Origin of the sequence: Sphingomonas sp. LH128 (assembly GCF_000293195.2) — a bacterium.
In the GTDB taxonomy this organism is placed as follows: Bacteria; Pseudomonadota; Alphaproteobacteria; order Sphingomonadales; family Sphingomonadaceae; genus Novosphingobium; species Novosphingobium resinovorum_A.
Window position 1 is genome coordinate 1 of sequence record NZ_ALVC01000140.1, and the last position, 56,700, is coordinate 56,700.

Here is a 56,700-nt window from a genome sequence, read left to right on the forward strand (position 1 = left end):
ACGGTCGAGCTCACCATCGCGCTCCGCCCGGTCCACTCGGCCAATCCCAATGCGCCCAAGTTCGAGGTGATGGCGCTGTCGGCCGCGCGCGCCTGGGTCCGCGTCGGCGCACTGTTCGAGCTCGCCTCGCGCGAGAGCGGCCTAATCTTCTACAATGGCAAGATCGAGGATCCGAGTTTCGCCCAGCCGCTCTATGTCTCGCTGTTCCAGCAGCAGGACGGCTCCTACAATGTCGTCTGGTCGCGCCCCTCGCGCCGCCGCGAACTTCCCGCCGAAATGGCGATGCCAGCCGACGATGGCCTGCCGCCGCTGCCGGGCGACGACGCCTCCCAGGCCGCACACGGCGAGCCCGAGGGGCTGGGCGCCTCGACCGCCGGCGACGATTTTGGCGGTGATGACGCACAGGCACTCGCCCAGGGCCGCCGCGGCCGCCGCCAGCGCGCGGTCGAAACCGCCGATTGACCGCAACCATCCTCTTCCCTTTCCGCGCCGCGCCTCCGGCGCGGAAAGCCCCTGGCAGGATCCGCCGCGGTTCCCCCGCGCAGCGGGTCCTGTCCTTATTCCGCCTGGAAAGGGCCGACCCAGTCCGGCTCAGAACGGAAAAAAGGCCTGGATCGCGAGGATCGCCACGGTCGCGGTCAGGAGGTTGAGCGGCAGGCCGACCCGGACGAAGTCCATATAGCGATAGCCCGCCATCTGGTAGACGATGACATTGGTCTGGTAGCCGAAAGGGGTCGCGAAAGCGGCGCTCGCAGCCATCATGACTCCGACCAGAAAGGGCCGCGGGCTGACGCCGAGACTGTCGGCCAGCGCCACGGCGACAGGCGTCACGAGCACCGCCACGGTCGCGTTGGACAGAAGCTCGGTCAGCACCATCGTGGCGAGGTAGAGCACGATCAGCGCGACCAGCGGGCTCAGCCCGTGGACGCTGGAAATCAGGAACTCCGAGGCCTCGCCCGCCAGCCCGCTCGATTCCATGGCGATGCCGATCACCACCATGCCCGCTATGAGGATCAGGATTTCCGGACGCAGTCCGCCATAGGCCTCGTCGGCGCTGATCACGCGCAGCAGGATCAGAAGGACCGCGCCGCTGAGCGCCGTCGCCGCGATCGGTGCGACCCCGAACGCCGCCAGCGCGATCGCGCCGGCAAAGATCGCAAAGGCCATCGCGGCCTTGAGCGGTTGGAAGGGGCGCTTTTGCGCGAACAGCGTCGCGTCGCCGACCTGGGCATTGCCGATATGGACGGGTTCGAGCGGCCCAGGCTCGCGGTCCCGCTCGTCGCTCTCATGCGCCCGCAGCAGCCGGCCGCTGACGAAATAGAGATAGAGCCCGCCGACCAGGGCGATCGGCAGGCCCACGGGCGTGATCTCGAAAATGCCGAAGCGCGCCTGTCCGGCAATGCTCGCCATGTCGTCGACGAGAAGGTTCGTCGAAGTGCCCACCAGCGTGCAGCAGCCGGTGAGGACGGTGATGTAGGACAGCGGCATCAGATAGCGCTTGGGCGACTGTCCCAGGGTGCGCGCGATATCGCGGATCACCGGCGCGCCCAGCACCACGATCGGCGTCGAATTGAGAAAACAGGAGAGGCCGCCGATCATCGAGAGGAGCAGCCACACCCCCTTGGCGCCCAGGCGCCGGCAGAGACCGACGCCGAGTTCGATGGCGCGGTCGAGCAGGCCTGAGAGCTCCAGCGCATAGGCAATGACGAACAGCGAGGCGAGGGCGATGATGGCGGGACTGGCAAAAGCGCCCTGCACGTCGACCGGTCGCACGACCCCGGTCATGAGGAGGATCGCCGCGCCTGCAAGCGCCACGACGTCGGCGCGCAGCCGGTCCCAGATCATCACGCCGACCACGCCGACCAGCACGAGCAAGGTGAGAATTTGATCGATCGTCATCGCGTCCCTGCCTCGAACCCAGGTCAGCCCCTGTCAACGCCCGGTCAAAAGAAACAGGCCGGGCGGGGTGGAGCCGGCCTTGCAATTTGGTATCACCCGGACATGCGCGAGCCCAATCTCAGGACCAGCCGTCTTGCCATTGCCGGCGGCCTCGTGGCCGCGCTCGCGCTGGCGGGCGGGGGATTCCTGCTCGGGCGCAGTACGTCGCCGAGGCCAGACAGCGCGCCGCCGCCCGCGCTCCAGCCCGCGCCGCCGTCGCCGGCCCAGCCTGAACCGCCGCATATTCTGGGCCGCGCGGACCTCCTCGCGCTCGCCGCCAAGGCGGCCGATGCCGCCGCATCGGGGCAGGCGCTGCCGACCGGCCTGCAGGGCAAGCGGTTCGAGCTCGCCCTCCCTTTCGGCTGTGCCGGGCCTGCCGCTGCCGACAGCGCCGCGCCCGTGCGCTGGCGCTATGACGCCGCGCAGCAGACCCTGCGCGTTCATGTCGCGCCCGCCCGCTGGTCGCTGGCCGACTGGGGGCTTGCTCCGGATAAGGGCGGGGACGGGACGAGCGGCGAAGGGGATACGGGCGTCGACGCCAGGGCGGGGGAAGCGGCCGGGCAGGCCCGGCTCGAGGGCTTCTGGATCGAGCGGCCCTGGTCTAGCGCCGAGACCTGTCCGCCCGTTCCTCCCGGACCGGCTGCAAGCGAGGGTGCATCTGCGCCCCTGCTCCCGCCTGAGCAGACGCTGGCCTTTGCGCAATGGCGCACCGAGGCAGGGCGCACCGATACGGCGCGGGCCGGGCGGGCCTATGACCTGGTCAAGCGCTTGGCGCCGGACGCAGCGCCCGGGCCGAAGGGGCTCCGTATCCGGCTCATCGGCCGGGTCGCCCGCCTTCCGGATGGCGGCAGCCTGCGCTGCACCCAGGCCGCCGGGCCGGGTCAGCGCCCGGTGTGCCTGCTCGCCGTCACGCTCGACGAGGTGCGCATCGAGAACCCCGCCGATGAGGCTGTGCTCGGCACCTGGGCGGAGGCTATCGTCCAACCCTGACCGCGCACGGGCGTCGATGCGGAGCTCCCGCCCAAGCCGATAGCCCGGGCGGGCGAGGGCCGCCTGCTTCGCGCAAGGTCGCCGGGCCCCGGGGCCGCATCGTATCTCAAGGGAACCCGTCGGCGCGCCATTGGTCGCTCGCCCTGCGCCCGCGTCGGGGTCGGTCTGCCGGCGCATGAGCCTCGCCCGCCGCGCCGGGTGCCAGGGCCAGCGCCACAGGGTTCCGATCCTTGGGGGCGGCCAGATGATTGTCCGGTCACCGCCGGCCAGGGCTGCCAGCGTCCCTTCCGCGCCGTTGACGTGACACCTGCGGCGAGGGGACCGGGCCCGGCAACCCCGTTCCAGGCGCCCGTGTTGCCGCTGCGCGGCGGCCCGCGCCAGCGCCTTCCAGGGGTTCCCCTCCCGCGCTGCGCGCGTCGGTGCAGGTCCCAGCCCCACGCCGCCAATCGGTGTCACCGGCGGGAAGGAACGCCGGCAACCCAAGGAGGCTCATCATGAACGAAGTCAATCTCACCGGCCGCGTCGCCAAGGATCCGCAGACCCCCTCGGGCAATGGCCCCGTCACCCTCATCGTCGCGACCGACCGGGTCAAGCTCAAGGACGGCAAGACCTATATCGACGAGGCGACCGGCTACACGGCCAAGACCACCGAGTTCCACAAGGTCACCTGCTTCAACGGCCAGGGCAAGGCCGCGGCCACGCGCAAGAAGGGCGACGTCGTCGCCATTTCGGGCTATCTGCACTATTCGAGCTGGGAAGACCGCGACGGCAACGCCCGCTACGGCGCCGAGGTCATCGCCGACCGGCTCCACTTCTTCTGACAGGCGCCGGGCGGCGCCCATGCGCCGCCCTTCGCTGGCCACAGGTGCGCATCCCTCGCGCGCCTGCGGCACTCTCTTGCACAAAGGACCGCTCTTGGAACCCGACACGCCCCTCGCCGCCACACCCAGCCGCCGCATCGCGCTTCTCATCGACGCCGACAATGTGAGCCATGCCAAGATCGGGGCCATCCTCGCCGAGCTCAGCAAATATGGCACCGCCAATATCCGCCGCGCCTATGGCAACTGGGCGGCGGCGACGCTCAAGGGCTGGACCGGAAAGCTCCACGATTTCGCGATCCGTCCGATCCAGCAGTTCAGCTATTCCACCGGCAAGAACGCCACCGATATCGCGCTCGTCATCGACGCGATGGAACTGCTCTATACTCAGGACCTGGACGCCTTCGCGATCGCGTCGAGCGATGCCGACTTCACGCCGCTGATCATGCAGCTCAAGGCCAATGGCCATGAGGTCTACGGGTTCGGCGAGCGCAAGACGCCGACGCCTTTCGTCAACGCCTGCACTACTTTCCTCTTCCTTGACGGCCTCGAGGACAGCACCCCGCCTGCCGAAGCGGAGGTAGAGGCTCCGGCTGCTGCGCAGCCGAAGGGGCGCGGTCGCCGCAAGGCGGCGCCTGCCACTGCGCCGGCGGCTGCCGCCGCGCCTGCCGCTCCGCCAGAAGCGCCGACGACGCCCGGCGCCAAGTCGCTCGCGCAGGACAGCAAGCTCATCACCACCCTGCGCGGCGCGGTCGAGGCCGCCGCCCGCGACGATGGCTGGGCGCACATGGCGGCGGCCGGCAGCGCGGTAAAGCGCCAGGCGCCGATCGATCCGCGCAACTATGGGGTCAAGAATTTCCCCCGGCTGTTCGAGGCGACCGGCCTGTTCGTCATCATGAAGGGCGACAACGGCCAGACCTATGTCGCGGACAAGCGCAACACCGACCGCGCGGCCAAGCCCGGCGGCTAGGCCGGATACCGGGCCGGGCGCTCAGCGCGGCCCGGCCTGCGCCCGCAGATGGGCGATGATCCGCGTCCATTCCTCGCCATGGGCCACGCCCGGGTCCGCGATCGCGGCGAGGACGGTCCGGACCTGCGGCAGGAAGCTTTGCCACATCGGCGCGCCTTCGAAGCGGATATCGCACGCCAGGCCCTCCGCCTCGCACAGCGCCCGCGCGGCGCGCTCGCTGCCCCTGCCTTTGACCATGATCTTGGTATCCCGGATTTGCCGCCGCCCGAGTCCCTGACCGGCGTCCGGTCTCGAAAATAGTCCTCTGGCCTGGCCCGCGCCAGCGATCTTGCGGGCAGGGCGATCCTCGATAGTCCGGGCCGGGTTGGATATCCCGTCGTCGGCGTGGCGGGGCGCGGTGAACGGGATGGGGACGACGCATCCCGGCCGCCGGCCGGGACCGGCGCTCTAGTCGCTGGCGCTCCCGGAGCCGCGCCTGCGCCGCGTCTCCGCCCTGCCGGGTGACGATCACCTTGCGGGGGCGCCAACCGGATCCACCAGTTTTCTATTTATCTCTCTCTAGTCGTCCAAGTGTGGCGTGCGGGGATCGGCGCTCGTCAAGGATGAGCGGTCCCCCCAATTTTGACGGGGCCGCCGCGTGCCGCGCCGACTCCGACAAAATCGGTTCCCCCACTCCCCGCAGAGCGGCGGCGACCGGAGACCGGTCGCCGTCCCTGACCAGCTTGACCGCCGCACGCCCGGAGGAGGGCCTCATCGAACGGATGAGACACTCACACGGAGGCACTCATGACCAACTTCACCAACTTCGCCGATCTCGCCAGCTTCATCGCCGCAAGCCGCGACAATGACGACGCCAGCCGCAATTATGGAGCCGCCTTCATCGAGCATAGCGAGATGGCCAAGCTCTCCATCGTCGAGGCGCCCGAAGCGCTCGACATGCCCGACCCGGAGCAGGTCCGCGCCGCGGTCGACATGATGATGCAGACGATGTTCGACGTCCTGCGCGACACCAGGATGGAGGCCTATGCCGCCGATCTCGCCTGGGGCTTTGCCAACAGCTTCCATGTCGTGGCCAAGCGCATCGAGGGCCGCGAGGATGACGCCGCCAAGGCGCTCGGGGAGCTCGCGCGCCACTACGACCCCTCGGAAATCTACGCGACGGAACTCGAGGACACGCAGCTGCTCTGCCAGACGCTGCAGGGATGCCGCGAAGCGATGGAATGCATGCGCGACCATGCCGCCGAAGTCTACCGGGTCGAGACCGGCAAGCCCTTCTCGCCCGTCAAAGGCAGCCGGGTATCCTCCGCGCTCAGCGCCTCGATGATCGACGCGCGCGATTATCTCGCAGGACGGGCCCGGACGCGCCGCGAACAGTTCGCGCCCGATGGTCCGGTGGTGATCTTCTCGGGCGGCCAGGTCTGGGAAGATCATGACCTGCTCTACAAGGGCCTCGACCGCATCAAGACGCGCATCCCCGAGATGATCCTCGCCACGACCGCGCAGGCCAAGGGCTGCGATGCCATCGCCCACGCCTGGGCCGCCGCTCGCGGCGTCAAGGTCATCCAGTTCCGCCTGGACCGCAGCCAGGGCAACCGCGCCGCCTTCGTCCGCAACGACCGGCTGGTGAACCTCAAGCCCGTCGAAGCGGTCATCTGCGAGGGCTCGGGCATCCAGATGAACCTCGCCCAGAAGCTGCGCCAGGCGGGGGTTCCGCTCCACGTCGTCAATCTCGCCCACCAGCGGACGGCCAAGCGGGCATGAGCCCATCGGAGAGGCTCCGGCTCAGGCCGGGGCCTCTCCTCCTTCTTTTCGTCTGGCAGGGCGGCGCGCCGGGGCATCGAACCCCGTCGCGCCGCGCCGAAGGCGACCCTGAAACCTCTATCGGCGGGCTCTGGAGACCGGCCCGCAAAGCCCAAAGAAAAGAGGGGTGGAAAGGCGCGAGCCAACAGACAAGGAGAGCTCCCATGTCGATCCCGTTTCGCAATGCCGCCGCCGCGTCCACGATCCAATATCGCCCGCTCGTGGCCCGCATCACCGCGCGACACTATGCCCGCCTGCGTACCTATCTCGAAGCCGAAGCCCTCCGGCAGGGTCTCGACCTCCTGCGGCAGAAGGAGGGCGACGAGCACGCGCTGGACTATGCGCTGAGCGCCCGCGTCGACACGCTGGCCCTGGCCGCCCTCGCCAAGCTCTTCGACTATGACGCCCATGTAATCGCGGTCCTCGACGAAGCGCAGTTCACGCGCGCGCAGATCCGGACCCGCCGCCTGCCGATGAGCGGCGACATTCTGCTCGAAATAGGCGGGCAGGGCGCGGTCGACGGCGCCGGTATGAGCGCGACGGAACCGGCAGGCCAGGGCGGGACACGATGAGACGCCGGGCACGTCCTTTGAAGCCCGAACGCGCGCCGCGCCTCGACCTTCTGACGCTGCTCGGCCCCGCGCCGGTCGATGTCTTGTGGGAAGCGGAAAAAGCCGGCTGGCGCGCCTTCGTCATGGGCCATGGCGGGAGCGGCTACCGGCGGGGCAGCGCGAGAGATCAAGCCTGGCAGCGGGGCTTCGACGCGGCGGCGGCAAGTCGCGATCCCGCCAGCCTGATGCTTTAGGCAAATAGCTGCCAAAGCCGACGCAATTCGCCAACTATTCGTGCATCCTTTGATGCTACAAACCCGGTGCGACCCGAGGGACTCGCGGCTTTTGTTGCGAGCAACCCAAACTTGAGGCGATCCCTGCATCATCAGGGGTCGCCTTTTTCTTGGCGCGATGCCCATGAACCCGGTCTGAACCCCCGCCCGTTGCTGCGAACTCCCGCTTCGAGCGGCCACCCCCGCGCCGGTTCGCCCGGCTCGCTCGCGACCCCCAAGCGGACCCTTCGGTCCGCGGGCCGCTCGCCTCGGCCGGGGCGCCCCCACGAGAGGAAAATATCTCTCACAGACCTCCCATGATGTCAGCCGTCCGGGACCGCCTCAAGGATCGACGGTCCCCCCAATTTTGCCCTGGCCGCCGCTCCGCTTCGCTCCACGGCAACCAGGACAAAATCGGCACCCCCGTCGCCCGCTTCGCGGCCGCCGGCGATGCCGGCGGTCCTTGACCCGATCCCGGACGGCCGACGGCCACTCCCCTGTCCTTCAAGACAAGAGGAGAAAGACGATGCACACCCATATGACCAGCGCCGCCGCCGACAACGCCGCCTTCTTCGCCGCCGTCGCCTGCGCACAGCGCCGCGCGCTCCACAGCTTCTTCGACCAGCATGTCATCCAGGAGAGCGAGGGCCGCTACATCAGCATCGACGAAGGCGACTATGACGCGCTGCCGATGACGCTCATCGACCGGGTGGTGCACACCGTGCCGGGCGGTCTGTCGGACGAATATTGAAACCGAGGGGAGGGGCCGCAAGGCCTCTCCTTTTTTGCTGCTCGGGACAGACGGACGCGGGGGGCATCGAGCCCCCCGCGTCCGTGCCGCGCCGGTCGGCGCGGCGGGGTCGTTTCAGGCGGCGAGGCGTTTGGTGACTTCCTCGAAACCGAGCTTCTTCACCTGCGCGGCGAAGGCCTCGATCCTATCGAGCGGGAGCTTGAACAGCCCCGCCTTGTCGAGGGCCGCCAGCGCCGCGTCGCGCTCGCGTTCCGCGAGCCGCTTGCGGCGATCGGCCAGCCGCTCTTCGTCGGCGGCAATGGCCGCGCGTTCATCGTCCAGGGATTTCGCCATAGGAAGGCCTTTCGTTCAAGCTGATCGGGCTGTGAACGCGCCTCTCCTATAAGCGATGGAGAGGCCCGGCGGAAGACAGGAAAGGGATTGCTGGGCGCATCGGGCCGAGCCCGATGACGGCTCTATTCGCTAGGCCGCCGCCGACCCCTGCGGGGCCTGTCCCCGGCCAAGCTCTCGGAGCCGATGCGAACGCCTCGTCTCCGCCCATCCGGGTGACGATCCTCGCCTGGGGCGGGGGACGTTTCGCCCCCGCTGCCAAAGCGACGAAGACCTCACGCAGGCGGGCCTGCAGGTTCCTCTTGCGTCGGAGCAAAAGAACGCTGCCTGCGCATTTGAGGCGGACGTCCGAAGGGCCAGTCGGGACCGACAACGTGTCACCGCTCGCACGACCGCGCCGCTTTATGCCGCACTGGCGCCTCAAAGCGCCGCACCTGCCAGCCTGACCCAGGCAAGTTCCGCCGCAAAGGGCGGAGCAGTACCCGCCGGAGGCCGGTTCCTTCCCCTCATAGACGACGACCCGAACGTCCCAGGGCAACGGGGCGAACTCTCAGGATTTTAGCACACCCTACGCAGCAAGCTGCAGGAAATAAGCCGGCAATCCAACGGGTTACGGCTGATGGGTGCGTGTTTACACTGTATGACGCGCGCGGCCGAAGTAATAATGCGCTCTAATTCAATATCTTAGCCGTCATCACTGTTTACGGCGGCCTTCCTGACCGCGCCTATTCTTGCGGAGCGTCGCGCTCTCCTCTATAAGCGGCATCGCGCTTTCAAGCTCCACCAGCCTCTCTGCTAGGAGGCTGGCTTGTCCCACAGTTCGAAGATCGTCTCGCTGCGCATGGCGCGAGACCGGTTCGACCGTCTCGTCGCGGTCGCCGATGCGCGTCACTGTCGGCCGTCCGACGTCATCCGCAGCGCCATCGATGCCTATCTCGGCGGGGCCTCGGTCCTGACTGCCAGCCAGCTTCGTCTCGCCCGCATCGGCGAGTTCCAGCAACTCGCCCTCGACATCATCATCCGCGAGCAATTTCCCGAGTTTCGCGACCGCATCGTCGCGGAAACCGACAAGCGCCTGGAGCAGTATCATGGCGCGTAAAAACGACATCCGCACAGACGGCCGGGCCATCCCCTTGACCCATCACAGCGCGCGCGGACGCGTGCAGCGCAATTCGGGCAATTTCACCCGCGGCTCGCAGCTTCTCACCCACGAACTTCTGATGTGGTTCTCGGGCGCGAAACTGCCCATCCTGATGTGGTTCTTCCTGTTCGCGGCCGCCTGGTTCGTGATCATGTCGATCAAGCTCGACGAGCACGGCTTCCAGCTCATCTGCATGAAGATTTATGCCGCGCTCTGGAACTGGGTCGACCTCAACCCCAACAAGCGCGTCAACGTCACCCTGCCGAGCGGCGAGGTCATGCGTACGGTGATGCCCGCGGTGCCTTATATCGCCGAGGTCATCCAGGCCTGGAAGATCGCGATGAAAGGCCTTCTGGCGGCCTTCTTCGTATCCATCTTCATCACCATCCCGGTCGCACTCTGGTTCGTCGATCTTTCGCGCCGGCGGGGCAAGACGATCCTTCAGGAACGCCACGAGCGCGGAGCCATGCTGGTCGCCCGCCACGTGCTTCTCAACGAGATCAGCCAGCACAATTACGCGAAGTTCGAAGAGGAGGCGCAGGATCGCCTGCCCGGCCTCGCCCCGGCCAAGATTCTCGACATGCCGTTTCGTGCACGCAAGGCGGCGGGCATCCATCACCCCTATACGCTTGCGGGCATCCCTTATCCGCATCGCACCGAGCAGTCGCATACCATGCTCATCGGTACGACCGGATCGGGCAAGACGACCGAACTCAGGAGCCTGGTTTCGCAGATGCGAGCCCGCGAGGACACGGCCGTCATCTTCGATCTCACCGGCGCCTATGTCGAAGCCTTCTACGATTCCGCGCGCGATACGATCCTCAACCCGATGGACGCGCGCTGCCCGGCCTGGTCGATCTTCAACGACTGCACCACGCATAGCGAATTCACTGCTGCGGCGGCAGCGCTCATTCCCTCGGACGGCGGCTCTGCCGAACCCTTCTGGGCGCTCGCGGCGCGCACCCTCTTCATCGAGATGTGCATCCGGCTCCAGGAGCGCGGCGCGACGACCAATCTCGCGCTTTCCGAGAACCTGATGACGGCCGACCTGAAGCGGGTTCACCGCTTCCTTGCCAACACGATCGCGGACCCGCTCACCGCGCCGGAAGCGGCACGCATGGCGGAATCGATCCGCGCGGTCTTCAATACCAATGCGCAGGTGCTGCGCTTCCTTCCCGACGAGGGGCCACGCTTCTCGATCTGCAACTGGATCACGACCGAGAAGAAGCCCGGCGCGATCCTGTTCATCACCTCCAACTATGTCGATCTGGCGATGAACCGGGCGCTGCTGACGCTGTGGATGGACATCGCCATCAACCGTCTCATGACCATGCCGCGCACCCGCGATCTGCGCACCTGGTTCATGTTCGACGAACTCGGCGCACTCCATCGTCTGCCCGCGATCGAGAACGGTCTCCAGACCGCCCGCGCGTTCGGCGGCGCGATGATCCTGGGGATCCACAGCTTCGAAAAACTGATCGAGGTCTATGGCGAGCAGGGTGCCCGCAATCTCGCCTCGCTCGCGCGCTCCAAGCTCATGCTCGCGACCGCCGATCTCGACACCGCCGAGCAATGCGCGCGCTACATCGGTAACCGCGAAGTGCGGCAGATGGATGAAGCCTATAGCTACGGCTACAACAACACGCGCGACGCCTCGACGCTGACGCCGCGCAAGCAGGTCGAGCCGCTCGTCATCGCGGACGACATCACCAACCTGCCCTCGATGCATGGTTTCGTGAAATTCCCCGACGGCTTTCCCGCCGCGCGCATCCAGCTCCAGTGGAAAGACTATCCCCAGGTCGCCCAGGGCTTCATCGCCCGGCCCAATCTCCAGCCGGTGCGATCAAGGCGCGGAGAGGAGGCGTTCGAGGGGAGCGATGGGGGCGAAGCGGGCGGGCGCGATGGCGCCGCGCAGGTGATCGGGGAGGTTGCCGATCCCGTCAATCTGGCCAAGGAACTTGCCGCCAATATCCTGTCGGCCGAGGTCGAGGATGAGCATGATGAAGCGGCCCGCCGGGCGCAGCGTGCGACCGAGAGCGACGAGCGGCCAGCAACCCCCACGCACGCCGCCGACAAGGCACAGGCAGCGCGCGCTGCGACCGAGGATCCTCAGAGCGTGCCGCGCGATCGCGACGGGCGGGGTCAACCTGCGCCAGCGCCCCAGGTCGAGGATCAGACGCTGGTCGAGCTAAGGCAGGCGTTCGGGCGCGAGGACGACGGCATGGACATGGGGATCTGACATGCTGTCGGTCGCCTCGGTCCGCTCCGCTTCGGGCGCCGCGAACTATTTCGCGAAGGACGACTATTACACGGTCGAAGGATCCTCCGAGATCAGCGCCTGGGGCGGGGAGGGCGCGGGGGCGCTCGGGCTGTCGGGAGAAGTGGGCAAGGATGCGTTCGAGGGCATGCTCAACGGCATCCTGCCTTCGGGAGAAGGGGTGGCTCAAGTGGAGAACCGGCGGGCCGGCCTCGACCTCACCTTCTCCATGCCCAAGTCAGCCTCGATCCTGGCCTATGTGGCGGGCGACAAGCGCATTCTCGCCGCCAACATGGCGGCGGTCCAGAAGACGATGGCCTGGGTCGAGAAAAACCTCGCCGAAGGTCGCAAGGATATCGGCGGGCGGACCGTTCCTGTCGCGACCGGCAACCTCGTGTATGCCCTCTTCCAGCACGACACGAGCCGCGCCCTCGATCCCCAGGGCCATATCCATGCAGTGATCGCCGACCTGACCCGTTTGCCCGACGGCAAATGGCAAGCGCTCCACGCGGACAAGATCTGGAGCCATAACACCGTCATCGGCTCGATCTACCACGCCTATCTGCGCGAAGGCATCGAGCAGCTCGGTTTCAGGATCGAGGCGCTCGGCAAGCACGGCACCTTCGAGATCGCCGGCGTACCGCGCAAGGTGATTGATGCCTACAGCCAGCGCCGCGAAGCGATCCTCGAAAAGGCGGCGGCGCTTGGCATCGTCTCGCACAAGGGCCGCGACCAGATCACCACCAATACCCGCGATCCCAAGCTCAATGTCGAGGATCGCGACGCCCTCAAGCAGGAATGGATCGACAAGGCGGCGTCGCTTGGATTCGACGGAAAGGCCCTCGTCGAGGGCGCCCTGGCGCGGTCCGATCGCCATGGGGCGCTCGGACCGCTCGAACGCGGCTACAAGGCGGTGACCGAGGCGATCGCCGCCGCCCGCGAGAAGCTCGGCGACCTGGTGCGGTCCGCGGATCCTCTGGTCGATCGCGGCCTTGCCCGCGTCACCCAGTCGCCCGCCATCGCGCGAGCCCAGCTCGCGGTCGCCTCGGCAGTCCGTATGCATAGCGAACGCGAGGCGGCCTTTCCCATCCATCGCCTTGCCAAGACCGCGCTCGACCTTGGCCTCAAGGACGTGACGATCGATCGGATCGAACAGCGGATCCAGCAACTCGTCGAGCGCGGCACGCTGCTCAGGGGACAGGAGCGCGCAGCCGACTTCATCACCACCCGGCAGGCACTAGCCACGGAAACCCAGATCCTGGCCCAGGTAGAGGCGGGCCGCGGACAGGCGAACCCAATCATCGACGCGTCCGAGGCGCCGGGCCGCCTGCAGGCCGTAGCGACGCAGCCCCTCAATACAGGCCAGCTCGCCGCCGCCACCTTGATCCTCGGCTCGGCCGACCGCACGGTCTCGATCCAGGGCATCGCCGGCGCCGGCAAGTCGACGATGCTTCAGGCCGTCGCCCGCGTGGCCGAGGCGGAAGGACGCGCCATCACCGGCCTTGCCTTCCAGAACAAGATGGTCGCGGACCTCGCCGAAGGCGCAGGCGTCCCTGCGCAAACCATCGCCTCTTTCGTGCTTGCCCATGAACGGTATGTCGCCGAACCGCAGGGCCCGGGCTATGATGCGGCGCGGGCGGCACATGCCGGATCGATGCTGGTCGTCGACGAGACCTCGATGGTGTCGTCGAACGATATGCTCACGCTCCACGCCATCGTCGAGACGCTTGGCGTCGACAAGCTCGTGCTGGTCGGTGACCGGCAGCAGCTCTCCTCGATCGATGCGGGCAAATCCTTCGCCATGATCCAGGCGGCGGGCGGCACGCTGGCCCGCATGGACGAGAATATCCGCCAGCGGACCGACGTCCTGCGCACCGTCGCCGCGCTTGCCAATATCGGCAAGGCAAGCGAGGCGATGCGGGTGCTGGGCGACAAGGTCATCGAAGCCTCCCAGCCCGCGGAACATGCCGCCGATCTCTGGCTGGCGCTCGATCCCGCGGAGCGCCAGGCGACTGCGGTCTTTGCCTCGGGGCGCGAGGCACGTGCGGCGATCAATGAGAGGATCCAGGCGGGTCTTGCCGCCGAAGGATCGCTGGAAGGGGAGGGCATCCACCTCACGGTCTATGAGCGGGTCAACACGACGCGCGAGGAACTGCGCTACGCGGCCACCTACCGCGCCGGCATGACGCTCGAGGTCGGTCGGGGCGGCGGCCAGGACGTAGGGCTCCGCGCCGGGCGCTACGATGTCCTGGCCGTCCACGCCAATGGCAAGGTCGAGCTGGGCGAAGGCCGCCGCCGAATACGTTTCGATCCGCAGAAATTGTCGCCGACCCAGACACGCGATCGCCTCCAGCTGACCGAGAAGAAGGATCTTCACCTGCGGGCGGGCGACCGCATACGCTGGACGGCCAACGACAAGCCGCGCGGCCTGACCAACGCCTCGCTCGCCCGGGTTGTCGCCGTCGATCGCGACAGCGTGACCGTCGAGACGGCGGGGAGGGACCGGCTCGTGCTCGCGTCTGGCGATCCCACGCTGAGCCGGGTGGACCTGGCCTATGCGCTCAACATGCACATGGCGCAGGGGATCACCACCGACAAGGCGATCACGGTCATGGATAGCCATGAGCGCAACCTGTCGAACCAGCGCCTCTTCAACGTCGGCGTCACGCGCGTGCGCGACGACCTCACCATGGTGGTCGACGACAAGGCGAAGCTCGAGCGGCAACTAGACCACAACCCCGGAAACAAGACCTCCGCGCTCGAGACCCTGGGCCGGCTCGAAATCGACGGTCCGGGAAGGGCGCAGGCATCCGGCCCATTCGATCCGGGACGCGTCGAGGGCGGACCTGGTCCCAAAGCGGCCGAAGGACTCGATGGCTTGCCGCCGGTGCCCCCGGCGGAAGGGCAGGCGGCAGCCAGGACGAAGTCTGATGATCTGAGCGCGCCGCGCCTCAAACCCGAACAAGCCGATCTGCTGCCCCCGCTGCCCGAACGCAGCCTGGGCCTCGATTTGTAAGCCGAGCGGCCCTCTGCCGCTCATGACCAAGGAGACGAGGATAATGTCTGGATGGGATTATGACGATGCCGGCAAGTTCGGCAGCGAAAAGGCGGCCGAGGATTTCGCGAAGGCCAATAACATCGACCCCAGCGACATCCGTACCCGGCGCAAGGGCGAGAGCGTCGAGCTCGAAATCCGGCGTTCCGCGCTCGATGGGCGCACGCTGCGCGATGGCGGCGAAGGCCGCCGCGACGGCTGGAACTGAGGGAGGCGCGCTATGACGATAGGGGGCTTCCTAAATTATCTGTTCTCCATCTGCGTGCCACTGATTTCTCTCGGGACACTTGGTGCGCTGGCGTGGTTACTCCTTCCCGATGCGCCTTTTGGTGGGGGCGCTCCGGCCCCCGTAGCCAAGCCGCTTATGACACGGCGTGAGCAAGCGATGCTTGTCGTCCTCGAGCAAATGTTACCGGCCTACCGGTTCCATGCTCAAGTCTCGATGGGCGCAATTATGGCCGCACCAAAACCCGTGGGCCGCCGTCGGTATGCGTCGGATCGGAACGCTTTTTCTCAGAAGATCGTAGATTTCGTCGTCGAAGATCGCACAACCGGGAAAATCGTAGCCCTGATCGAGGTAGACGACAGCACCCATAACGCTTCTCGTGATCTCAAGCGCGACGCCATGACGGCGAGCGCTGGCTACCGCACCATCCGCATTCCCCGTTCTGCTGCGCCTACAGTCGCTGGTGTGATGGATCAAATCCAGCCGCTGAGGAACGTGATGCTGAAGGTATCTCAGTCAGTGACGGAAAGGGACGTCTGAATGGATATTGGGGAAATCCTGCTGTCTCCAAAAGGGCGAGTGGGCCGCGCCCCGTTCCTGGCGGTGGTGGCCACAGGTTGGGCGATCGCGTTCGATTTCGTGCCTTTCAACCCGCTGCTCGCGCTACGCTATGCCGCCGCCATCAACGTCGCGCTCGTCGTCATTAGCGCGCTGGCGCTCTGGGTGGGGATCGCCATTACGGTCAAGCGTTTCCACGACGTTGGATTATCGGGGTTTAATACGGTCGGATTGGTCTGGACGACGCTGCGCGGCGACCCGCTGGCGACCGACGCGCCTTTGACCATGGCCATCGCGACTCTTGGGATCATCACCCAGCTATGGCTTTGCATCGAGCCGGGCTCGCGGAGCGCCAATCGCTTCGGCAATCCCGTGTCGGCTTAACGGGCACATCCCTTACCCTCGACCCGCAAGTCGACATAGGCCCGGCCGTTCCATCGCACGACCGGCATGCAAAGGCCGGGGCCGCCGATGCCGATATCGGGCCAACCGTCCGCGCCCTTGGTGGGACGAATATCGGCGATACCGACCGAATTATACATGCGCTTCCAGCGGCCGTCGGCCTGCTGGCTCATTACCCAGAAGGCGGCGCCCGTATTGCCGTAACAATAGGTGCCGCCTTCGGTGATGATGGCCTCGGGTCTGCCGTCGCCGTTCAAGTCGCGCCGCTCCTCGATCGTGCCGGGCCCATAGGACCCTGGCCCATTGTCCTCGTCGCCATCGTTGCAGCCGCTTTCCCAGCGACCCTTCTTGAGGTGGAAGCCGGCGGCAAGGAAGATCGCGGCGTCTCCAGCGGGCGCGGCGGCGGCTGGACCCGAGGTGGCATTTCGAGCCGTCGATGGGGCGGCCCGCGCCGCCTGTGAAGCCATACGTGCGTCCGCGTAGACATTGCCATCATAAGCGAGCCGCGTCGTCACGCCGCCGCGCGTCGCGTTGAGCATGAACCAGCCGTTGACTGCTGTACCCGACGCCGCGACGGAGCCTTCCCCTTCCAGAATGCGGCGCCAGCGGCCATCCGCGCCCTGGGTGGCGACGGCATACCAGCGCTTCTCCTGCTGGTAGCAATCTCCGCTGTCGATAAAGAGGGCTTCCTTGCGTCCATCGCCGTTCATATCGACGAAGGTAATGCGCGGCCTTGCCGGTTTGCCGCAGCGGTTCGTCGGCCCGACGGCGTCGGTGACGACAGGAAAGCCGCCCGCGCCATAGAGGGCTTTCGCCTGTTCGCGGGTCATGCCTGCCGATTGGGCCATGAGCGGCGGCGCCCATACAACTGCCGCGAGTGCGCCGATGCCTGTCCATCTGCCCATATGTCGCTCCCCGCACCGCTACAAAGGATCCTGCATCGTGACGGTTCGGTCGCAAGGATCAAGCGATTCCATCAGAAACAGGCAGCGTGCCGTCCTACTCCAATCCTGATGTCGCGTGTGACACTTTACCTAGAGATCGGGGTAAAGTGTCACGGATGGTATCGGATGTGAGGCGGAGCAGGCGAGGCGGAATGCCCTGGAAGCCTCGACGCACAGGAGTTGTGCGCGGAAGTTGGCTATTATGCTTTGTGGCTTTCTCTGAAATGCTCTGGCTGCGGCGAATTGCCGCACTTTACCGCCTAAAGCTGCTACTCAGTCGGGATGGTACAAACGAACATCTCCAAGGTCCCTAGTACGTCCGGCCGAAATTGGAGCGAGGACGAGCGCGTTGCCGCGCTGGACCGCTATGACATTCTTGATACGCCGACCGAGCCGATCTTTGATGACATCGCACGTCTGGCCTCCGAGGCGCTTGGCGCGCCGATCGCCGTGGTCAACCTCATCGCGGCCGCGCGGCAGTGGTTCAAGGCCGAAATCGGCATCGGCGCGCGCGAACTCCCTCTGGAAGTCTCGATCTGCGCGCATGCGCTGCTCGAGGAGGACATGATGGTGATCCCCGACACACGGCTCGATCCGCGGGTCGATTGCAATCCCCTGGTTACGGCCGAAGGTGGTCTTCGCTTCTATGCCGGGGCGCTTCTCAAGACACCCGACGGTCTGCCCATCGGCACGCTCTGCGTTCTTGACCGCCAGCCTCGCCCGGAGGGCATCACGCCCTTCCAGCGGCTCACCCTCGAAGTGCTGGCGCGCCAGGTCATGACGCAGCTGGAATTGCGCAGGTCGCTCAGCCAGCAGCAGGAAACGCTCGCGCAGCTCGCTGCCAGCGAGGAGCGGACCCGTCTTGCCCTCGACGCAGGCGAACTCGGCGCCTGGGAATCGACGCCGGCGCTGCGTTCGCTCAAATGGGACGCGCGCACCCGGGAGTTGCTTGGCCACGAACCTGACGAAGCGCTCGACTATGAAACCTCGTTTCTCGCGCGGGTTCATGCCGAGGATCGCGAGCGGGTCGCTGCCCTTATCGCCGAGGCGCTCGCTCCTGGAGGCGCAGGCACGGTCAGCGTCGAATATCGCACGGTCAATCCTCGTGATGGCCGTGAGCGCTGGATCCACGCCAAGGGCGCGCTTGCCGTAGGTCTGGGCGGCGAACAGAAGTTCGTCGGCACGGTGCGGGACATCACTGCGGAAAAGGATGCCGAGATGCATCGGCGGCTCCTGACCGGCGAGCTCCAGCACCGGGTCAAGAATACGCTCGCTGTGGTAAATGCCATCGTCCACCAGTCGCTTCGCAGCGCGCCCTCGATGGAGGAGGCGAGTACCGCGATCGGGCAGCGCCTCCAGACCTTGGGCGCCGCTTACGAGTTGCTCACCCGCACCGACTGGACGGTGGCGCCGATCGGCGCTGTCGCCGAAGGGACAACGGCGCTTCATGGCGCTCGCACAGGCGCGATCCGGATTGCGGGGCCTGACCTTCTTCTATCGGCACGGGCCTCGCTGGCTCTGTCCATGTCGCTCCACGAGCTTTCCACCAATGCGGTGAAATATGGCGCCCTGTCGGTGCCGGGCGGGCAGGTCGACCTCAGCTGGGCCATCGAGGAGGAAGAGGGAAAGTCTTTCCTCACGATCTGCTGGGCGGAGCGAGGCGGGCCAATCGTGTGCGCGCCCGAGCGCGGCGGGTTCGGCACCCGGTTGATGGCCAGCCTTGCCAGCGACCTCGGCGGCAAGGGAGTCATCGACTATCAGCCGACCGGTGTCGTCTGGCGGCTTCGGGCTGATCTGGCACGGATCACCGAACCCGCTTGAGTGGAACCCATGGCGGTTCCGGCTCGGTAAAATGTCACGGGTGGAAAAACTTGGATGTGCTGTCCGCTGGGGATTCACATTGCGCGCGCGCGTGATAGATTCATCTTATGTTCCAGCAACCCGACCTCTTCGCCTCCGTCGATCCGGTCAGGCAGCCGCCGTCCGACGACCTGAATTTGCCTGCCCTCATCGAGCGCATCGCCGATGTTTCGCGGCGGCCGCGCTATGCCTTCATGGTGCTCAACCTGATCGCCAAGGCGGCGGGGCGGAACAGCGGCAGTGCAGGTCCTTACGTCCAGGTGGATGGCGAGCGCATTCCTTTGCGCGATTGGCTCTGCGACTCTCTCGTGCCCATTGCGCAGCGCGATGCGCGCCGCCTCGCCATCGTCGACCAGGTGCGGTCGGGCCTTGAGGCGCAGAAGGCACTGCCTGACGATCCGCAGGAGGCGGCCCGTGTGGTCCAGGAGGAGGTGAAAGTGCGCATCCGGCGCTCGGGCCGTTGCAATGTCAGCCGCGCTGTTTCGGACCTCGTAAGAGCCGGCCTTGTGCGCAGGCATTATCAGGGCTTTCGCGTCGATCATCATAATCGCGGTGCGCAGCGCGAAGCGGTTTACACGATTACAGACGCGGCTGCGCGCGCGTTGCGCGCCTGAGCAGGACGGCAGGGAAATCGTTCAGTTGGGCGTGACATATCATTTTAATTGCTCATTTTCACATGATATGTCATGCACTTTCCATGCCTCGCGCCTCTCGAGCCTCCAGCGGTCTGCCGCCCCAAAGTCAGCGTGCCATTCGCCAGTTGGGCGAAGACTTGCGCACCGCACGCAAGCGGCGACGCATCCCGCAGAAACTGATGGCCGAGCGTATGCTGGTGTCGGTGCAGACGCTGCAGCGTCTCGAAGCTGGCGATCCGACCGTAGGTCTCGCAGCGCTGGCGAGCGCTCTCTTCGTGCTAGGTATGACGGCTCGCCTGGAATCGCTCGTCGCCCCTGAAACCGACAGGGTCGGGACCAGCGAGGAAATCGGCCGCCTGCCGCACAGCATCCACACGCCGCGGCGCGACGATCCGCTGGATTTCTAAGCCATGGCCGACATCGAAACCTTCGTCTTCGTCTATTTGGACGGCGTTGCCGTCCCCGCGGGCCTTTTGCGCCTCCACAGCGAGCCGCGTGCCAGCTACGCGACCTTCGCATACGGCAATCGCTATCTCGAGCGGCCCGACCGTGTCGCGATCGATCCTGTGACCCTGCCGCTGCCGCCGGCCGGCACGCGCCAGGAATTCCGGACCGAGGAAGGCTTTGCCGTCTTCAATGGGATTCGCGACGCCGCGCCCGACGGGTGGGGTCAGTATCTCATGTACAAGGCGATGGGCGAGCGAACGCCAAGCGAGGCGGATCTTCTGCTCGCATCCGGCGACCACCGCGTCGGCGCGCTGGCGTTCGGTCCCACGCTAGAGGCGCCAAGGCGCTTGGCGCCGTGGGGCGAAGCCGACGCGCCCGGCGAACAGTTCACCCTGGCAGAACTGGCTGCCGCTGCCGAAGAAGCGCAGGAGGTCGACCAGCTCAGCGAAAATCTGCGCCCCCTCCTGACCGCCGGCTCGTCGCTGGGCGGCGCGCGTCCAAAGGCGGCGACGACGATCGAGGGCCAGTCCTGGATCGCCAAGTTTCCAGCACGCAACGACACCTTTCCCGAGTGCCGGGTCGAGCTAGCCACCATGCGGCTCGCCGCTGAATGCGGGCTCGACGTTCCGTCGCTTCGCTTCGAGCAACTGCTCGGCCGCGACATCTATCTGATCGAACGTTTCGATCGCAGGCTGGACGGCAACCGGATGCTGCGCGCCTCCTTCGCATCGGGGCTTACGATGCTGGGCGCGCATGAAAGCGAGGTCAGCCGCTATGCCTATGCCGATCTCGGTGCGACGCTGCGCCAGCACGGCACCGCGGTCCGGCGGGATCTCGAGGAACTGTTCAGGCGCATGGTCTTCAACATCCTCGTCACCAATGACGACGATCACCTGCGCAATCATGGTTTCCTGTGGGACGGGAAGGGGTGGCGGCTGTCGCCGCTCTATGACGTCGTACCCAAGCCGCAGGTGGGCCTGGATCGCCGGCTCGTGCTAGGCGTGGGTACCGAGGGTCGCCAGGCCACCCTTGCCAACGCGCTCTCGCAGGTCGCGCAGTTCGACCTGGCGGACGAGGATGCGCGCGCGATCGCTATCGCCATGGCCGACAGGGTTCATGCGCGGTGGCGTGGCTGTTTCGAAGAGGCAGGGGTCAACGTCGCCGACCAGGGCCGTTTTGCGACCTGCTTTCGCCTGGCGGACCCCGAACATCGCGCAATCGGCTGACAGGCGAGCAATTTTACGCCGAAGGCGTCACATGACCCCTGCGCTCCCGAGGGATTTCAGGCTGCGCGCGCTTCGGCCGACGCGGTGGAAGAAGCTGCGGCGGGAGAGGGGGCTGCCTTGATCATGCCAGCCGCCGCGGCGATCAGCCTCTCCCGCATCGCCTTGCCTGGCTTGAAATGCACGGATCGCTTGGCCGGGACCGGCACGGCCGCGCCGCTGCGCGGATTTCGCCCGGTGCGAGCCTCGTGCAGCCGCGTCGAAAAGGCACCGAACCCGCGCAGCTCGACACGCCCGCCAGCGGCTAGCTGGTCGACAACCGCTTCGAAGAAGAGATCGACGATCTTTTCAATCTCCTGTGCGGAGAGTTCCGGGTTTTCCTTGGCCAGGAGGGCCACAAGTTCAGATCGCACCATGGCTGAAGCCTGCTTCACTGGTTTGTCACTGCATCCAAGGTAAGTCATCCGCGCGCCTATCTCCACATTTTATGTTGGCGCCGTAATGATTTAGTTGGAGGGGGGTTGGTCGGGCTGGCAACTCACCGCGGCACGATCTGAAGGTCCGGACTGAGCTGCGCCCGCATGGCCCGAATCCTATCGGTCGCATCGTCCGCAGACATGCCGAGCGTCATGAGGGCCTGGGCGCTGAGCCCAAGCCCCGCAGCATAATTTTCGGGAAAGACATGTGCCGCGCCCGCTTGCGCCAACTCACCCAGATGCGCATCGTCGCGAAGGCTGGCGATCACCTGGATCGCGGGGTTCAGGCGCTTGGCTTCGCGAATGATGCGCACCGACCGATGCCAGTTGTTGACAAGCACGATGATGGCCGCAGCGCGATCGACGCCGGCTGCCTTGAGTATTCCCGCTCGGCTGGCGTCGCCGAAAACCGCATTATGACCTTCCTGTTGGGCGCGGCGAAGGCGCTCCACGTTTCGCTCGATCGCCAGGTATGGAATTTCGCTCGCCTCGAGTGTGAGCGCGACCAGACGGCCCACGGGGCCGCAGCCGGCAAGCACAACATGACCCTTGAGCTCTTGAGATGTTGTGCGAACGGCTGTTTCGATCTCCGCGCCGCGCGGATCCCGGCTTCGCCGGATGAGATCTCCGGCCCGGTCGCTCCACTGCCCCAGGATCGGTCCGACGAGCATGCTCGCGGCGATCGCGCCCAGGACGGGCTGGCCGATCGCGGGCGACAGAAGGGCGCTATCGAGCGACCTGCCCACGATGAGTAGCCCAAGCTCACCCGAATGCGCCAGAAGCAAGCCGGTCTTGACCGCGCTGCTTGCCGGGAGGCCCGAGAGACGGGTGACCCCAAAGACGACCAGGAACTTGACGACGAGGATCGCGGCCAGAACGAGAAAGGTGACAGCCGGCTGGGCCAGGATCTGCGACCAGTCGACCGACATGCCAATCGTCACGAAGAAGATGCCCAGCAGCAGATCGCGAAATGGCCGGATTTCCTCTTCGAGCTGGTGCCTGAAGTCACTTTCGCCGACCATCATCCCGACTACGAAGGCGCCGATAGGAAGTGACAGTCCGATCATTTCGGCTGCGAGCGACGCGCCCACCACAAGCGTCAGCACGGCCAGCAGGAAAGTTTCGTCCTGGCCGGATCTCGCGACCCAACCGAGCAGTCGGCCCAGAGTCCGCCGTGCGAGAAGAGCCACGCCCGCCAATGCCACGAAGCTGACACCCATACGCAGCAGCACCTTTTCCATCTCGACCTCGTTGGCCGCGTCTGGAAGGGCAGCAATGAGCGACAGCAGGATCAAAGCGACCAGGTCCTCAAACAGGACTATGCCGGTCGCAGCCACGCCGTGGCGGCTCGATACCGCGTCGGTGTCGACGAGATGCTTTTGGATGATGGCGGTCGATGACATGGCGATGGCGCCGCCCAGGAGGGCCGCTGGCAGAAGCGGCAATCCTACGAGGAAATGGCTCGCAGCTCCCGCCAGCAGTGTTGCGCCTGCCACGGTTCCGAACCCGAGCCCGATCATGGCGCCCCCGCTGGACAGCAGCCGAGGCACGGAAAATTCAAGGCCAATCACGAACATGAGGAGAGCGATGCCGAGCTCGCCGAAAAAATGGGTGCCTTCGCTGTCGGTTACTGCGCCTATGCCATGGGGGCCCAGGAGCAGGCCCGCGGCGAGATAGCCCAAGACCGGCGACAGGCGCAGCCTCGCCAGGATGGCAACGGCCACAAATGCAGCCGCGATCAGAAGGAATGTCTGAGCAAGCTGTTCTTCCATGAATTCAAGAGCCTTATCCAGTCGCTAGTTGGATTTGGGCGTGATGTAGGATGAAAGAGGGAGATGTCACCGGTTGATGCCGGCCACCCGACCTAAAGACGGCACCCGTCAATCAGTGTGATGGTTTATACATCAAAACTAGATTTTGAGGATGGGAAATGATGTTATATATAGGCAAAAGGATGCAAATTCGGAGTAGCATCGGGTCGCGCTGAGGGACGGCAGCTTCGCAAAAGGGGCTGCCGTTTCGGCTCGCGGTCCTTTCTCGACCGATAGCTTGGGAGCTAAGGGGACGGTTCGCCCTCGCTTCCGACATCGCCCTCCCATGACGCCTCGCGACGCTCCCGCGTCGTTGCGCGACGGACCTGCGGATCAACCGGCGGCCAGTTGAGCTTGTTCCCCCGCAAGAAGGCTTGGTGCATGGGCGGGGCGCCCGAAGAGGTAGCCCTGGACCTGGTCGCACCCCTCAGCCACCAGCAGGTCGACGTGCCCGCTGGTCTCCACCCCTTCGGCGAGCACAGGGACGCCAAGGCTGTGGCCCAGCGCGAGCACAGCCCTGATGATTGCTCTGGCCTGCGGCCGCTCTTCGGACCCGATGACGAATGATTTGTCGATCTTGATCTTGTCGAAGGGGAACGAGTTAAGCGTGTCGAGCGAGGAATAACCGGTGCCGAAATCGTCGATAGCAATGGCGATACCCATCGCCTTGAGTTTACGCAAAATATGCAAGGCGCGCGGCTTGTCGGCAATGATCGCGGTTTCAGTGATCTCCAGTTCGAGACGCCTTGGTGCGAGTCCGGTCTCCAGAAGGGTCTGGGCCACGCTCTCGGGCAGGCTCGCTTGGCTCAACTGCACGGCGGAAAGGTTGATGGCCACGGTCAGTCCGTCACCCCAGCGGGCCGCCTCCTCACAGGCTTGCCGCAGCACCCACTCGCCCAGGGCCAGGATCTCGCCGGTTTCTTCAGCAACGGGAATGAAGATGTCAGGGGGAACCAGGCCGCGCTTGGGGTGGGTCCAGCGCAGCAGAGCTTCATAGCCGTTTACCCTGTCGTCCTTGAGCGAACGCTGCGGCTGGTAGAGGATCGTCATCTCGCCGCGCGCGGCGGCGCCCCGAAGGTCGGCGGCGAGTTGCCGGCGTTCGCGCGCCTGCTCGTCCATGCCTTTTTCGTAATAGCAGATCCGCTCGCCTACCGTCCCTTTTGCGCGGTACATGGCGAGATCAGCATGATTGCACAGCTGTTCGCGATCCTGGCTGTCAGCCGGATAGGTTGCGATCCCAAGGCTCGCATGGACGCTCAGATCGTGCGCATTGCCGGCATTGATCGCCGCCAGCCCGGTGCTCAGGCGCGTTACAAAGTCGGCAAGCTCATAGTCTTCGCGGTACAGAATTGCGGCGGCGAATTCGTCGCCACCCAGCCGCGCGACATGTTCATTCTCGCGAACCGCGTCCTTGAGCGCTGCGGCGACCATCTTCAATGCCTCGTCACCGGCTGAATGGCCGCGGCTGTCGTTGATATCCTTGAAATTGTCGAGGTCGACAACGACCAGTCCCAGGCGCGAACCGGCCCGCGCCGCAACGTCGAGATCGCGGTCGACGACATCGTTGAACCTGCGCCGGTTGGGCAGGCCGGTCAGGCCGTCATGCAGCGCCAGGTGCCGGATTCGTTCCTCCGAACGGCGCTGCTGGGTAATATCGTCAAAGGTGCTCACCCATCCGCCGTCGGGAAGCGCGCGCGAACGTACGCTCACCACGACGCCGGGATATTCCGAGATTGCGGGCGCGTCTCCTGAAGCGCTCAGTGCCTGGGCGAGGTTACGCTCGATTTCTGCTGCGCGCTGCTCGACCTCGGCAACGGGAAGATGGTTGGCAATGCCGGTGCGGATCACTTGACCCACCGTCATGCCGCATTGGAGCGCATCGCGCCCAAGCCCGTACAGATCCAGGAAACGCTGGTTCCAGAGCAGAAGCCGACCGTCGCCGTCATATAGGCACAGGCCCTGGTGCATATTCTCAAGGGCCAGGTCGAGTTGGGCCTTCATGCCCTGGACGCGAAGCTGATTCTCGCGTTCCTGTCGCCGCAATTTGATGCCCGTCCGCCGGCTCGTGATCGCCGCCGCCGCGGTCAGAGCGATCGTGCAGGAGACCGCGAGAAATATCCAGAGCGACATGGCGCGGGGAGACATCATGCTGAGGGGTGAAAAATCGCCTCGCGACGGGATCAGCGTGATCGCGGTCATGCCGGTAAAGTGTAGCAGGACGACGGCGGCGGTGATCAGACCTGCGGCCGCCGCGCCTTTGGCGAGCGATCTGCCGCGTAGCGCAAGCGGCAGCGCCCAGACCAGCGGGACGATTGCGAACACGGCCGAGGCCGCGACATAATCGGCCTTCCAACGAATGAGCGCAGGCATTTCGAGCGCCGCCATGCCAAGATAGTGCATGGCCGTGACGCCGCCGCCCATAACCGAAGCGGCAAGAAGCGCGCCGAGCCGGTGCGGCGCGCGTGTCGCAATGAAGAGGCCCGCTGTCGCGCCTGCCAGTACGACCAGGAGCGAGACTACGGTCTGTTGGACATGATAGCCCATGACGATGCCGGGATCGTAGCCCAGCATCGCGATGAAGTGCGTGGCCCAGATCCCAAGACCGGCAGTCAGCCCCGCCATCGTCAGCCACACGCTGCGCGAACCTGTGTCTATCCAGGCCGCCTGCCGACACAGGCGAACGGTTGCCGCCGCCGTCAGGAGACAGACTATAGCCGCGAGGATGACCAAGGGCGCGTCATGTTGATCGCGCAGGCAAAAGAGAAAGGGGAACATCGCCAATCGAAACCGGAGGAAATTGAACCTTTCCCATTTCACAAAGTGATTAATGGAGTTCGGCCTTTTGCGACAAAATGCGTAAAATCTGAAGGACACACGCGCGAAAGGCTTTCCGCCGGCAGTGCGGTCGCTCATCCTCTTTGCTCTCGCGGACGAGTCCGCGCTCGGAGGCCGACATGCGCATCGCGATCTTTGGCACGCGGAAGTACGACCGGCAGTTCCTGACCCAGGCGAACATGGCCTATGGGTTCGATCTTGATTTCCTTGACGTTGCCCTGTCGCCCACGTCGGCGCGGCTCGCGCGCGGTTTTGACGTCGCCTGTATCTTCGTGAACGATATCGCCAACCGGCAGGTGCTCGAGGTGTTGGCCGAAGGCGGGGTGGGTCTCGTCGCGTTGCGCTGCGCAGGCTATAACAATGTCGATCTCGTGGCGGCCGAGACGCTCGGTCTCGCCGTCGTGCGGGTGCCGGCCTACTCGCCGCACGCGGTTTCCGAATTCACGATCGGTCTCCTGCTGGCGCTCGATCGCAAGATCCACCGCGCATGGTCCCGGGTTCGTGAGAACAATTTCGCGCTCGATGGCCTTGTCGGCCGTAACCTGCACGGACGGGTCGCGGGCGTCGTGGGAACGGGACAGATTGGCGGGCTTGTCGCTCGGGCCTTGCGGGCTGGCTTTGGGTGTGAGGTCCTGGCCAGCGATCCTGTCGTTGACGAAGCGCTCGTCGCGATCGGCGTGCGCTATGTCGGGCGCGACGACCTGCTTCGCGAAGCGGATATCATCACCTTGCACTGCCCGCTCACGCCCGAGACCCGCCATCTGATCGATGGCCGCGTCCTGGCGGCAGCGCGGCCCGATCTGGTTCTGGTCAATACCAGTCGCGGCGCGCTTATCGACAGTGCCGCGCTGATCGAGGCGCTCAAGGCGCGCCGGCTGGGCGGTGTTGCGCTCGATGTCTATGAGCAGGAGGCGGGCATCTTCTTCGACGATCTTTCCAGCGAGATCATCGACGACGACATCCTCCAGCGCCTGCTGACTTTTCCCAATGTCCTGATGACGGGCCACCAGGCTTTCCTCACCGAAGAAGCGCTGACAGCCATCGCCGAGACCACCTTGGAAAGCGTCCGCGCCTATTCCGCCGGCGAGCCGCTGTGCCACCAGCTGCGCTATCAAGCCACACGGCCGGGGGCTGGGTAAGCGTGCGACGGTTCATCAGGTCTGGGGATCCACTCCATCCACTTATGTCCGATAAATGGGATTCTCGGACATAGGATTTACGCCGAGAGGGGGCTCTGTTAGGCTGATCGCGATGGCACGCGACCTGCTTCCATTATCGACCAATCTTCCCGCCGATCTTCTCGCGGAAATCGGGGGTGCGCGCGAAACGCTGGCTGCTGCCAAGGCCAGCTCGACCCAAAAAGCGTACGCCAGCGACTGGGAACGCTTCTGCGCCTTCTGCGATGCGCGCAACGTCGAGGCCATGCCAGCCCACCCCGACATTGTCGCGCTTTTTGCCCATGTCGAGGCCGAGGCTGGTATCGCGCCGGTCACGATTGGACGCCGCGTCGCGGCAATCAATCATCACCATAAAGAGGCCGGCTTCGCTCCGCCTACGGCGCGCGACACGGCCGGCATCATTGCCCAGATGATGGCGGGCGTTCGCCGACGCTATGCGCGCAAGAAGCTCCAGAAGGCGCCGGCGGAGGCTGATGTTCTCAAAGCCATGCTCGCCACGATAAAGGGCAATGGTTTGCGAGCCGTTCGGGACCGCGCGATCCTGGCGATCGGCATGGCCGGAGCCTTCCGGCGTTCTGAGCTCGCCGCGATGCAGTTGGGCGATCTCGTCTTCACCGCTGAGGGCGTTCGCATTACTATCCCGAAATCGAAGCGCGATCAGGAAGCACTCGGACAAGTTGTCGCCATCCCCGAGGGCCGGGCGATACAGCCGATCCGGCTCTTGAAGGCCTGGATGTCCGCCGCCGCCCTTGACGGCGCTGATACGAAGACCGGCGAGGCGCGGCAGGCGCCTCTTTTTCGGCGGCTGACCCGCTCGGACGGGCTTACCGATCAACCGATGACCGACAAGACGGTCGCGCGGCTCGTCAAGGCCTGCGCGACTGCGGCAAGCCTCGATCCTGCCCTCTACTCAGGCCATTCGCTTCGCGCGGGGTTTCTCACAGAGGCAGCATCCCAGCGCGCCAATCTCTTCAAAATGAAGGACCACAGCCGGCACAAGTCGCTCGATACGGTCGCGGATTATGTGCGCGACGCTACGATGTTCGACGACCACGCGGGCTACAAGTTTCTGTAAATGCTGCTGTTCACCGATCTTCTCGAAAAGGCCGGGCTTGACCCGGCCGATGTTCGCCTCCTGCGACACCAGACCAAGGCGTCGACGGGACGCACGCCTTATGGCCTGTGGCGCGACGACCGACCGGCCTTCGAGGACTATCAAAGCGTTCAGACCTCCGGAAATCGGGCCAGCCTGGCCGCGCCGATCTGGGCGAGCTTTGTCGCGCCGCCGACAGGAGGCTCGTTGTTTGCCGGGATCTACACGGCGGAGCATATTGGCGCCGCGCCTCCAGGCTGGCTGGACCCGCTCCACCAGGTCGCGGGCATCACCTTGACCGCCGATACGCTCGACCAATACCGCACGGCGCTCACCTCGCATCTGGAGCCCTATATCGGCCGGCTCTGGATTGAATGGGGCGCGGGCGCGCGCAAATGGGTGCAGCGTCCCGACCGTCAGAACAAGCCAATCATCGAGCTCACGCGCGCATTTCGTGAAGACGCCTTTCCCGGGTACACGCACTTCGTGACGAACGTATCGCAGGTGCAGAGCCTGCCGGCGACATGGGTGTCAGCGCTGCGCGCCGCACGCGGAATTTACCTTCTCACCTCGGCCAAAACGAAAGAGCAATATGTGGGCTCGGCGACAGGTGAAGGCGGGTTTTTCGGCCGCTGGATGAATTACGCTCAGGACGGTCATGGTGGCAATCTTGGCCTGAAGAGCAGCGAGCCAGGCGACTATCAGGTCAGCATCTTGGAAGTCAGTGGATCGGCGGCGACTCTCGACGAGATTCGGAGCATCGAGCAACTCTGGAAACGCAAGCTTCAAAGCCGCGAAATGGGCCTCAATCGAAATTGACGTCGCTGCCCCGGCCAGGGTGCTGCAAGATATGGCCGTTCTGGATCACCCCGTTCGTCTGCACGCTAATCGGTGGCATGATCGACAAAGGGCGCAAGGCGAAGATCGCGCTCACGACCAGTTCGGTGCGATCATGGGCGCCGAAGAGCTCGCGTGCCTCGGTCATGTAGCCATCGACGGTGCGCGGGGTGAGCGAGAGGGTTCGCGCGATTTCCTTGTTGGACAGGCCCCGCCCGGCAAGGATCACGCAGTCGCGCGGCCGGGGGTGCAGGCGCGGCACCGGCCGTGGCTGGCGCTGGCCCGTGACCAGGCGGCGTGCTGCCTGGAAAGCGAATATGCCGATCATCTGGACGGGGCCGAGCAGGCGAACTGCGCGCTTCGGCGATTTGATCCCGGCGAAGGTGCACGAGCCCATGCAGTCCCCGAGCAGCACGGACGGCACGGTGATGCCCTCGTTCAGCCCTTCGGCCTGGCCTGCCTCGAGGCAGCGACGGTCATGACGATCAAGATGGATGATCCGGTCGAGCTCGGACCAGAGAAAGGCGCCGTCGGCGAAGGCACAGGCCCGGATGACCGGATCGCGGCGATACCGGCCCTCGTCGATGATCCGGGCAGCAACTGCCTCGGGATAGTGGCGGACATCAACCCGGCCCGGGGGCGAGCCGCGCAGGTCGGCGTGATGGATGAGTGCGTAGTAACGAAAGCCCAGGTCGGCGGTGACCGCCTCCATCAACAGGGCAAGGTCGCCTGGCGACGCTGCCGCCCGGGCGGAGCGAATGAAGGCATCCGCCAGGGCTACGCTTGGCGCCAGCCGCGACCGCCATCGGTCGGCAGGCATGCTCGGCTTTTCCCTCCCGCCGGGTCAGCCCGGCCCCCAGACTCTTTCCCAAGGGCGCAACTGCGCGTGATCCGCAATGCCGCCGGCGTTCGGCGCCAATATATTGCCTGTTCGCGATCCACGGACCGGCCAAGGACCGAGCACCCCGTGCAGTCGGGGCATACGGTCGGAGTGAAAGAATGAACCCGCCCGGATCAGGATGCTGGCTTCCCGCGTGAAGCTGCCGGTGCAGCGGCGGCGCTCTGGGTGGTCAGGCGCGGACGGGTCATGCCGAGGAACAGGCCCCCGACAATGGCCAGCGCGGCGATGATCTTCCAAGGCTGGAGCGGCTCGGAAAGATACCAGGCAGATGCTCCGAGGCCGAAGGCGGGCACGAGGAGCGCCAGTGGTGCAATCCGCGATGCCGGATGCCGGGCCAGCAGCCAGTTCCACACGCTGTAGCCAAACAGGGCATTGGCAAGGGCCTGCCATAAGACGACCATCCAGCCGCCCCAGCTGGCATGGACAATGCTACGAAGTACCCGGTCGGGGCCGTCGACCAGGAGGGTCGCGGCAACCAGCGGCGGGATCGCGAAAAGGTTGCTCCAGGCGACGAGCGAGATGGCTCGCGCTGGCCGGGCACGGCGCACGATGATGTTCGCACAGGCCCAGGCGAGCGCAGCCCCAAGGACGCAGGCGATACCGAGGATGCTGGCGTCGCCGTTCGCAACGTGCCCGCTGATCACAGCAATGCCGAACCCTGAAATGATAAGGCCCAGGACATCGCGTCGGTCGAGGCGCTCGTTTCCCGCCAGGGCAGCGATGACCGCGGTGAAAAGAGCCTGCATCTGGAGCAAGGTCGAGGCGAGGCCGGGCGAGACATGCCCGTTCATCGCATAGAGCATCAGCCCAAACTGAAGGGCGCCGCTGAGCAGGCCGTATGAGATGACCGTGAGCGGCCGCACGTCAGGCCAAGGCAGGAAGGGCAGCAGGGGCACCGAGGCAAAGAAGATGCGCAGCGCCCCAAGGGTTAGCGGGGAAAATTCCGCGAGCCCCTCGTGGATCACCACGAAGTTGGTTCCCCAGACGGCTACGACCAGCAGGGCCATGGCCAAGTGTCCGGGGGGCACGCCTGGGCTGGCGGCATGGTGCGAACTCACAGGGTCACCGTGCCGCTGAAGACCGGGACGCAGCGTCCGGCGACTGCGGACCGGATTTCGCCGCCGATTCGCCAGGCCCGCAGGAACAGCATGCTGGGCCGCCCCATCTCGACGCCTTGGACTGCCTGGAGCTCCAGCTTGTCCCCGCCCCCTAGCGAGAGAAGGAGAGCAGCGAGTGCCGCATTGGCGCTGCCGGTTGCCGGGTCCTCCCAGGTGCCTGCCAATGGCGCGAACATTCGCGCGCGGACCATATCCACGCAGCGTTCGTAGGCGAGGATCGAGAGGCGCGTGCTGTCCTCGACCGAGGCAGCTTGCCTGAAGGCAGTGATGTCCGGGGCAAGGTGGACAAGACTGCCCTCCGCCAATTCGACGAGCAGGAAGTCGATGCCAACGCTTGCGACCAGCGGCGGGTGGCGCGAGGTGATGATCCGGGCCGGGTCGATCGACAGGCACGGCGCCACCAGGGCGGCTGGCAGGTCGGGGGCCGTCGAAAGCGGCTGGGGCGCCTCGATCTCCACTTTCCCATCGGGGCACAGGCTGACCTCGACGATCCCAGCCGGAACCTCGAAGCGCAGCCTGGGTCCGCTCGCGAGGCCGAGCGAGGACATGATCCAGGCCGTGCCGACATTGGGATGGCCGGCGAAGGGCATTTCCGCGGTGCGGTTGAAGATCCGTACGCGTGCGGTGTTCGACGGATCGTCCGGCGGCAGTACGAACGTGGTCTCGCTGTAGTTCATTTCGGCTGCGAGCGCCTGCATTGTCGTTGCATCTAACCCCTGGGCATCGGGAAAGACCGCCAGCGGATTTCCGCCGAAGCGCCGGTTGGTGAAGACATCGACAGTGAAATAGGAATAAGTCGGCACGGACAGTGTCCTCAGCAATCAGGGTCGGAAGGGGAGCCAGGCGCAAGTCGTTCGGCGGCGTGGCCGTAGAGCGCCTCGCCCGCGGCCTTGCCAGCAGGCCCGAACTGGAAGATCTCGCAGGCCCGCATGACCGAGGCATCGAGCTCAGCTTCGTAGTGGATGACCATTGCCTGTGCGGTCTCGTCGCAGACCATGCTGATCAGCCGGAAGTGGAGATGGCGGATCCGGTCCAGTGCAGCCTGCCAGTAGGCCCGCATCTCCATCTTTCCCTCGAGCTGGTCCGTCCCGGCGATCCTCGCGGCCATGGGACTGCGAAAGACCGCATCCTCCGCAAAGCCAGCAAGGACCGCCTCGGCATCACGCCGGTTCCAGGCTTCAATCCACTCCTCGCCGTGGCGGACCATCTGCTCGCGCGACAGCATGGCGCGCACCTTCGCAGAGGGGCCTTCGCCCGGCGCATCGTGGCAGCAGACGCAGAGCTTGTTGCCCTCCGGGTCGCGGAAATAGGCCCCATAGTAGTGGGCGTGGTAGTGGGGGCGCAGGCCAGGAGCGCCCTCGCTGGTGCCGCCCACTTGGAGCGCCAAGGCAAAGGCCGCATCCACGGTCGGCCGATCCGGGGACAGCAGGGCAACCATGCCGCCATTGGCGGGCGAGGCCGGTCGGCCGTCATAGGGCCTGCCGATGATCAGGAGCGGCCTGTCCGTATCAGCGGGCTGCCACGCCGCCCAGCCGACAACCGGATCGGAAAAGCGGGGGCGCCATCCCAGCCGCTCCAGGCTAGGTCCGTAGAATGCTTCGGCCCGGGCAAGGTCGTTGGCTCCGATATAGATGTGCGAGAGCATCAGTAGGGCGTCCCGTCCTTGTGGAGGAACCGCCATCCGCCCTCGGTCCAGGTGGCTTCGAGGTCATCCTCCGGATAGGAGCCGCCATCCTCGGGATTGCGGTCACCGATCTCGAGGTAGAGGACGTCCTCGCCAGACCGATTGACAAGCTGGTGCGCACATCCGCCGGGCGCGAACCCGGCGCACATGCCGGGCTGGAGCACGAATTCCCCATCGTCGGTTCGCAGCGTTGGCGTCCCGCTCAGGACGTAGATGAATTCCTGCTGGTGGCTGTGCCTGTGCAGCAGGGCCGATTCCCCTCCGGGCCGCAGGGTGGTGAGATTGACGCCGAACCGGGTAAGGCCGAAGGCATCCCCCAACTGCCGCTTCACGCGGCCCTTCATCCGGGTGGCAAAGGGCTCCGGATAGTTGCTGGGCTTGGCGCGTGGAGGGACGTCGAGGGCAACCATCGGCTGCCAGTCGGTGCTGTCGTCATGACCAGGGGGCATGGGTGTTTCCCTTCGTGAGGGAATGCCCCGTCACAGGGCGGATGATGCCAATGTCCCAGCATCGGCCACCGCTCTCGAGCCAGCGCGCGCTGGAGAGCCAGAAGGTGTCGCGATGGCGGCTGTGGAACAGGTCGAAATGGCCGACGTGCTCGCACCCGATGTCAGCAGGCTCAATCACGGCCAGCGACCGGCGTGCTCCAGCGTAGTAGGACAATCCGCGCTCGATCGCCGCTGGCGTCCCAAAGGGATCGTCGCTTGTGGTGACGGCGAGTAGCGGCCCCTGGAAGGCCGCAAGCCGGCGGATAATCTCAGCCCGCTCCGCCCGGGGCAGGCTTCTTTCCATTCGCGCCCGGCGGAAGGCCCATTCGAATGCCACCCCGGCCGGCAGGTCCTCCAGCCAGCCGATCCGGCGCCCAGGAAAGTAACCGAGCAGCGCAGTGATGGCCGGCATGGCGACATGCCACTTGAGGCAATGGCTGAGCCGCGCCCAGCGGGCATAGTCGCGCCAGTAGGCAAATTGCGCGCCGACCGTAAGCATGGCTGCGCAGCGATCCATGCGCGGGGCAAGCCCCGGAATGAAGCCGCCGATGCTGTGGCCGACGACCATGATCGGACGGCCTTGCGCGAGCCGTTCCGCTTCATCGAGGATTGCGGCGAAATCGAGCGTCCCCCAGTCGCTCCCGCGATAGCCACATCCCCGCAAGGCTGCCGGCCGGGAGCCGCCAATCCCGCGATAGTCATAGGTGATGACGTCGTGGCCGCGACTGGCAAGGAATGCCGCATAGCGATGGTAGTAGCGGGCAAGGACGCCGGTTGCGGGGTTGATGACCACGACGCTGCGCACAGGGCCACCGCGCCAAAGCTGCGCTGCCAGCACAACGCCATCGTCACAGAGAACCTGAAGCGCTTGCGCCGTGCTCGCGACGACATCGGCCGGCTCGCCCCTCATACCGTCGATCGCAAAGGCAGGTTGCACGTCGCCTCCAAATTGAATCATGGACTCGGCGATTATTGTATCTATTGAACTCTCAATTGCCAGCGTTTGTTCACGAGGTGGCCGATGGGCCGAAGGCAGAGAGAAAATGGCCCCCCTCAAGCTGGGCCCACGACGCAAGACCATCGGGCCGCGTTGATCGTGGGCCTAGGCGTGGCGGCGGTTGCGATCGGATGCGCGCGCCTCGCCAATGTGCATTGGGCGGCTTGGCAATGGGCGCTGGTGCTATTCGTCGCGTTCGACTTGGGCGGCGGCATAGTTTCGACCTGCCTGCCAGCGACATTGCGCGCCGTCAGGCCGCAGGGCGATCCTTTGCGACCTTTGTACAATGCGGCTCTTCACATCCACCCGCTCCTTCTGACGTTGGTCATTCCAGGCCAGGACTGGGCTGCGATGTTCCTGCTCCACGGCGCCGGGGCAGCGGGCGTCGCGGCGGCTGGGCTTATGTCTATTCGCCATCGTGCAGGCCTCGCCTTGGCGTGGTGTGCCGGAGCGATTGCGCTTATCAATTCCGTTGGGATCGCACCTGGCCTTGCCTGGCTGGCACCGACCTATTGCTGAAGCTGGTCGGCTCGTTTGCGGTCTTGGCGCCGTGGGAGCAGCAGCCGTGACCTGCAAAGGCCCGCGCCATCGGCAGTGGCTGCATTCCGATACCCTTTCCTTGCTGACCGGGAGCATTGCGCATGCTGACCAATTCGTTGGATGACGAATTCATGCGAAGGGCCATAAGCCTGTCGCAACAAGCCATGGCGACCGGGTCAGGCCCGCCATTTGGCGCAGTTATCGTTCGCGGCGGTGGGATCGTCGCTGAGGGGCTTAACTGCGTCCATGCCAATCATGATCCGACCGCCCATGCCGAGATCGTGGCGATCAGGAAAGCCTGCGAGCGCCTCTCCAGCCCGTTCCTCGAGGATTGCGTAATCTATTCGAGTTCCGAGCCCTGTCCCATGTGCCTGTCGGCAATTCATTGGTCGAGGATCTCGGCGATCTACTTTGCGACGGATCGCGAGGCCGCCGCCCTGGCCGGCTTCGACGACGCCTTGCTCTATGCCGAGTTGCAGAGGCCGGTAGCCTTGCGCCAGATTCCCATGGTTCAGGTGCTGCCCGGTGAAGGCCAGCGCACGTTCGACCTTTGGGCCGAGAATGGACATGTGGCGATGCAAACACGGCTGGAGAAGAATGGGCGAAGCGAGAAGCCTGCCCCACAGCGCTGCTAGACGATCATTTCTTCTGGTTCGTCGCGAAGCGCCGCGACCACGCGAAGCGCGCGTTCGAGGTCGTCCCGGCTGGTCGTCGCCATGATCGAGAGCCTGACCCCACCCGCGCATTCGCCGCCAACGAACGACGAGTCGGGCGGCGTAAGGCGAACCCCCTGCTCGCTTGCGCGTCGCGCCAGCCTTTCGGCGCGAATGGCTGGCATAGGCAGCCAGAGATGGGGAGCACCCTCCGGCATTGGAACGGCATCAAGGCCCAGTATGCGCTGGGCCAGCGCGATCCGCGCCTTGGCTTCCTTGCGCAGGATGGAGGCTACGATCGGATCCGCTCCCAATTCGATCAACCCGCAACCCATTTCGACACCGTAGGGCGGTGCCCCCCAGACCTGCGCTCGCAGGGCGCGCATGATCGCGGAACGCCTGGCTTGCGGCGGCGCAATCAAGCCGACCCGCAAGAGAGGCGTCAGGCACTTTGACAGGCCGTTGAGATAATAGGTTCGCTCAGGTGCCAGGTCCTTGAATGTCGGTGCGTTTCGGGTCGAGTAGACAGAATAGATGTCGTCCTCGACGATCCATGCGTCGTGCTTCTCGATGACGGCAAGGAGATCGCGGCGGCGCTCCTCGCCGGTCTCGAAGCCGATCGGATTGTGACTGACAGGCGTCAGGTAGACGGTCTTGGCCTGGGTGGCGACGAGGACCCGGTCAAGATCGCCGGGCTCCATACCTTCGCCGTCATGTCGGACTGGGACCATCTGCATGCCTAGGGAACGCGCGGCGGCGATCGCGCCGGGATAGGTTGCACCTTCGGTGGCTATCACCGGCGATGCCCCAAGCCGGTCCTGGAAGGCCAGATGGACGCCATGCTGGACACCGATGGTGAGGATCACGTCGTCTTCGGCGAGTCGCAGCCGGGTGCGCGCGAGCCAGTCGACCAGGACGCGTCGCTGGGCCGGCGTTCCGCGTTGATCGGCATAGCCGCCATGCGGCAAGGCGAGGCAGGCGCGCATGGCCCGGTCGGCGGCGGCCTTGAACATGTCCTCGGGAATAACCTGCGGAGGGCCGTTGATGGAAAGATCGACGGTGCCGCCATCGACCGGCGCGATGCGAACATCGTTGACGAATGTGCCGCGGCCGACTTCCCCGCGCAGGATGCCACGCGATCCGAGAAGGTCGAGTGCCTTGGTGACCGTGCCAATGGCAACCCCGGCCTGTCGTGCGAGGACGCGGTGCGTGGGCAGCCTGTCGCCCGGCCGGTAGCGGCGCTCGCCAATGAGCTGCTCGACCGCAACGGCCAGTCGCTCATGCAGCGGACCGTCCGTCTCGGGCAATTCGATCTTTTCGTCTGGGACGGTATCCAAGGCTACTCGCAATACAATTTTGTGAATTGTACTATATCGCAGGGATTAGCAGCATAGCCCAGCAGAAAATGGCCCCCGGGTCGGCGGAATGCCTTCCTGGCGAAGGGACCTGTCGAGGGCGCGTCAGCGCTCGCTCCCCTGGCGCTTGATCTCGTCGATGAGCGCCAGGGCATGGCCGCTGAGGTCGGCGAAGCGTCTGGCGCAGAGCAACAGGCGGCGGTGGGCCCAGCGATCAGAGAGTGGCACGACGCAGAGAGCATCCGAGCCGAGGCGCTCGGCGGCGCGCAAGGGAAGGATGCCCATGCCGATCCCGGCTTCCACGAGGCGGGCCACCGTCTCGAAGCTGCGCAGGCGCACGCGGTAGTTGATCCGGCGTCCGAGCCTTGACGAGCCACGAGTTCGTCGAGCCCGATTTCGCCAGCGACGGCAAGCCGATATCGTGTGCATGGCGAAGAGTTGAACCCCACCAGCTGCGCTGCCGCATCCGGATGGGAACCTGCGGCGCTGGTTTTGCGTCATTAGGATATTCAAAACGCTTTGAAGTGATTTTATACTGGTTAAGCCGAGGCAGAGCCTGGCCGCGTCGCGACAGCTGCGGGCCCTGGACACAGGACCCACGCAGACTGGCCGGCGGCAAGGTTCGCCCGCCAAACAGGTAATTGCGTGAAGAGCCATGACAGACATTGCACTCAAGAACGCCGTTATTCCGGCGCCGGCCGGTGAGGATGGACTGAACCGGTATCTGGCGGAGATCAGGAAATTCCCGATCCTCTCGCCCGAAGACGAATATATGCTTGCGAAGCGCTTCAAGGAGCATGGCGATCCGGAAGCAGCCGCCAAGCTCGTGACCAGCCACCTTCGCCTGGTTGCGAAGGCGGCGATGCGCTACCGAGGCTACGGCCTGCCTGTTGCCGACCTCATTTCGGAAGGCAATGTCGGCCTGATCCAGGGGGTCCGGCGATTCGACCCTGATCGCGGTTTTCGTCTTGCGACCTATGCGCTGTGGTGGATCAAGGCCTCGATCCAGGAATTCATTCTGCGCAGCTGGAGCATGGTCAAGCTCGGCACGACGGCCGCGCAAAAGCGCCTGTTCTTCAATCTCCGCCGGATCAAAAACTCCCTCCAGGCCTATGACGACACCGACCTGAAACCTGATCAGGTCCGCCAGATCGCCAACACGCTCGGAGTCTCGGAAACCGAAGTCACCAGCATGAACCGGCGGATGATGCAGGGCGGCGACGCCTCGCTCAACGTGCCGCTCGGGGAAACGGGTGAGGATCAGTGGCAGGACCTGCTGACCGACGATAGTCCCCTCCAGGACGAGGCGCTTGCCGGCGCGCAGGAGCGCCAGCGCCGCCAGAACATGCTGTTCGAGGCGCTCGGCACGCTTTCCGACCGCGAGCGGGATATTCTGGTCCAGCGTCGTCTGATCGATGAACCCAAAACGCTCGAGGATCTGAGCCTCGTCTATAAGGTGAGCCGTGAGCGCGTTCGCCAGATCGAGGTTCGCGCCTTCGAAAAGCTCAGCCGCGCCATGCACCGGATCGATGATGAGCAGCGCATCGCGAAACTGGGCGGACGTCGGGAGAACCAGGCACGCGAAGGCCATTGACCGGGGGCGCGGGCACAGAGGGTCGCCACCCGCTTCGCCCTCCCCTCGCGGGCGCTCTGCCTCGCCTCGGCCGCTAGTAGCGGGCCGATATCTCGATGCCGAAGGTGCGGGGCTCGGCGGGAATGAAGGTAGGATAGCCGAACGAGCCGCCGACATTTCCGGCGTCGAGCAGGTAGCGCCTGTCGGTAAGGTTGCGCACGAACCCGGCGATTTCGAGGCGGTCGCTCCACAGGCGCGCTCCCGCCCGAGCATTGATCAGGGTCACTGCGGACTGGCTGATGGCCTCGCTATTGGGCAGTTCGAAATAGAGCTTGGAGCGGTAGGTGACGTTCGGCGCGGCAAAGAGGCTGACGGCATCTGATACGGAGTGTTCGATCATCATCCCTGCCGCCGCCTGCCAGCGGGGCTGGAGCCGAAAGCGATCGCCGGCATAGATCCCGTTGGCCGGCCGATCGTCGATCCGCGCGCCCGTGTAAGCCATGTTGCCAAAGAAGCGAACGCCCCGGACCGGACGCACGTCTAGTTCCGCCTCCACGCCCGCATTGCCTGCCGACCCGGCATTGTCGATGCGGACCGCGCCGCTCGAGACGTCGAGGACAGTGACCTGGAAGTTGCGATATCGGTCGTAATAGACCGAAACCGCGCCACTGACGGCGCCGCGCGCGATCTTCAGACCCGCTTCGTAGTTCCAGACCGTCTCGGCCGGAACGATCGACAGGTCAGGTACAGGCCCCGACGCAGCCGAAAGCTGCACAGCAGGTGAGCGACGGCCTTGCGAGATGGTCGCGAACAGCGTGCTCGCGGGCGACAGATGATAGAGCAGGCTGAAGCGCGGAAGGAGAGCGGTAAAGCTGCGCTTGGCGGTATAGGTGGCCCCGGCCGTGTCGACCAGTGGCAGCAGCGGGCGGCCGTAGAGCGGCGCATTGGGCTGCTGCGCGGCATAGCCCGAGCGCCGGTCCTCGATCAGCAGCCGAGCGCCGGCTAGAAGTTCCAGGCGCGGCGCTGCCATCCAGCTCACATCGCCGAACAGCGACCAGGTCGTATTGCGGCCCGAGTTGCGGTACCAACTGGAATAAGGAATGACGGTCGCCAGCCCTCGCGACAGGAGCGCGGTTGCCCGCGATGCAGTGACCTGGTTGTTCGCATCGACACAGCCGAGCCCCGGGATCACATTGGCGGTGCACTGCAGATAGGTGCCGACCTCGGTGGAGAAGGGGACTGTCTGCGATCCGTTTTCGATGAACGCGTTCCAGCCGAAGATCGCCCGCCATTGAGCGTCACGATATGTGAAACGGCCTTCATGGCTTGCCTGCCAGCCTTTGGCCTGCTCGGCGAATTCCAGATACCATGCCGCCGACCCGTCGGCGTCGAACACCTCGCGCGAATTGAACCGGCGATAGCCATTGGTCGTCGTGAAGGACCAGCCATCGGCGATGTCCGCGGTCACCGTGAGGTTCACATCATAGACGTGGCGGTCGATCCCGAGCTTATCGCCGCCGAGCACTGCCCCGGAGGCTAGCGAGCCACCGAGATAGGCTGCTCCGAAGATACCTTGCGCCGCCGTCGGGCCAAGCCGCCGCGACAGGAAGGGCGTTCCGGAATTGCGCTGTCGGTCGTAGGTAAGAACGAGATCCGCGGAAAGACTCTCCGTCGGCTGAAAATGGAGAGCGCCGCGCAGCCCGAGCTGGTCCTGCGCGTAGAGATCATCCTGGCCCGGCGCGAGATTTGGGACGTAGCCATCGCGCTTTTTCCACTGCCCCGCGACGCGAGCGGAGATCCGCTCGGAACCGATGTTGATGAAGCCTTCCTCGCGCAGGGCGCCGAGATTGCCGATAGCGCTCGTGAGGCCGGCCGAGAAACCCGGCCGCGCAAGATTGGGGACCAGGCTTACCGCGCCGATCGTGGCGGCCGTGCCGAACAACGTCGCCTGCGGTCCCTTGGCAACCTCGATCCGTGCAAGGTCGAAGAGGCCTTGATAGGCGCCGCGCGCGCGGGAGATGTCGACCCCGTTATAGTAGACACTAACGCGCGGCGGCTGCTGCGCGGAGCCATTGTCCGACGTGATGCCGCGGATCACGAAACCGGGGCTATGCGGGCTTTGGATCTGGATATTGAGGCCCGGCACATAGGCCGAGAGTTCGCCGATGTCAGTCACCCCGAGCTCCTGGAGGCGCGGCCCGGTCGCGACCGAAAGGGTGATCGGCACATCCAGGTCGCGCTGCTCGATCTTCTGCGCGGTGACGATGATAGGGGCAGCCACGGCGGTCTGCTCGGCGGCCCGAGCAAGGGCCGGATAGCTCGACGGGACGAGGGCGACTGTAAGGGCGAGAAGGCGGCGCATGCTGTCTTTCAAAAATCGAAGTGGTTCCAGGGCCGGGGTGCTGGCCTTCAGGCATTCACGGCCTTGAACGGCACCACCGTCGAGGCCGTGCTGTCCGCCGCTATCCCGTGGTCGGTCTCGATACGATCACGTCCCAAGGTCTTGGCTCGGTAGCATGCCTGATCGGCGCGGCGCATGAGGTCGGCTAGGCTGTCGCCCGCCTGGTATTGCGAAATGCCCGCGCTGAAGCTGAAGGTGGGCAGGTCGGCATGGCCATGCTCTCGCGTATGGGCGCGGATAGCCTCGACGATAAGACCCGCCGCGGGTGCAGTGACCCGATTGAGCAGGATCACGAATTCCTCGCCGCCGGTGCGCGCAAGATGGGCGGACTTGGGCGCCGTGCTGCGCAGGATATCGGCGAAGGCCTGGATGACCCGGTCGCCCATATCATGCCCAAAGCAGTCGTTGATCCGTTTGAAATGGTCGAGGTCGATCATCACGGCACAGAGCTGACGCTTGCCGATTGGAGCCGATGCCAGCAGCGCCAGCGCCTGACGGTCGAAACCGCGGCGATTGAGGAGGCCCGAGAGATGGTCGGTCTCCGCCGTGCGCACATATTCCTGAATGGTCGTCTGGATGACGATCAGCAGAACGGTGAGCCCGGCAGCCGTCAGTAGGATGGCCGTGCTGGCTTGGGAATAAAGCGCATAGGCGCTCCCTGCATAGTCTCTTGCGGTTTGGCCCGATCCCAGGGCGGCAGCAACGAAGGGTTTGATGAAAAAGTTGAGACCGCTCAGCAGAAACAGCCCGGCCAGGGTGTGGTTGAGCTGGCCCTTGCCGGTGCGAAAGGCCGTATGGCTGCACAGGAGAATGCCGAGGGCCAAGGGCAGCTGGAAGGCCAGCTCATAAATGAGATCGTCTCGCGTCCCGCCCCAGATCGCAATGCGCGTGATCAGGCCCAGCACGGCAAGAGTAGCGATCGCTGTCCAGGGTGGGCGCTTGCGATGAAAGATGCTGAGCGCTGCCGCCATGGCGAGGAAACCGCCCAACAGCGCCATGTAGCTCGCCAGCATGAAGGGCGCGGGATAATCGGTCAGCCGGATCGCGATCTCGCTGATCGGCGTCACCATGCCCAAAAGGTAGCTGACCCCGAACGCGATGACCGGACGTTGTCCCCGACTGATGCGGGCGATCAGGAAATAGCTGAGCGCGAAGAGGCCTGCCACCACCGCATTGACGATCAGCAGAACCACTGCCCCATTCATACGCACACGAACCCTTTGCCTTGCGGCAAGGGTAAGCGAGTCTGGTTAACATTATCCTGATCCCGCAGTGTTCGGCCTACGTGCGCAGCTCCCGTTTTCGCGGGATCGCGATGGGTGATCGCCAGAGTCTAAATCCGCAGGGTCAGTGAGCCCAAATTTCTTCAGGCCTCTGTTTCCTTTCCTTTTTTTATATCTTGAATCTGCGTTTGCCGAAATTACGTCTGGGGTGCCGGACGCCGTTCGGGTCCGGTTGGACATAGAGAGCGTCGGCTCTACTGTACCGGCGCTTCTCATGCCCAAATTGCTCAACCGGAGGATTTGGAAATGAGAACCAATTTTGACTTTGCGCCCTATCGGCGCTCCACCGTCGGCTTCGACCGACTCTTCGATCTGCTCGAGACGGGCATGCGGGGCGATGGCTCCGATGGCTATCCACCGTTCGACATTCTGCGGAACGGCGAGGACAGCTATCAGATCACGCTAGCCCTGGCGGGTTTCCGTCCCGAGGACGTCGAGGTCGTGGCCCAGCAGAACCAGCTCACCGTCACGGGCAAGCGCGCCGATGACGACGGCAAGAGCGAGTATCTGCACCGCGGCATTGCCGCGCGGGCCTTCGAACGCCGCTTCCAGCTCGCCGATCATATCGAAGTCGGCGAGGCTTCCTTCGACAATGGTCTTCTGACCATTGCCCTCAAGCGCGTCGTGCCCGAGGCGATGAAGCCCCGGCGTATCGCGATCGGCGGGTCGTCCCCCGAGCCCGCGCAGATCGAGACGCAGCACCAGGAAGCCAAGGCGGCCTGATCTCGCGCTCCAAGTGGTTCTGCCGGCGTCGTTCCTTCGGGAACGGCGGCCGGCAGGCCATACCCCACAATCCAGCCTCAAAAGGAGATGATCATCATGTCTCTTCGTGATCTCATTCCCTGGAGCCGGCAGGAAAACCGGCTACCCGCGGTCGTAGGCGCCGAGCCGGAGCGGGATCGGACCACCCATCCGCTCATGTCGCTTCACCGCGATGTGAATCGCCTGTTCGACGATCTGTGGCGGGGCCTGCCTTCGTCGCTCACGGCCTTTGGCCATGTCATCGACTATCCGCGTATCGAACTCAGCGAAACCGACAAGGACATCCGCGTCACGGCCGAACTGCCCGGCCTGGACGAGTCGCAGGTCGATCTCTCGATCGCGGACGGCGTCCTCGCCTTGAAGGGCGAGAAGAAGTCCGAGCTCGAGGACAAGGATCGCGGCTATTCGGAACGGAGCTATGGCCGGTTCGAAAGGCGGATTCACCTGCCCAAGGGCGTGGAATCCGACAAGGCGCAGGCCAGCTTCAGCAACGGCGTGTTGACCGTCACCATCCCGCGCAAGGAGGGAGACGTCGACAGCGTCCGGCGCATTCCGATCAACAAGAACTGACCAGGAAGAGAGGGCGGCCCGATCGGGCCGTCCTCATCTTGGAGGATAGGATGGCAACGCAACCAAGTCTGACCAGTCCGCCACCCGCCGCCCCCGGGGTGCGGCCGACTCCCAAAGGGGCCAACGACAATGAAGATGCGACCGCCATTGAGCCCACATGGCAGCGCTATACGAGCGCGCTGCCGCTTGATGCGCAGGCGATCATCGAGCCCGATCCCTATGCCGACCACCCCGGACGCGCGCGGCGGGGTCGCTGGCGCTTACGTTTTAGAGAGCGGTTCGCGCCCTCGCCCGATCCGCTGACGGGATGGACCGGGGCAGGAGATCCACTGTCTTCCCTGATGCTCGAATTTGCCACGCGCGAGGCTGCGGAGGCCTATTGCCGTGGGCGCGGGCTGAGCTTCGTCACCCATGACAAGCCCCGCCGGCGCCCCGTCCAGCCCGCCCTTCAGGCCTTCCAGTATAGCGCCATGGCGCCGCTTTGCTGCTGGCCCACGGGGCCGCATGCCCGGTGTTGCGGAAACTACCCGGTGCTTCCAGATCCCGGCGCCGTTCAAGGCAAAGGCACCGCAGCCGATCCGCATCACCAACCGGGCCTGTCATGAAGCGTAGGGGGCTTTTTATCGGTGCCCTCGGCTGTGCCTTGCTGGCTGTCCTCCTGCTCGGCTGGGGGTTCTCATGGGGCGGGGCAGCGCGGGATATCCCTCCCGTTTCCGCAGCCGAGCCTGTGCCGATCAGCCGGCTCACCGTCGCTCCGCTGGTCAAGCGCATCTCGCCGGCAGTGGTGAACATCGCGGTGGCCTACCCCTCCCCCTATGCGCAAAATCCCCTGCTTCGCGATCCCTATTTTCGCCGTCATTTCGGGGTCCCGGACGTGGCGCTCGAGCCGCGCCTGTCCGCCGGCTCGGGGGTCATCGTTGATGCCGCACGCGGGCTGGTTCTGACCAACGCCCATGTCGTCAAGGACGGCCTCGTGATCGTCGTCATGCTCCAGGACCAGCGCAAGCTGGAAGCCCGGCTGGTCGGCGTCAGTCCCGACGCGGACATCGCGGTTTTGCAGATTCCGGCTCGGAACCTGAAAGCCGCGCCGCTTGCCAGTGCCGATACCGCCGAGGTCGGCGACTATGTCGTCGCAGTCGGCAATCCCTTCGGCCTCGGGCAAACCGTCACGGCAGGGATCGTCAGTGCGCTGGGCCGCGGCCTGACGCCGCAAAGCCCGGTCGGCCTCATCCAGACCGATGCACCGATCAATCCAGGCAATTCCGGAGGGCCGCTCATCAACATGCGCGGGGAGGTGATCGGCATCAACACGGCGATCCTGGCGCCGTTCGAGGGCAATGTCGGCATCGGTTTCGCGGTTCCCGCCTCGGTGGTCCGGGACGTCCTGCGGCAAGCGCGCTCCTGACTCTTTAGCGAGCGGTGCCCGGCTTGGGCGCGACGCGAATCTGATTGCGGCCTCCGGTCTTGGCCGCATAAAGCGCCTCATCGGCGGCCTTGAGCGCAGCCCGCGGGTCGGTATGATCGAAGACGTCAGCCACGCCCGCGGAGAAGGTAATCTGGCCGAAGGGCTCGTCATTGTGCCGGTTGACCAGACGCCGCTCGGCGAGGCTCTCGCGCAGCCGGTCAAGGCGCTCCTTGGCTTCGGTAAGGGTGCACCCCCTGAAGAGCATCACAAATTCCTCGCCGCCATGGCGTGAGACGTGGCATTTGTCGTCCGAAATTCCGGACAGAAGATCAGCGATCAGGCGCAGCACCCGGTCACCCGCCTCGTGGCCATGGGTATCGTTGATGCGCTTGAAATGGTCGATATCGCAAAAAGCCAGGACCAGCGGGTCGAGCGCTGCGCGGGCGGCCTTGTGCTCGCGCTCGAGCACGGCTTCGAAGGCGCGGCGATTGGGCAGACCGGTAAGATGGTCGACTTCCGCGTCGCGCTGGGCTTTTTCCAGACTGCGGCGTAGGCCTTTCGCTTCGGATTCGCTGGTGCGCATTTCGGCTTCGAGGCTGCGTCTTTTCCAGCATGGCCTTGGCGAGATCAGCTAGGGTCGAGATGATCTGACCGGTTTGCTGGACGCCCGCGAGGTCGGCCACCTGCTGTTCGAGCTCGTCACCGTAATTCGATGTCGCATGCCGGGCCGCGGTCGTGTTCTTCGAGAACGTGTCGAGTGTCTGCTCGAGACGTACCATCAACTGCTTGATCTCGCCCGGCGCTTCATCCGACTTGGCAGCCGCGGTAACCTCGTCGAGCCACGCCTGCGTCACGGTCCCGCCGTCCGCCAGGCGCTGCATGACCTTGCGCGCGAGCCCCGGATTGCTTCCGCTCGCGATGCCGTGGGCGACCACCAGATTATCCGGGCTGATCTCCAGGCCATGATCGAGCAGGAATGCAGCGATCTCGTTCAGGACATGGTGGCGCGCGGAAAGATGCTGGTCCTCCGTGTTGGCACCGGGACGAGGCGCGCTTGTCTCGTCTCCGCTATGCCTCGATCCGAGCCAGCCAAGCCATTTGCGTGGCGATCGAGAAGATGCATCGATATCCGTCAAATATGCCCCCAATCCGGCGCGCCCGGCATTCGCCCCTGCCTTGCCCTGCTCGCCGCCTTCCCCCGGGAGGCTCGCACGCATTGGCGAGCCGGCAAGTGCCGCGCACCAAATACAGTTTTGCCATTTTCCGCAACAGCGATCTACTCGTTCTGCCGCAGGATTAGCGGAAAATAATAGTAGGAATGATGCTTCATCCATCAGAAATCATCTGTCAGCGCTCAACTGCCTTGCCTCGCAAAAACTAGGCCCGAGCCGCTCCCCAAGGTGGCCATTGTCGACCCGCTTGACTCCGCGGCGTAGGCGGGTTTTCTTCAAGTTGAGGCATTCCGCGAGGGTGAGGTGTCGACGCATGCGGCCGAATCATTTCCAGTAGACCCGTCCGCGAGACTCTTCATCACGGACGACCTAAGCGCACGTCCGCGCAACCGGCATCGGCCCGGCGCTGAACGCCTTGCGGTCCGCCAGCTTCTCGGGAAAATGGTCGATGCCCCCGACGAGGTGATGCCGCGCATGGTGGCCCATGCCCTCGAACTCACCCAGGCTAGCGCTTCCGGGCTCAGCATCCTTGATGAGAGCCACGATCCTCCCGTGTTTCGGTGGCAGCATCTCAACGGAGCGCTCGCCCGTTTCGAAGGCGCGCTCACGCCTCGTCACAACAGCCCCTGCGGCGAGACGCTGGACCGCGATGCGCCGCTTTTGTGCAGGCATCCCGAGCTGGTCTATGACTGGATCGCCGAGCATAGCCTCGTCATACCCGAGGTCCTGCTTGTCCCTATTCGTATCGGCAAGGAGCGGGCGCATGGCACCTTGTGGGTCGTTGCGCGGCACGAGGATCAGTTCGACAGCGAGGATCTTCGGATCGTATCGGAACTCGCCGACCTCGTCGCCGTGGCCCGCAAGATGCAGCGGGACAAGCTGCGGCTGCAGGAAGCGCTTGAACAACAGGCGATGATCGCGCGCGAGATGGATCATCGGGTGAAGAACCTCTTCGCCCTCACCCAGGCGATGATCGAGATGAGCGCCCGGCATGCGACCAGCCCTGCCGAACTGGCGCAATCCCTGACGGGTCGCCTGCAGGCGCTTGCCCGCGCGCATGCGATACCGGAGCATACGGGAGCAACAGAGCAAGGATCGGGTAGCCTTGATCGGACAGAGCTGTCCGCCTTGATCCAGGCGTCTCTCGAGGCGCATACGTCGCTCGCCGAGCCAGGACGCGTCTGCTGCAAAGGCGAGCCGATCGCGCTCGGGCCCCAGGCGACTACGAGCCTGGCCCTGCTGTTCCACGAGCTCACCACCAACTCGGTCAAATACGGCTCGCTCGGCAGCGAACAGGGACGTGTCCGGGTGGAATGGGAAACCTGCGGCCCCGATCTCGTCATCCGCTGGGAGGAAAGAGGCGGACCGCGCCTCGCCGGGCCGCCCGCGCGTCAGGGCTTCGGCACCAAGCTGATGCAGCAGGTGTTGCGCGGCCGGCTCAAAGGCCGACTGGAGAAGAACTGGGATCCGGACGGCCTCGTGGCAATCGTCAGGCTTATGCGCGATCGTCTCGCCGACTAGACCGTATCGCCGTAATCGCTTTGCTCGGCGGCGAGGACAGCGCGAACTTTCTCCAGCTTTGCCAGGCGGGACTCGTCTTTCGCGCGCGCCGCCTGGAATATCTCGTTGACCAGCCCCTGCAGTACGTGCCGCCCATAGCGCTGTCGCAAGGTCTCGGCTTCCTGCAATGCCATAAGCCTCATACGCCCTCACCGGGAATGGGGTTCGACAGGTCTTTGGGCGACCTAATCCCGCAGCCGTTAACCCGGCGTTGCCGACAGGCCTTGGCGCGAAATTAACTGTGACCGTTCGGTCTCAACCGGCCCGCAAAATTGGTGCATTCCAGGCCATGTACTGAGGGAAAGATTAACCAGCCTTCCCTAGAATGCGGCGGATGGATCTTTCTAACGCGCCATCGTCTTGGGACATCGAACGGGAGCGTCTCGCCGCGCTGTCCGGCTATGCGATTCTCGACACGCCGCCCGAGCGCGAATATGACGTCCTGACCCGCGTCGCCGCCGTCGCCCTCAATGTCCAGAGCGCGGCGATCAGTCTGATCGATGGCCACCGGCAGTGGTTCAAGTCACGCCACGGTATCGCTTTTCCCGAAACGCCCCGCGCAATCGCGTTCTGCAGCCACGCGCTCAAGGCGCGTTCGGCGCTTGTCGTTCCCGACGCGCGCCAGGATACGCGCTTCCGGGACAACCCGCTCGTCACGTCGGAAGGCGGGATTCGCTTCTATGCAAGCGTTCCGCTCATCACGCAGACCGGCCTTTGCCTGGGGACCTTGTGTGTGTTCGACCCCGCTCCGCGCGAGAGGCTGGACGATGACGAGCGCCTTATCCTTGAGGATCTCGCACAGCATGCGACGAGCCTCATCGAAGCGCGCTGTGCGCGGCGGATGACGGAGATCGCGGGCAAGGTTGTTGATGCGACGTCGGATGCCGTGCTGGCGGCTGATCTCAGCGGCCGGATCGTTCATTGGAACGCCGCCGCGGAGCAGATGTTCGGCCGATCGCGCGGCGAGGCCATCGGCGAGGACGTCTCCATCATCATGCCGCCGCGTTTCGTGCATGGTCACACCGAGGCTTTCGGCCGCGCTGCCCAGGGTGGCCCTACTCGCCTGGTCGGGTCCTTCATCGAACTCGTCGCCATGCGCGCCGACGGCAGCGAGTTTCCGATCGAGCTCTCGCTCGCGCGTTGGGGTGATCCGAGCGGAGACCAAGGCTTCGCTGCCATCGTGCGGGATATCAGCGCACGCAAAAGCCTGGAGCGCGAACGCGAACATGCGCAAAAATTTCTCCAGAGCATCGTCTCCAACCTCCCCGCGACGCTATTCGTCAAGGATGTGGAGACACGCCGGTATCTGATGATCAACCACGCCGGCGAGACCGTGATGGGGCGGCCCGCGAGCGAGATCATCGGCGCTACCGACCACGAGCTCTTTCCGGCGAACGCCGAGGCCAGCGAGGACCGTGACAACGAAGCGATAGCCCGCCGGGAAACTTATCAGACCGAAGCGGCCTTCACCCGCGGCGATGGCGAGACGCTTTACCTGCGGACCATGCGCACCGTGATCGACGGGCCGGACCGCCCCTGCCAATATCTGCTCGGCGTTTCGGAAGACGTCACGCAGATCCGCCGGACGGAAGCCGAAGTCCTCCGGTTGGCGCATTATGATGCGCTGACGGGGCTGCTGAACCGGTCGAGCTATACTGACCGGTTGTTCCGCATGGTACAGGCGCGCGAGCCGTTCGCCATGCTCAGCATCGACCTTGACCGGTTCAAAGCGGTCAACGACCAGTTTGGGCATCCGGGTGGGGATGCCGTGCTCATCCAGGTCGGGGACCGGCTGCGCGCCGTCATCGAGGGCGAAGGATGGATTGCGCGCATCGGCGGGGACGAGTTCATCGCCGTGCTGGCCGGGGAGCGCCTGCGTGAACGGGCGCAAATGTGCGCCGATAGGCTGATCGACGAATTGGCCAAGCCGATCGTGACTGGACGCGGCGTCTGTTACATCGGTGCCTCGGTTGGGATCGTGCTTATGCCGCAGGATGGCGAAACGACCGAGCAATTACGCGAGAATGTCGACCTTGCGCTCTACCGCGCCAAGCACAATGGCCGCGCCTGCGCGTGTTTCTTCAATGCCGAGATGGATTCCTCGGCGCGTGATCGCCGTCAGATCGAGCGCGACTTGCGCGAAGCGGTCGCGGCCGGCGACATCGGGCTGGTCTATCAACCTCTCGTCGCGGCGCAGACCGGCAGGATCACGAGCGCGGAGGCCCTCGCGCGCTGGACCCATCCGGTCAAGGGGCCGATCCGGCCGGACGTCTTCATCGCGCTCGCCGAGGAATGCGGGATCATCGACCAGCTGGCCGAACAGCTGCTGCGCCAGGCATGCGTCGATGCGCGTAATTGGCCCGCCGATGTTCGGGTGGCGGTAAACCTGTCGCCGCTCCAGTTCGTTTCCGGCAAGCTTGTTGAAACGGTGGGCGCAGCGCTTGCGGCCTCGGGTCTGTGTCCCAGCCGATTGCAGCTCGAGGTCACGGAAGGGCTGGTCATTCGCGACGTCGAGCGCACGTTCGACCAGTTGGAGGCGCTGCGCAGCCTCGGCATTCAGATCCTGATCGATGATTTCGGCGTGGGCTATTCGTCGCTCAGCTATTTCCAGCGCTTCCCATTCGACAAGGTGAAGCTCGACCGCTCCTTCGTCGAGCAGGTAACTCAGTCGCAGGCCGCAAGAGCGATCATCCAGGCCGTGGTAGGGCTAGGCGCACAACTTGGCATGGCCGTTGTCGCGGAAGGCGTGGAAACGCATGAGCAGATGGAAGCGCTCGTCGCCATGGGCTGCACGCATCTCCAAGGCTATCTGTTCAGTCGGCCGCTGCCCGTGACTACGCTCTGCGCCATGCTCGAAAGCCAACGGTCCGTCGTCCCGCGCCAAGACAGCCAGGCGGCTTGACTCCTCGTCATCCCGCTATGCGGGATCACGCTTCGCTGGGTCGAGGGAGATTGCCGACACCACACGGCGCAGATCCTCCTGACTGTATGGCTTGAGCAGGATTGCGGCATCGGGAAATTCGGTGGATGAAATGCCGCTGCCATCGCCGCTGGCAAAAATGATCGCTGGCGCGGGGGCACGCGCCTTGACGGTCCGGGCAAGGTCGATGCCGGACGCCTTGGGCAAGCCGACATCGGTCAGGACAAGGTCGACTTCGTTTTGCTCCAACAGCGCTTCGGCGGCTTCGGCGTCCTCGGCTTCCAGGACGGCGTGGCCAAGATCGGCGAGCATGTCCGCGGTGTTGAAGCGGATCAGTCCGTCGTCTTCGACAAGGAGGATACGAAGGGTGCGGGCCTCCCGCACAGGCTGGGACGCCGGCGAGGGCGATGGCTCCGGTGCTTTTCCGCCGCCCTCCGCGATCAATCGGCGCTGTGCTTCGTTGGCCAGCACGTGGCGGACTTTGCGGGCAAGCGCTTCGCGCGTATAGGGTTTGGAAAGAAGCTCGACCCCCGGATCGAGCCGGCCATGATGCACGATCGCGTTCTCGGTATAGCCTGAGGTGAAGAGCACCGCGAGGTTCGGCAGCCGTTCCTTCGCCCGGCGCGCAAGTTCGGGACTACGCAGCGGGCCGGGCATGACGACGTCAGTGAAGAGGAGATCCATCGGCACGCCGCTCTCGATGACGGTGAGCGCGCTTTGCGCGTCGCGCGCCTTCAGCACCCGGTATCCAAGTTCGGACAGCAGGCCGACGGCGGTCTCGCGCACGGCATCGTCGTCCTCCACTACGAGGACCGTCTCGGAGCCGCCCCGCACCGGTCCCGTGCTCGTATCGGTGAGTACGTCTTCCCGGGCAGTCTCGCGGCGCAGGTAGAGCTTGATGGTCGTGCCCTCACCCACCTCGCTGTAGATCTTGATATGGCCACCCGACTGCTTGACGAGGCCATGGACCATCGAAAGACCAAGCCCCGTCCCCTTGCCTTCCGGCTTGGTGCTGAAAAATGGTTCGAAGACCTGCTCGATGATTTCCGGTGCCATGCCGGTGCCGGTATCAGTCACCGCCACCATCACATATTGCCCGGCGGTGACTTCGTCGTGTTGGCGGGCATAGTCATCATCGAGCCAGGCGTTGGCCGCCTCGATCGTCAGGCGGCCGCCATCCGGCATGGCATCTCGCGCATTGATCGCAAGATTGAGGATGGCGTTTTCGATCTGCCCCGGATCCACAAGGCAGTTCCACAATCCGCCGCTCACGATGGTCTCGATCTCGACATCCTCGCCGATGACCCGGCGCAGGAGATCGTCCATATTGTTGATGAGGCGGCCCAAATTGACCACCTTGGGCTCGAGCGGTTGTCTGCGGCCGAAAGCGAGGAGCTGCGAGGCGAGCTTCGCGCCGCGCGAGACGCCTGCCAGCGCATTCTGCACCCGCTGCTCGGCGCGCTCATTTCCTGCAATGTCGCGCGAGAGCAGCTGGAGGTTCCCGCTCACCACCTGGAGCAGATTGTTGAAATCATGCGCAACGCCGCCCGTCAGCTTGCCGAGCGCTTCGAGCTTCTGCGACTGGCGCAGCGCCGCTTCGGCGGCCTCGCGGTCCAGCGTTTCGCGCTGCAGCCGGCCAAGGGCCGTGCCGAGTTCTTCAGTGCGCTGCTCGACCCTGTGTTCGAGCGTCTCGTTGAGATTGTGGAGCTGGTCCTCCGCGCGCTTTTGATGCGTCACGTCGTAGCCGTCGACGAAGATGCCCGAGACACTGCCGTCCGGCTCGACGATCGGCTGATAGATGAGGTTCACGAAGCGGGTCTCGAGCGGCCCATCCGGCGTGCGCTGGAGATGGGCTTCGAGATTGCGGCCCACAAAGGGCTCGCCGGTCTGATACACCCCGTCCAGCAGCTCGATGAAACCCTGCCCGGCTATTTCAGGGAGGCCGTCACGAAGGGGCATGCCGACCACGTCGCGATGGCCGACAAGCTGCTGATAGGCGTCGTTGACCATGTCGAAGACATGGTCAGGGCCCTTCAAAATACACATGAAGCTCGGGGCCTGGCGGAAGAGCCGGCGAATGCGATCGCGCTCCTGCGTTCGCAGTTCCACCTCTGAGATCAGCTGGCGGTTCGCCTGTTCGAGGACGCGTGAGGCTTCCTCGCGCATCGTGGCGACTTCCGCCAGCGCCGCGGCGCGCTCACGTTCCGCTTCGAAGGCATAGCTGCTCGTCAGGCCTGCGGTGATCTGGCCGGCAAGCAATTCGAGGAAACTCAGATATTGCTCACCGGCGGGACGATATGGATTGAGGCCGACCACGAGCGCGCCCAGCGGCCGGTCGTTCCCGCGATCGACCAGAGGAACGACGGCGATCTTGGTGGGCGGACGGTCCCAGGATCCGGTCGGGAGATCGGCGTGCGTGCATTCGTCGATCAGGGGAGCGGTCCAATCGAGCTGAACCCGCTTGACCCCCCAGGGATCTTCCGCCGCACCTGCTGCATGCGCGCAGGGGTGATCGGGGTCCATCCCCGCGCAGTTGCGCGCCAGGACAGGGGCACCCGTTTCGTCGAACAAATAGACAAGCGCAAAGGGCATGTCGCGATCGTTGCGCGCGAGCTCCGCCTCGACAGCGTCGAGCACGGCCTCATGCCCTTGGGCGCCTGCAAGCGCCAATGCGAGCTGGCGCAGCGATTCCAGCCGCCGTTCGCTGATAACCCGGTCGGTCTCCTCACTGACCGCACAAAACACGCCCTCGACCGTCCCCTGGTCGCCCAGCAGGGGGCTGTAGGAAAAGGTGTGATAGGTCTCCTCGGGATATCCCGCGCGCTCCAGGATGAGCAGAAGAGCGCGGTCCCAGGTCGCCTCGCCCTTCTGATAGACCGTTTCGAGACGTCCCTTGATGTCGTCCCAGATCTCGGCCCACAGCTCGCGCGTCGGCATGGCAATGGAGCGCGGGTGCTTGTTGCCCAACGTCGGACGGTAAGCGTCGTTGTAGAAGAAATGGATGTCCGGCCCCCAACCGAGCCACATCTCGAATTTCGACGTCAGCAGCAGGCGCAACGCGACCTTGAGCCCGTCGGGCCAATGTTGCGGAGAACCAAGCGGCGTTGCGGTCCAGTCATGGACACGCAGCAGCCGGGCCATCTCGCTGTCCCCCACAAATATGTCTTCATAGGTGTCAGGTATTTTTATGTTTTCGGTCAAGCGCGGCTCCAGACTGTTCATACGGAGTTACGCCCGGAAGGTCATGGTAGCCAGCAGCATCTTCGCTCCCTGCTCTCACGGTCGCTGTCTTACGGGCACACGCCCGCCTCGCGCTCCATGATCATCGCGATGAAAGGCAAACTGATGCCGCCGGCTTTGGTTTCAATCCGGATGAGAAAGAGGCAACAATTCGTCGCGAAGGATGATCAGCGCGCACCGGCTCAGGTCCTCCGCGGCAGCAGCGGTCGTCGCCTCGGTGTAGCAGCGCAGTTCCGGCGCATTGCCCGACGCGCGCAGATGGATCACGACGCCGCGGTCGAATGTCACGCGCAGACCATCGGTGGTGTCGATCTCCACCACCTGGCCGCCAATCGTACCGAAATAGGTTTCGATGCGCGCCCGTTGCTCCTCGGCCGATCCCTCCCTGAGCCAGCCCAGAAGCGCCGCGCTTTGCGCCGGCGCCACATCCGGGAGGCGGTCGCTATGGGTGGCGCGCTGCGGCAGGCTCGCGACCAGTTCCGCGACGCTGCTTCGCCTGGCGGCGGCGAGTACCGAAACGATCGGCAAGACAGCGTCGCGCGTGGGAAGGGCATCCAGCGGATGATCACCGTCGAGCACCGTCGAGCCGAGCAGGACGCCGCCATTGGCCTCATAACCGCAGACGATCGCACCCGGGTCGGCCGCGATCTCCTCCTGCATGGCGGCGATCACATAGGGTGAACCGATCCGCGTCCGCCGAACCGCGACAAACGCGCCTGAAAGCTCGGCCGCGCTATTGCTGCTCACCGGGGTCACGACGCGGTCCGCGCCAAGCGCGCGAGCGCACAGAAGGGCGGTGATATCGCCGCGAAGCCAGGTCCCCTGCGCGTCGGCGACGAGCGGCCGGTCCGAGTCTCCGTCCGTCGACACGATCGCATCGACCGTGTGCTCGCTCGCCCACGCGTGCGCCAGAATGATATCCTCATCGCGAATGGCTTCGGTGTCGACCGGCACAAAGGTTTCGGATCGGCCGAATGGCAGTACGGTGGCACCGAGCGCCTCGAGCACGCTCACCAGGACGTCCCGCCCCACCGCGGAATGTTGGTAGACCCCGACTGTCATGCCCTCGAGTGCGTCCGCGCCGAAGAAGCCGACGTACCGATCGCGATAGGCGCTTGTGATCTCGACGGTCGGAGGCAGCGGTTCAGCGCTCAGGAGCGCGCCCGAAGCGTCGAAAAGGCTGTCGTCGGGTGAGACCCGCTGCTCGAGTATGCCGGCCTCGTCCGACTTGAGGACCTCGCCCGTCGGCCGGTAGAATTTGATACCGTTACGATCCGCCGGAATATGACTTCCCGTCACCATGATCGAGGGCATCTTGCGGCCCAGCGCGTAATAGGCCAGCGCCGGTGTCGGCACGAGCCCGCAGTTCACCACCACGCCGCCGGCGGCGCGGATCGCCGCCGCACAGGCCTGCACGATGCGCGGTGTGCTGGGACGCAGATCGCCGGCCAGCGCCACGGGCTGGCCCGGGGCAAACTCCTCGATCGACCGCAAATACTGGAGGAACGCGCCGGTATAGGCAAAACAGAGCGCGTCGGTCATGGCCGAGACGGGTCCCCTGACGCCGCTCGTGCCAAAAGGAACACCGCTTTGCGTCATCAGGGTGCGCACGCTTTTGAGAGCGGCACCCTCGCTCGGCGGGGAATCATCTACCTTCATGTCATTCGGCAATGCGTTCATGGCCCCGCCACTCCAATTCGTTGTCATTGAGCAAATCCATGCTGTCGGGCGCGCGCAGCGCGGCGAGCAGATCGGCTATCTCGATCCTGGCAAAGCTCACCGACGTATCGGCAACGCCATAGGGCATGAACAGCCTTCCGCCATGCGCGATCGCCCCGCAGGTATAGACGACATTGGGAACATAGCCTTCCCGGTCCTCATCGGAAGGCGACAGGAGTGGCACCGCCGAGCGGCCGATGACCCGCGAGGGATCATCCTTGTCCAGCAGCACCGCGCCAATGGCATATTTGCGCATCGCGCCGACGCCGTGGGTGAGGACGAGCCAACCTTCCTCAAGCTCGATCGGCGCGCCGCAATTGCCCATCTGAACCAGTTCCCAAGGGTAATGCGGTACCAGAATCCGCTCGCCTTCCTCCCAGTGATGCAGATCGGGCGAGCGCAACAGGAACAGGCTTTCATTGTCCTGCCGGCCGATCATCAGATAATCGCCGCCGAACCGGCGGGGGAACAGAGCCATGCCCTTGTTCCGCGCCGCCGGACCCGTCAGCGTCTGCAATGCAAAGGTCTCGAAATCGCGGGTGACGAAAAGCTCCGAGGCGATCGCCGCACCGCTATAGGCGGTATAGGTGCCGTAATAGCAGGTCGATGCGTCGTCATCGGTGAAGCGCACCAGGCGAAGATCCTCGAGCCCGTTGCGCTGGGCGGGCGTTGCGGGAAAGAGCACGGTCTCATCGAGCCGCATCCCCTCGACGTGCCGGGTGAAGCGGACTTCACCGCCGGGGCCGGTCTCGGGCCGCGCGGCAATCGCGAAATCGGGTTCCGGCGCCATCTCGATCGTGCCGCATGGCCGGATAAGGCCCTCGCGAAAGGTGATCGAGGAGATATGCCCCTCGCCCACCGCCCGCAGCGACAGAACGAAACGCAAGCCGCCCTCCGGTACGCCATTCTGGTCGGGATGCGGCACGATGCTGGGGTTCATCAGCGCCGCCGCTCCAAACGA

51 protein-coding genes and 1 pseudogene (1 of these 52 only partly in view) are annotated in these 56,700 nt (G+C 65.0%); 30 read left to right on the forward strand and 22 right to left on the reverse strand.

The window, feature by feature from the left end; genetic code table 11:
- Positions 1–462, forward strand: a 462-nt coding sequence (locus tag LH128_RS11840; RefSeq protein ID WP_008829866.1) for a DUF736 domain-containing protein, incomplete at its 5' end; no start/stop codon positions are given.
- Positions 463–591: 129 nt separating this feature from the next.
- Here the strand turns inward: LH128_RS11840 and LH128_RS11845 are convergent.
- Positions 592–1,899 (reverse strand): SLC13 family permease, encoded by a 1,308-nt coding sequence (locus LH128_RS11845; RefSeq protein WP_008829867.1) that lies wholly within the window; start codon positions 1,897–1,899, stop codon positions 592–594.
- Between the two features lie 102 nt (positions 1,900–2,001).
- Between LH128_RS11845 and LH128_RS33365 the strand changes: the two genes are divergently transcribed.
- The 3 genes from LH128_RS33365 (at position 2,002) to LH128_RS11860 (ending at position 4,716) form a co-directional block, all read left to right on the forward strand.
- Entirely contained in the window at positions 2,002–2,928 is a 927-nt protein-coding gene (locus tag LH128_RS33365; RefSeq protein WP_051211480.1) for a hypothetical protein, read from the forward strand.
- A gap of 494 nt (positions 2,929–3,422) precedes the next feature.
- Entirely contained in the window at positions 3,423–3,749 is a 327-nt protein-coding gene (locus tag LH128_RS11855) for a single-stranded DNA-binding protein (protein ID WP_008829869.1), read from the forward strand.
- Positions 3,750–3,843: 94 nt separating this feature from the next.
- On the forward strand, positions 3,844–4,716 hold the full coding sequence (locus tag LH128_RS11860; protein ID WP_037519162.1) for an NYN domain-containing protein: 873 nt from the start codon (positions 3,844–3,846) through the stop codon (positions 4,714–4,716).
- Between the two features lie 21 nt (positions 4,717–4,737).
- Here LH128_RS11860 and LH128_RS11865 read toward each other — a convergent pair whose 3' ends face one another.
- The gene (locus LH128_RS11865; RefSeq protein ID WP_008829871.1) at positions 4,738–4,953 is read right to left on the reverse strand and encodes a hypothetical protein; all 216 of its coding nucleotides are present in this window, start codon (positions 4,951–4,953) and stop codon (positions 4,738–4,740) included.
- Positions 4,954–5,502: 549 nt separating this feature from the next.
- On the opposite strand from LH128_RS11865, the gene LH128_RS11870 reads away from it, so the two are divergent.
- The 4 genes from LH128_RS11870 to LH128_RS11885 all read left to right on the forward strand — a co-directional run bounded on the left by LH128_RS11870 (position 5,503) and on the right by LH128_RS11885 (position 8,090).
- Entirely contained in the window at positions 5,503–6,477 is a 975-nt protein-coding gene (locus LH128_RS11870; RefSeq protein ID WP_008829872.1) for a DUF2493 domain-containing protein, read from the forward strand.
- 203 nt (positions 6,478–6,680) lie between these two features.
- Positions 6,681–7,088, forward strand: coding sequence for a hypothetical protein (locus LH128_RS11875; protein ID WP_008829873.1), 408 nt, complete (start codon positions 6,681–6,683; stop codon positions 7,086–7,088).
- Positions 7,085–7,321 (forward strand): hypothetical protein, encoded by a 237-nt coding sequence (locus tag LH128_RS11880; RefSeq protein ID WP_129965726.1) that lies wholly within the window; start codon positions 7,085–7,087, stop codon positions 7,319–7,321. Before LH128_RS11875 ends, LH128_RS11880 begins: the two co-directional genes overlap by 4 nt.
- Before the next feature lie 544 nt (positions 7,322–7,865).
- Positions 7,866–8,090 (forward strand): hypothetical protein, encoded by a 225-nt coding sequence (locus tag LH128_RS11885; RefSeq protein ID WP_008829875.1) that lies wholly within the window; start codon positions 7,866–7,868, stop codon positions 8,088–8,090.
- A 114-nt stretch (positions 8,091–8,204) separates the two neighbouring features.
- Here the strand turns inward: LH128_RS11885 and LH128_RS11890 are convergent, their stop codons facing one another.
- On the reverse strand, positions 8,205–8,423 hold the full coding sequence (locus LH128_RS11890) for a hypothetical protein (RefSeq protein ID WP_008829876.1): 219 nt from the start codon (positions 8,421–8,423) through the stop codon (positions 8,205–8,207).
- 805 nt (positions 8,424–9,228) lie between these two features.
- Between LH128_RS11890 and LH128_RS11895 the strand changes: the two genes are divergently transcribed.
- The 6 genes from LH128_RS11895 to LH128_RS11920 are packed head-to-tail and all read left to right on the forward strand — an operon-like array spanning position 9,229 to position 16,041.
- A complete protein-coding gene (locus tag LH128_RS11895) occupies positions 9,229–9,519 on the forward strand; it encodes a hypothetical protein (protein ID WP_008829877.1) in 291 nt (96 codons plus the stop codon).
- Positions 9,509–11,800 carry a type IV secretion system DNA-binding domain-containing protein gene (locus LH128_RS11900; RefSeq protein ID WP_008829878.1) on the forward strand — a complete coding sequence of 764 codons (2,292 nt, stop codon included), beginning with the start codon at positions 9,509–9,511 and terminating at the stop codon, positions 11,798–11,800. Before LH128_RS11895 ends, LH128_RS11900 begins: the two co-directional genes overlap by 11 nt.
- Before the next feature lies 1 nt (position 11,801).
- Positions 11,802–14,834, forward strand: coding sequence for a MobF family relaxase (mobF, locus tag LH128_RS11905; RefSeq protein WP_008829879.1), 3,033 nt, complete (start codon positions 11,802–11,804; stop codon positions 14,832–14,834).
- A gap of 43 nt (positions 14,835–14,877) precedes the next feature.
- A complete protein-coding gene (locus LH128_RS11910) occupies positions 14,878–15,081 on the forward strand; it encodes a hypothetical protein (protein ID WP_008829880.1) in 204 nt (67 codons plus the stop codon).
- Between the two features lie 12 nt (positions 15,082–15,093).
- Positions 15,094–15,639 carry a DUF2726 domain-containing protein gene (locus LH128_RS11915; protein WP_008829881.1) on the forward strand — a complete coding sequence of 182 codons (546 nt, stop codon included), beginning with the start codon at positions 15,094–15,096 and terminating at the stop codon, positions 15,637–15,639.
- Positions 15,640–16,041, forward strand: a complete 402-nt coding sequence (locus tag LH128_RS11920) for a DUF805 domain-containing protein (RefSeq protein ID WP_008829882.1) — start codon at positions 15,640–15,642, stop codon at positions 16,039–16,041. It abuts the gene before it with no gap.
- Here the strand turns inward: LH128_RS11920 and LH128_RS11925 are convergent.
- Positions 16,038–16,964, reverse strand: a complete 927-nt coding sequence (locus LH128_RS11925) for an FG-GAP repeat domain-containing protein (RefSeq protein WP_008829883.1) — start codon at positions 16,962–16,964, stop codon at positions 16,038–16,040. The two genes, LH128_RS11920 and LH128_RS11925, sit on opposite strands and share 4 nt — an antisense overlap.
- Positions 16,965–17,285: 321 nt before the next feature.
- On the opposite strand from LH128_RS11925, the gene LH128_RS11930 reads away from it, so the two are divergent.
- The 4 genes from LH128_RS11930 to LH128_RS11945 all read left to right on the forward strand — a co-directional run bounded on the left by LH128_RS11930 (position 17,286) and on the right by LH128_RS11945 (position 21,171).
- Positions 17,286–18,824: a sensor histidine kinase gene (locus LH128_RS11930; protein ID WP_008829884.1), complete on the forward strand. Its 1,539-nt coding sequence runs from the start codon at positions 17,286–17,288 to the stop codon at positions 18,822–18,824.
- Between the two features lie 107 nt (positions 18,825–18,931).
- A complete protein-coding gene (locus LH128_RS11935; RefSeq protein WP_008829885.1) occupies positions 18,932–19,477 on the forward strand; it encodes a hypothetical protein in 546 nt (181 codons plus the stop codon).
- A 146-nt stretch (positions 19,478–19,623) separates the two neighbouring features.
- Complete coding sequence (locus LH128_RS11940; RefSeq protein WP_008829886.1) at positions 19,624–19,905, forward strand: helix-turn-helix domain-containing protein; 282 nt, start codon at positions 19,624–19,626, stop codon at positions 19,903–19,905.
- Positions 19,906–19,908: 3 nt separating this feature from the next.
- The gene (locus LH128_RS11945) at positions 19,909–21,171 is read left to right on the forward strand and encodes a type II toxin-antitoxin system HipA family toxin (RefSeq protein WP_008829887.1); all 1,263 of its coding nucleotides are present in this window, start codon (positions 19,909–19,911) and stop codon (positions 21,169–21,171) included.
- A 143-nt stretch (positions 21,172–21,314) separates the two neighbouring features.
- Here the strand turns inward: LH128_RS11945 and LH128_RS11950 are convergent.
- From LH128_RS11950 to LH128_RS11960, 3 genes and pseudogenes are all read right to left on the reverse strand, one after another.
- Positions 21,315–21,584: pseudogene (locus LH128_RS11950) on the reverse strand (HU family DNA-binding protein); the annotation flags it as partial.
- A 122-nt stretch (positions 21,585–21,706) separates the two neighbouring features.
- Positions 21,707–23,416 carry a cation:proton antiporter domain-containing protein gene (locus LH128_RS11955; RefSeq protein ID WP_008829889.1) on the reverse strand — a complete coding sequence of 570 codons (1,710 nt, stop codon included), beginning with the start codon at positions 23,414–23,416 and terminating at the stop codon, positions 21,707–21,709.
- A 372-nt stretch (positions 23,417–23,788) separates the two neighbouring features.
- A complete protein-coding gene (locus LH128_RS11960; protein ID WP_261937543.1) occupies positions 23,789–26,368 on the reverse strand; it encodes a bifunctional diguanylate cyclase/phosphodiesterase in 2,580 nt (859 codons plus the stop codon).
- A gap of 41 nt (positions 26,369–26,409) precedes the next feature.
- Between LH128_RS11960 and LH128_RS11965 the strand changes: the two genes are divergently transcribed.
- From LH128_RS11965 to LH128_RS11975, 3 genes are all read left to right on the forward strand, one after another.
- Positions 26,410–27,429, forward strand: coding sequence for a 2-hydroxyacid dehydrogenase (locus LH128_RS11965; RefSeq protein WP_008829891.1), 1,020 nt, complete (start codon positions 26,410–26,412; stop codon positions 27,427–27,429).
- Between the two features lie 112 nt (positions 27,430–27,541).
- Positions 27,542–28,543 (forward strand): site-specific integrase, encoded by a 1,002-nt coding sequence (locus tag LH128_RS11970; RefSeq protein ID WP_008829892.1) that lies wholly within the window; start codon positions 27,542–27,544, stop codon positions 28,541–28,543.
- Entirely contained in the window at positions 28,544–29,380 is an 837-nt protein-coding gene (locus LH128_RS11975; RefSeq protein ID WP_008829893.1) for a GIY-YIG nuclease family protein, read from the forward strand. It begins immediately after the preceding gene.
- On the opposite strand, the gene LH128_RS11980 is transcribed toward LH128_RS11975, so the two are convergent.
- The 6 genes from LH128_RS11980 to LH128_RS12005 all read right to left on the reverse strand — a co-directional run bounded on the left by LH128_RS11980 (position 29,367) and on the right by LH128_RS12005 (position 34,547).
- Complete coding sequence (locus LH128_RS11980; RefSeq protein ID WP_008829894.1) at positions 29,367–30,218, reverse strand: helix-turn-helix transcriptional regulator; 852 nt, start codon at positions 30,216–30,218, stop codon at positions 29,367–29,369. The genes LH128_RS11975 and LH128_RS11980 overlap by 14 nt on opposite strands.
- Before the next feature lie 194 nt (positions 30,219–30,412).
- Positions 30,413–31,306, reverse strand: a complete 894-nt coding sequence (locus LH128_RS11985) for an EamA family transporter (RefSeq protein WP_008829895.1) — start codon at positions 31,304–31,306, stop codon at positions 30,413–30,415.
- A 47-nt stretch (positions 31,307–31,353) separates the two neighbouring features.
- The gene (locus tag LH128_RS11990) at positions 31,354–32,220 is read right to left on the reverse strand and encodes a PhzF family phenazine biosynthesis protein (RefSeq protein WP_008829896.1); all 867 of its coding nucleotides are present in this window, start codon (positions 32,218–32,220) and stop codon (positions 31,354–31,356) included.
- 11 nt (positions 32,221–32,231) lie between these two features.
- Positions 32,232–33,062: a nuclear transport factor 2 family protein gene (locus LH128_RS32135; protein WP_008829897.1), complete on the reverse strand. Its 831-nt coding sequence runs from the start codon at positions 33,060–33,062 to the stop codon at positions 32,232–32,234.
- Positions 33,062–33,550 carry a cupin domain-containing protein gene (locus LH128_RS12000; RefSeq protein WP_008829898.1) on the reverse strand — a complete coding sequence of 163 codons (489 nt, stop codon included), beginning with the start codon at positions 33,548–33,550 and terminating at the stop codon, positions 33,062–33,064. The genes LH128_RS32135 and LH128_RS12000 overlap by 1 nt, the downstream gene beginning before the upstream one ends.
- A complete protein-coding gene (locus LH128_RS12005) occupies positions 33,534–34,547 on the reverse strand; it encodes an alpha/beta hydrolase family protein (protein ID WP_008829899.1) in 1,014 nt (337 codons plus the stop codon). Before LH128_RS12005 ends, LH128_RS12000 begins: the two co-directional genes overlap by 17 nt.
- Positions 34,548–35,227: 680 nt before the next feature.
- On the opposite strand from LH128_RS12005, the gene LH128_RS12015 reads away from it, so the two are divergent.
- The gene (locus tag LH128_RS12015; RefSeq protein ID WP_008829901.1) at positions 35,228–35,761 is read left to right on the forward strand and encodes a nucleoside deaminase; all 534 of its coding nucleotides are present in this window, start codon (positions 35,228–35,230) and stop codon (positions 35,759–35,761) included.
- Here the strand turns inward: LH128_RS12015 and LH128_RS12020 are convergent.
- Both LH128_RS12020 and LH128_RS33370 read right to left on the reverse strand, forming a co-directional pair.
- Positions 35,758–37,116: an aminotransferase-like domain-containing protein gene (locus tag LH128_RS12020; protein ID WP_008829902.1), complete on the reverse strand. Its 1,359-nt coding sequence runs from the start codon at positions 37,114–37,116 to the stop codon at positions 35,758–35,760. The genes LH128_RS12015 and LH128_RS12020 overlap by 4 nt on opposite strands.
- 123 nt (positions 37,117–37,239) lie before the next feature.
- Positions 37,240–37,473 carry a LysR substrate-binding domain-containing protein gene (locus LH128_RS33370; RefSeq protein ID WP_008829903.1) on the reverse strand — a complete coding sequence of 78 codons (234 nt, stop codon included), beginning with the start codon at positions 37,471–37,473 and terminating at the stop codon, positions 37,240–37,242.
- A gap of 316 nt (positions 37,474–37,789) precedes the next feature.
- Here LH128_RS33370 and rpoH point away from each other — a divergent pair, with 316 nt between their 5' ends.
- Positions 37,790–38,728 carry an RNA polymerase sigma factor RpoH gene (rpoH, locus tag LH128_RS12030; RefSeq protein ID WP_008829904.1) on the forward strand — a complete coding sequence of 313 codons (939 nt, stop codon included), beginning with the start codon at positions 37,790–37,792 and terminating at the stop codon, positions 38,726–38,728.
- A gap of 73 nt (positions 38,729–38,801) precedes the next feature.
- On the opposite strand, the gene LH128_RS12035 is transcribed toward rpoH, so the two are convergent.
- Entirely contained in the window at positions 38,802–41,069 is a 2,268-nt protein-coding gene (locus LH128_RS12035) for a TonB-dependent receptor (RefSeq protein ID WP_008829905.1), read from the reverse strand.
- Between the two features lie 47 nt (positions 41,070–41,116).
- The gene (locus tag LH128_RS12040; protein ID WP_235870848.1) at positions 41,117–42,301 is read right to left on the reverse strand and encodes a GGDEF domain-containing protein; all 1,185 of its coding nucleotides are present in this window, start codon (positions 42,299–42,301) and stop codon (positions 41,117–41,119) included.
- A gap of 336 nt (positions 42,302–42,637) precedes the next feature.
- Here LH128_RS12040 and LH128_RS12045 point away from each other — a divergent pair, with 336 nt between their 5' ends.
- The 4 genes from LH128_RS12045 to LH128_RS12055 all read left to right on the forward strand — a co-directional run bounded on the left by LH128_RS12045 (position 42,638) and on the right by LH128_RS12055 (position 45,128).
- Positions 42,638–43,114, forward strand: coding sequence for an Hsp20 family protein (locus LH128_RS12045; protein WP_008829907.1), 477 nt, complete (start codon positions 42,638–42,640; stop codon positions 43,112–43,114).
- A 96-nt stretch (positions 43,115–43,210) separates the two neighbouring features.
- Complete coding sequence (locus LH128_RS12050) at positions 43,211–43,723, forward strand: Hsp20/alpha crystallin family protein (RefSeq protein WP_008829908.1); 513 nt, start codon at positions 43,211–43,213, stop codon at positions 43,721–43,723.
- Positions 43,724–43,773: 50 nt separating this feature from the next.
- Entirely contained in the window at positions 43,774–44,328 is a 555-nt protein-coding gene (locus tag LH128_RS32145; RefSeq protein ID WP_083910192.1) for an NADH dehydrogenase ubiquinone Fe-S protein 4, read from the forward strand.
- 38 nt (positions 44,329–44,366) lie between these two features.
- On the forward strand, positions 44,367–45,128 hold the full coding sequence (locus tag LH128_RS12055) for a trypsin-like peptidase domain-containing protein (protein ID WP_327195140.1): 762 nt from the start codon (positions 44,367–44,369) through the stop codon (positions 45,126–45,128).
- A gap of 4 nt (positions 45,129–45,132) precedes the next feature.
- Here the strand turns inward: LH128_RS12055 and LH128_RS34510 are convergent, their stop codons facing one another.
- Complete coding sequence (locus LH128_RS34510) at positions 45,133–45,711, reverse strand: GGDEF domain-containing protein (RefSeq protein WP_008829911.1); 579 nt, start codon at positions 45,709–45,711, stop codon at positions 45,133–45,135.
- Between the two features lie 73 nt (positions 45,712–45,784).
- On the opposite strand from LH128_RS34510, the gene LH128_RS34515 reads away from it, so the two are divergent.
- On the forward strand, positions 45,785–46,438 hold the full coding sequence (locus LH128_RS34515) for a hypothetical protein (protein ID WP_008829912.1): 654 nt from the start codon (positions 45,785–45,787) through the stop codon (positions 46,436–46,438).
- Positions 46,439–46,741: 303 nt separating this feature from the next.
- Positions 46,742–47,821, forward strand: coding sequence for a sensor histidine kinase (locus LH128_RS12065; protein WP_051211481.1), 1,080 nt, complete (start codon positions 46,742–46,744; stop codon positions 47,819–47,821).
- On the opposite strand, the gene LH128_RS12070 is transcribed toward LH128_RS12065, so the two are convergent.
- Positions 47,818–47,994, reverse strand: coding sequence for a hypothetical protein (locus LH128_RS12070; RefSeq protein ID WP_165362028.1), 177 nt, complete (start codon positions 47,992–47,994; stop codon positions 47,818–47,820). The two genes, LH128_RS12065 and LH128_RS12070, sit on opposite strands and share 4 nt — an antisense overlap.
- Before the next feature lie 200 nt (positions 47,995–48,194).
- On the opposite strand from LH128_RS12070, the gene LH128_RS31400 reads away from it, so the two are divergent.
- Positions 48,195–50,762, forward strand: coding sequence for a sensor domain-containing phosphodiesterase (locus LH128_RS31400; RefSeq protein ID WP_008829916.1), 2,568 nt, complete (start codon positions 48,195–48,197; stop codon positions 50,760–50,762).
- Between the two features lie 15 nt (positions 50,763–50,777).
- On the opposite strand, the gene LH128_RS12080 is transcribed toward LH128_RS31400, so the two are convergent.
- The 3 genes from LH128_RS12080 to LH128_RS12090 all read right to left on the reverse strand — a co-directional run.
- Positions 50,778–54,002 (reverse strand): response regulator, encoded by a 3,225-nt coding sequence (locus tag LH128_RS12080; RefSeq protein WP_008829917.1) that lies wholly within the window; start codon positions 54,000–54,002, stop codon positions 50,778–50,780.
- 141 nt (positions 54,003–54,143) lie between these two features.
- Positions 54,144–55,679, reverse strand: coding sequence for a phosphomannomutase (locus tag LH128_RS12085; RefSeq protein ID WP_051211482.1), 1,536 nt, complete (start codon positions 55,677–55,679; stop codon positions 54,144–54,146).
- Position 55,680: 1 nt separating this feature from the next.
- Positions 55,681–56,700 carry the 3' portion of a glycoside hydrolase family 130 protein gene (locus tag LH128_RS12090; RefSeq protein WP_008829919.1) on the reverse strand. It continues 330 nt past the right edge of the window, so 1,020 of the gene's 1,350 nt are visible here — the last part of the coding sequence; its start codon lies beyond the right edge, outside the window; the stop codon is at positions 55,681–55,683.

Coding starts and splice junctions, on each gene's coding strand:
- LH128_RS11845 (WP_008829867.1), bottom strand. CDS start 1,899: ATGACGATCGATCAAATTCTCACCTTGCTCGTGCTGGTCGGCGTGGTC.
- LH128_RS33365 (WP_051211480.1), top strand. CDS start 2,002: ATGCGCGAGCCCAATCTCAGGACCAGCCGTCTTGCCATTGCCGGCGGC.
- LH128_RS11855 (WP_008829869.1), top strand. CDS start 3,423: ATGAACGAAGTCAATCTCACCGGCCGCGTCGCCAAGGATCCGCAGACC.
- LH128_RS11865 (WP_008829871.1), bottom strand. CDS start 4,953: ATGGTCAAAGGCAGGGGCAGCGAGCGCGCCGCGCGGGCGCTGTGCGAG.
- LH128_RS11870 (WP_008829872.1), top strand. CDS start 5,503: ATGACCAACTTCACCAACTTCGCCGATCTCGCCAGCTTCATCGCCGCA.
- LH128_RS11875 (WP_008829873.1), top strand. CDS start 6,681: ATGTCGATCCCGTTTCGCAATGCCGCCGCCGCGTCCACGATCCAATAT.
- LH128_RS11880 (WP_129965726.1), top strand. CDS start 7,085: ATGAGACGCCGGGCACGTCCTTTGAAGCCCGAACGCGCGCCGCGCCTC.
- LH128_RS11885 (WP_008829875.1), top strand. CDS start 7,866: ATGCACACCCATATGACCAGCGCCGCCGCCGACAACGCCGCCTTCTTC.
- LH128_RS11890 (WP_008829876.1), bottom strand. CDS start 8,423: ATGGCGAAATCCCTGGACGATGAACGCGCGGCCATTGCCGCCGACGAA.
- LH128_RS11900 (WP_008829878.1), top strand. CDS start 9,509: ATGGCGCGTAAAAACGACATCCGCACAGACGGCCGGGCCATCCCCTTG.
- mobF (WP_008829879.1), top strand. CDS start 11,802: ATGCTGTCGGTCGCCTCGGTCCGCTCCGCTTCGGGCGCCGCGAACTAT.
- LH128_RS11910 (WP_008829880.1), top strand. CDS start 14,878: ATGTCTGGATGGGATTATGACGATGCCGGCAAGTTCGGCAGCGAAAAG.
- LH128_RS11915 (WP_008829881.1), top strand. CDS start 15,094: ATGACGATAGGGGGCTTCCTAAATTATCTGTTCTCCATCTGCGTGCCA.
- LH128_RS11920 (WP_008829882.1), top strand. CDS start 15,640: ATGGATATTGGGGAAATCCTGCTGTCTCCAAAAGGGCGAGTGGGCCGC.
- LH128_RS11925 (WP_008829883.1), bottom strand. CDS start 16,964: ATGGGCAGATGGACAGGCATCGGCGCACTCGCGGCAGTTGTATGGGCG.
- LH128_RS11930 (WP_008829884.1), top strand. CDS start 17,286: ATGGTACAAACGAACATCTCCAAGGTCCCTAGTACGTCCGGCCGAAAT.
- LH128_RS11935 (WP_008829885.1), top strand. CDS start 18,932: ATGTTCCAGCAACCCGACCTCTTCGCCTCCGTCGATCCGGTCAGGCAG.
- LH128_RS11945 (WP_008829887.1), top strand. CDS start 19,909: ATGGCCGACATCGAAACCTTCGTCTTCGTCTATTTGGACGGCGTTGCC.
- LH128_RS11955 (WP_008829889.1), bottom strand. CDS start 23,416: ATGGAAGAACAGCTTGCTCAGACATTCCTTCTGATCGCGGCTGCATTT.
- LH128_RS11960 (WP_261937543.1), bottom strand. CDS start 26,368: ATGAGCGACCGCACTGCCGGCGGAAAGCCTTTCGCGCGTGTGTCCTTC.
- LH128_RS11965 (WP_008829891.1), top strand. CDS start 26,410: ATGCGCATCGCGATCTTTGGCACGCGGAAGTACGACCGGCAGTTCCTG.
- LH128_RS11970 (WP_008829892.1), top strand. CDS start 27,542: ATGGCACGCGACCTGCTTCCATTATCGACCAATCTTCCCGCCGATCTT.
- LH128_RS11975 (WP_008829893.1), top strand. CDS start 28,544: ATGCTGCTGTTCACCGATCTTCTCGAAAAGGCCGGGCTTGACCCGGCC.
- LH128_RS11980 (WP_008829894.1), bottom strand. CDS start 30,218: ATGCCTGCCGACCGATGGCGGTCGCGGCTGGCGCCAAGCGTAGCCCTG.
- LH128_RS11985 (WP_008829895.1), bottom strand. CDS start 31,306: ATGGCCCTGCTGGTCGTAGCCGTCTGGGGAACCAACTTCGTGGTGATC.
- LH128_RS32135 (WP_008829897.1), bottom strand. CDS start 33,062: ATGCTCTCGCACATCTATATCGGAGCCAACGACCTTGCCCGGGCCGAA.
- LH128_RS12000 (WP_008829898.1), bottom strand. CDS start 33,550: ATGCCCCCTGGTCATGACGACAGCACCGACTGGCAGCCGATGGTTGCC.
- LH128_RS12005 (WP_008829899.1), bottom strand. CDS start 34,547: ATGATTCAATTTGGAGGCGACGTGCAACCTGCCTTTGCGATCGACGGT.
- LH128_RS12015 (WP_008829901.1), top strand. CDS start 35,228: ATGCTGACCAATTCGTTGGATGACGAATTCATGCGAAGGGCCATAAGC.
- rpoH (WP_008829904.1), top strand. CDS start 37,790: ATGACAGACATTGCACTCAAGAACGCCGTTATTCCGGCGCCGGCCGGT.
- LH128_RS12035 (WP_008829905.1), bottom strand. CDS start 41,069: ATGCGCCGCCTTCTCGCCCTTACAGTCGCCCTCGTCCCGTCGAGCTAT.
- LH128_RS12045 (WP_008829907.1), top strand. CDS start 42,638: ATGAGAACCAATTTTGACTTTGCGCCCTATCGGCGCTCCACCGTCGGC.
- LH128_RS12050 (WP_008829908.1), top strand. CDS start 43,211: ATGTCTCTTCGTGATCTCATTCCCTGGAGCCGGCAGGAAAACCGGCTA.
- LH128_RS32145 (WP_083910192.1), top strand. CDS start 43,774: ATGGCAACGCAACCAAGTCTGACCAGTCCGCCACCCGCCGCCCCCGGG.
- LH128_RS34510 (WP_008829911.1), bottom strand. CDS start 45,711: ATGCGCACCAGCGAATCCGAAGCGAAAGGCCTACGCCGCAGTCTGGAA.
- LH128_RS12065 (WP_051211481.1), top strand. CDS start 46,742: ATGGTCGATGCCCCCGACGAGGTGATGCCGCGCATGGTGGCCCATGCC.
- LH128_RS12070 (WP_165362028.1), bottom strand. CDS start 47,994: ATGGCATTGCAGGAAGCCGAGACCTTGCGACAGCGCTATGGGCGGCAC.
- LH128_RS31400 (WP_008829916.1), top strand. CDS start 48,195: ATGGATCTTTCTAACGCGCCATCGTCTTGGGACATCGAACGGGAGCGT.
- LH128_RS12080 (WP_008829917.1), bottom strand. CDS start 54,002: ATGAACAGTCTGGAGCCGCGCTTGACCGAAAACATAAAAATACCTGAC.
- LH128_RS12085 (WP_051211482.1), bottom strand. CDS start 55,679: ATGAAGGTAGATGATTCCCCGCCGAGCGAGGGTGCCGCTCTCAAAAGC.